Source organism: Micromonospora sp. C97, assembly GCF_018070385.1.
GTDB classification, from domain to species: Bacteria; Actinomycetota; Actinomycetes; order Mycobacteriales; family Micromonosporaceae; genus Micromonospora; species Micromonospora parva.
Genome location: NZ_JAGPXU010000002.1, coordinates 452,015 through 507,381, shown reverse-complemented (window position 1 = coordinate 507,381; position 55,367 = coordinate 452,015). Strand labels below are relative to the sequence as shown.

The window sequence follows — 55,367 nt, the reverse complement described above, 5'->3', positions numbered from 1 at the left end:
TTGCAGCACGAGATCGACCACTGCGCGGGGCTGCTCTTCCTGGACCGGGTGGCCGGTGCGCACGCGATCTATCAGCGCAAGGTCTACCTGTGACCAGTGCGTCGTCTGTCCTCAGTGGACGGTGGGGCGTACCCCTCGAATCGGTTCCGGCGCGTCGCGCCGCACTGCCGGGTACGGCGCGGCTACGGTGGAGGGCATCATGCGTCTGACGGTCGGCCCCCTGCCACCCGCCGTGTACTGGCGGCGTCGCGCCGTCGTACTCGGAGCGGGGTTTCTGTTCCTGATTGTCCTGCTCTACTCCTGCACCGGTTCGGATCGGTCCGGCGGTCAGAAGCCGACGGCGGGAGGCACCCCGTCGGCGACGTCCTCCGCGACGTCTGATCCCGGCGGGCCGGTGTTGACACCGCAGACCGGGTCTCCGTCACCGCCCGCGCCCGCTGATTCGACTGCGACGACTCCGAGCCCGGCGATCACCAGCAACACCCCGCCGCTGGGCGCGGCGGCCGGTTCGGAGGACGACGGCACCTGCACCGACGGGGAGATCAGCGTGGTCTCGTCGGCGAGCCAGACCTCGGTGCAGCGAGGCGCGGTGGTCGAGCTGCAACTGAAGATCAAGAACACGTCGGACCGGACGTGCAGTCGCAACGTCGGCGCCGACCTGCAGGAGATCTTCATCAAGTCCGGTGCCGAGAAGGTCTGGTCGTCGGACACCTGCGGCAAGGTCCAGGGGTCGGACGTGCAGACCTTCACGCCGGGCTTCGTGCGCTCCTACGAGGTGCCGTGGAACGGGCGGGACACCAGCCGCTGCGACGGTGCGCTGGCCGGTGGGCCGTTCGCGCCGGTCGGGTCGTACCAGGTGTTCGCCAGGGTCGGCACGAAGCTCAGCGAGCCGGTGAAGCTGACCGTCGCCGGCTGAGCCCGCTCAGACGTAGCGTTCCAGGATGGATGCCTCGGCGAGCCGGGACAGTCCTTCACGGACGCCACGGGCCCGGGCGTCGCCGACCCCTTCGACGGCTTGCAGGTCCTCCACTGTCGCGCCGAGCAGCCGCTGGAGGCTGCCGAAGTGCAGCACCAGGCGGTCGACCACCGCCACCGGGAGCCGGGGCACCTTGGCCAGCAGTCGGAAGCCGCGCGGACTGACCGCGGCGTCGAGCGCGTCGGACGCCGCCGGGTAGCCGATCGCCTTGGCGACCGACACCAGGTCGATCAGCTCGGTGGCACCGAGCAGGTCCAGCTCGACAAGAGCCTCGTCCAGGGTGCGGGACTTGCGGCCGACCGGGAGGTAGTCCCGGATGACCAAGGTCCGGTCGGCGTCCACGCCGGCCATCAGCTCGTCGAGTTGCAGGGCGAGCAGGCGGCCGTCGGTGCCCAGCTCCACCACGTAGCCGGCGATCTCGTCGGCGATCCGGCGGACCATCTCCAGTCGCTGCACCACTGCCACCGCGTCCCGCACGGTGACCAGATCCTCGATCTCCAGGGCGGAGAGCGTGCCGGAGACCTCATCCAGCCGGAGCTTGTAGCGCTCCAGGGTGGCGAGCGCCTGGTTGGCGCGGGAGAGGATGGCCGCCGAGTCGTCGAGCACGTGTCGTTGACCGTTGACGTAGAGGCTGATGATCCGCATGGACTGGCTGACCGAGATGACCGGATAGCCGGTCTGGCGGGCCACCCGCTCGGCGGTGCGGTGCCGGGTGCCGGACTCTTCGGTCGGGATGGACGGGTCAGGCATCAGGTGCACGGCGGCCCGGACGATCCTGGTGCCGTCGCTGGAGAGCACAACGGCGCCGTCCATCTTGCACAGCTCGCGCACCCGGGTCGCGGAGAACTCCACGTCCAGCGGGAAGCCGCCGGTGCACAGGCCCTCGACCACCTTGTCGTAGCCGAGCACGATGAGCGCACCCGTGCGACCCCGCAGAATGCGCTCCAGACCGTCGCGCAGGGCGGTGCCCGGGGCCATTAGGGCGAGGTTGGCCCGCAGCGGATCTCCGGCGCTCCCGGCGGCCCCCGCAGTCACGCTCACGCTGATCGGGCGGGCGGGCGAGCCCACGGCGCCGGTGCGGGCCTGGGGCGGCGCGCCGGCTGGCTTGGTGGTATCGCGGTCGATCGGCACGGGCACAGTCTACGGACTGCCGTGCGGTGGGTGCTGTCGTGGTTACTGTGATGTGTCACGATGCCGCCCTCTCCGGCGTTTCCCGCTTACGACCCGCTGTCCGGTTTCGCCGCCCTCGTCGGCACGGTGGGTCACTCGGCGGACGCACGGGCCGCATGGTGCAGCGCCGAACGGACGTCGGTGACCTCGGTCACCCGCATCTGCTCGGGCCCGGCGCCGGTGCTGGCCGGGCCGCAGCCGGGCGGCACCAGGGCCACCTTGAACCCCAGCCGGGCCGCCTCGGCCAGTCGGCGCGGCACCGCCCCGACCCGCCGCACCTCGCCGGTCAGCCCCACCTCACCGATCGCCACCAGGTGCGGCGCGATCGCCAGGTTGAGCCCGCCGGAGGCGACCGCCAGGGCCACCGCCAGGTCGGCGGCCGGCTCCACCACCCGGATCCCGCCCACGGTGGCGGCGAAAACCTCCCGGTCGTGCAGGGTCAGCCGCTCGGTGCGCCGTTGCAGCACCGCGAGCACCATCGCCAGTCGCGCCGAGTCGAGGCCGGAGACGGTGCGTCGGGGAGAGCCCGCCACCGTCGCGCCGATCAGCGCCTGCACCTCGGTGACCAGCGCCCGCCGCCCTTCCATTGCCACCGTGACGCAGGTGCCCGGGACCGGCTCCGCGTAGCGGGTCAGGAACAGCCCGGACGGGTCGGCCAGGCTGCTGATGCCGCCCTCGTGCATCTCGAAGCAGCCGACCTCGTCGGCCGCGCCGAACCTGTTCTTCACGCCGCGCACCAGGCGCAGCGACGAGTGCTTGTCGCCCTCGAAGTGCAGCACCACATCGACCAGGTGCTCAAGCACCCGAGGCCCGGCCACCTGGCCGTCCTTGGTGACGTGCCCGACCAGCACGGTGGCGATGCCCCGCTCCTTGGCGACCGACACCAGCGCCGCGGTGACCGCGCGGACCTGGGTCACCCCACCGGGCACCCCTTCGGTGCCGGTCGTCGAGATGGTCTGCACCGAGTCGAGCACCAACAGGCCCGGCTTGACCGCGTCGAGGTGCCCGAGCACCGAGGCCAGGTCGCTCTCCGCGGCGAGGTAGAGCTGCTCGTGCAGGGTGCCCATCCGCTCGGCGCGCAGCCGCACCTGACTCACCGACTCTTCGCCGCTGACCACCAGCGAAGGGCTGCCGGCATTGACCGCCCACTGCTGTGCCACATCGAGCAGGAGGGTCGACTTGCCCACGCCGGGCTCGCCGGCGAGCAACACCACGGCACCGGGGACCAGGCCGCCGCCGAGCACCCGGTCCAGCTCGCTGACCCCGGTGGGACGGGCGCGGGCCGGAGCGGCGCTGATGGTGGCGATCGGCCGGGCCGGCTCGGCCGGCATCCGGGAGCTGACCACCCGACCGGAGACGGTCGGGCCGGTCACCGTGCTCTCGACCACCGCCCCCCACTCGCCGCACTCCGGGCAGCGCCCCACCCACTTGGGCGGCTGGTGCCCGCAGGCGTCGCACTGGTAGGCCGGACGCGGTTCGCGGGCGGCGGACCGAGCACGGGCGGCACCGGCCGTGCCGCCACGCGGAGGGGTCGATCGGGACGTGGTCACATCAGGACGCTAGCCCCCGCGTACGACGAAAACACCCCGGCGTGGTGGTCACCACGCCGGGGCGTTCGTCGATGTGCGCTACGGGTCACTCGTGGGTCGTGCCGCCCTCGTCGCCCTCGTAGCCGCCCTCGCGCTCGATGATCGGCGACGGAGGGGCCGCCGGGGTGAGCGGCACCGCGACCGGCGCCTGGCCGGTGACCGTGTTGCCGTTGCCGAAGTCGAAGGTCACCACGACGTTCTGACCGGAGCGCAGCGCCTCGGTCAGGCCGATCAGCCGGAGCTGCGAGGTGGCCTCGGAGTTGAACTGGATGTAGCTCAACGGCGCCAGCTCGATCCGGGCCGGCTGGCCCGGAGCGGCCGGGCTGGCCGAACCGGACGCCCGCGCCGACTCCGGGGCGGACGGGGTGGCCGAGGACGACCCGGTCTCGGACGGCGTCGCCGACGGGCTCGGCGAACCCGAGGTGGAGTTCGACGGGCTGGCCGAACCGGACGGCGACGGGCTCTCCGAGGCGGACTCCGAGGCGGATGGCGACGGGCTCGCCGAGCCGCCGCTGATCACCACCTCGCGGGCGCTCTCGGTGGTGACGGTGACCGTCACCGTCTCCTTGGAGTCGTTGTAGATCACGGCGCCGAGGCCGGCGTCCTGCCCGGCCCGGTAACCCTCGGTGCCCGGGTAGTCCACCAGCAGGCCCCGCACCGAGAAGGAACCGTTGTCGGTCGTGAGGTTGACGCCCTGGACCGACGGCTCCTTCAACGCGGTCTCGGCGATCTGACCGGCGCCGCATCCCGAAGCCAGCAGGCTGGCCGCCGCAATCCCGGACAGCAACAGGGCCGCCCGCCGGGATCCCCTGATCGAGCGCGTCACGTCGGTCCTCCTCGTCACAATCCCCACCCGGGCCGTACGCCGGGCACGGTGGCCATACCCGCGCAGACCGCGCTCCAGGGTAGTTGGGGCTGATCGAGGCCCGCACGCGGACCCGGCAATGCCACCTGGCCGGGTGGCGTTCAGACCACCCGACCGCTCGCCACCAGCAGAACCACGTCGATGAGGGCCACCAGCATGACCGCCCGGAAGGCCGCCACCGGCCGCTGACCGGCCCGGCTCGCCGAGCGTCCGGCGTACCAGCTCAGCGGCGGCACCACGGCGGCCGTGCCGACCGCCGCCCAGCCGATCGCCGACGGCGGCCCGGGTGGCCCGAGGACCAGGGCCGCGGTCGCCGCGAGCAGGAGACCCGCCGCGGCCGCCCGGCTGCCGGCGGCGCCCAACCGGTGGGGCAGGCCGCGCACGCCGGTGCGGGCGTCGTCGGCCAGGTCGGGCAGCACGTTGGCGAAGTGCGCGCCGGCGCCCAGACAGGCCGCCGCCGCCACCAGCCAGACGGGCGGGGCCGGCTGACCGGGCAGTGCCAGCACCACGAAGGCGGGCAGCGCGCCGAACGACACGGCGTAGGGCAGCACCGAGAACGCGGTGGCCTTGAGCGGCCAGTCGTAGAGCAGGGCGGAGACCAGGGCGAGGGTCAGCCAGAACGCCGCCGCCGGGTTCGTGGTCAGCGCCAGCAGAGGGCAGGCCACCGCAGCCACCACGGCGGCCCAGGCCGTGACGCGCCGACCGACCGCGCCACTGGCGACCGGCTTGTCGGTACGCCCCACAGTGGCGTCCCGCTCGGCGTCCAGCGCGTCGTTGGTCCAGCCGACAGCGAGCTGGCTCGCCAGCACGGCGAGCACCACCGAGACGATTCCGGCCGGCCGGTGGCCCACTCCCCACGCCAGCAGACCGGCCACCGTGGTCACCGCCGCGGCCGGTTCCGGATGGCTCGCTCTGACCAGCCCTAACACCCTCGACGACATAAGGGAAGTCTGGTCGTTACCGAGCAGTCGTGCCACGCTCGGTTCCATGCGAGACGTGGCTGCGGCCGGGGCGTCCACCGGGCCGAGGGTGCTGCCGCGAAACGATCCGCGTCAGTACGACGATCTGGCCGGTGAGTGGTGGCGGCCCGACGGCGCGTTCGCGATGCTGCACTGGTTGGCGGAGGCGCGTGCGGCGCTGGTGCCGCCGGCCACCCGTGCGGGCGCGGTGCTCGTCGATCTGGGTTGCGGTGCCGGCCTGCTCGCGCCGCACCTGGCCGGCAGGGGCTACCGCCACGTCGGGGTGGATCTGACCCGCTCGGCCCTCGTCCAGGCGGCCGAGCACGGGGTCAGCGTGATCCACGGTGACGCCACTGCCGTTCCGCTGCCCGACGGCTGCGCCGACGTGGTCTCCGCCGGCGAGTTGCTGGAGCACGTGCCGGACTGGCCGCGGGCGGTGGCCGAGGCGTGCCGGCTGTTGCGCCCGGGTGGCGTGCTGGTGCTGGACACCCTGAACGACACGGCGCTGGCCCGGCTCGTCGCGGTCCGGATCGCCGAGCGGCTGCCGACGGTTCCGCGCGGCATTCACGATCCTCGGTTGTTCGTGGACGCCCGAGCGCTGGTCGCCGAGTGCGCCCGACACGGTGTCGACCTGCGGCTGCGCGGCATCCGGCCGCAGGTCGGCGGGGTGCTCGCCTGGCTGCTGCGCCGCGCCCGCGCGGCCGGAACGCCCGGTGCGGTGCCCGCCGGCCGGGCGCCGCGCATCGTGCCGACCCGCTCCACCGCCGTGCTCTACCAGGGCCGGGGGGTCCGCAAAGGATAGTCAGGCCGTGGCGGGGGTATGGAACGCCAAGGAGGGGACGAGATGACGGTGCACGCGCTTGAGGCAGCTCGCCGGTTGGCACCACGGTTCGCCGCACGCGCGGCCGAGCACGACCGGGACGGTTCCTTCCCTGTGGACGACTTCGCCGACCTGCGCGAGGCTGGCCTGTTCGGGCTGATGGTGCCCCGGGCGCTCGGCGGGCTGGGCGCCACCTTCGCCGAGTACGCCGCGGTGGCCACTGAGCTTGCCCGGGGCAACGGTGCGACCGCCCTGGTGTTCAACATGCACGCCTCGGTGACCGGTGCGCTCGGTGCGGTCACCGAGGAGTTGGCCGAGGCGCTGGGCGTACCGGACGAGGCGCTGGCCGCCCGCGACCGGCTGCTCAGCGCGGCGGCGCAGGGCTCCTGGTACGCGGTCGCGATGAGCGAGCGGGGCGCGGGCGCGCGGTTGTCCCAGCTGAGCACCTCGTACACGCCGATCGACGGGGGCTGGCAGCTCAAGGGCAGCAAGACCTTCTGCTCCGGTGCCGGGCACGCGGACGGCTACCTGGTGGCGGCACGCAGCGCTGCCGACCAGTCGGTGGTGTCCCAGTTCCTGGTGCCGGCCGGTGACGGGCTGACAGTGGAGCCGACCTGGGATTCGCTCGGCATGCGCGCCACCTCCTCCCACGACCTGCACCTGGACGTCAGCGTGCCCGCCGACCGGCTGCTCGGTGGGGTGGAAGGGCTGGCGCTGGTGGTCGCCCAACTGATGCCGCACTGGCTGGTGGCCAGCTACGCGGCGGTCTACGTGGGGGTGGCCCGCGCGGCGATCGACGCGGCGGCCGAGCACCTCAACGCCCGCAATCTGGCCGGTCTGCCGGCGGTGCGGGCCCGGCTGGGTCGGGCGGACGCGGCGACGGCCGCCGCGCAGCTGGTGGTGGCGGAGGCGGCCCGCCGGGTGGACGAGGCGCCCGGTGACGAGGAGACCAACCGGTGGGTGTGGCGGGCGAAGCTGCTGGCCGGCACCACAGCCGCCGAGGTGGCGGCGTCGGTGTTGGAGGCGGCGGGCACCTCGGCGACCCGCCGTGGTCATCCGCTGGAGCGGCTCTACCGCGATGCCCGCTGCGGGTCACTGCACCCGGCCACGTCGGATGTCTGCGCCGACTGGCTCGGCATCGCCGCACTGGGTGGCGACCCGGATCGTGACGGATCGGCACCACGTTGGTGAGCCCGCGCCACCGGGCTCGTACGGGAGAACGACCAGCCGGGGTGGCTGGTGGGACGGCCAGGGGGAGGACAGCATCTGACGAGAGGTGGGGATCGTGTCCGTACCAGTGATCGCGGGGCTCGGGACAGCGCAGCCGCCGTCCGCTTCGCAGGACGAGTTGTGGGAGGGTTTCTTCTCCCGGCACTTCTCCGGCACCACCCGGTCGTTGGCGCAGCGAATTTTCGCCAACTCCGGGGTGACCCGGCGGCAGGCTGCGGTGAACCCGCTGCTGGAGGACGTTTCGGACTGGCCGACCGAGCGCCGGATGCGCCGCTACCAGGTGGAGGCGCTGCCGTTGGGCAAGGAGGCGGTGGGCCGAGCGTTGACAGCCGCCGGGTTGAGTGCCGGCGACATCGGGCTGTTCATCGTCTGCTCCTGCACCGGGTACGCCACTCCGGGGCTGGACATCCTGCTCGCCCGGGACCTGGGCATGGCCGCGGACACCCAGCGGATGGTCATCGGCCACATGGGTTGTTACGCGGCACTGCCGGGTCTCGGCGCGGCGAGTGACTTCGTCACCGCCCGGGGGCGTCCGGCGCTGCTGCTCTGCGCGGAGCTGACCAGCCTGCACATCCAGCCGTCCAGCGCCCGGGTGGACACCCAGCAGATCGTCTCCCACGCGCTCTTCTCGGACGCCGCGGTCGCCGCCGTGGTCGTGCCGGGCGGCCCGGGGTACGCGGTGCGCGAGGTCACCGCCGTCACCGACACCTCGACCGCCGATCACATGACCTGGGACGTCACCGACGCGGGGTTCCGGATGGGGCTGTCGCCGAAGGTGCCGCAGGTGCTGTCCAGGCACGTCCGTGGGCTCGTCGACGAGCTGTTGGCCCGGCACGGCGTCACCAGCTCCGAGGTGGACGGTTGGGCGGTGCACCCGGGCGGGCCGCGGATCCTCAACGTGGTCGAGCGGGAGCTGGCGCTGCCCCCGCTGGGGCTGGCGGCGTCCCGGGCGACGCTCGACGAGCACGGCAACTGCTCGTCGCCGACGGTGCTGCTGATCCTGGACCGGTTGGGCCGGGCGACACCGGCGGCCCGGCGCATCGTCATGCTGGCCTTCGGCCCCGGCCTCACCCTGTACGCCGCCCTTCTCGATCGACAGGACTGAACCTCCGACCGGTACGCTCGTGCCGTGGATGCGACCTTGGACGATCGGCTGCGTTCGGTGGTGCTGTTCGGCGCCGCGGCGGCCGTCCTGGTCGTCGGTGGCTGGTGGTGGCACGCTGCCGAACCGTCGTCGACGGCCGGGGCGGCTGCCCCTCCCTCGGCGGCGCCGAGGGCCGAGCAGAGCGTCAGCACCCCGTTGGAGCGGGCCATGGCGGGGGCGGAGCCCGACGAGCGGGTGACGGTGCGGCTGGACCCGGACAGCGGCGAGATTACCCGGGGGCGGAACGGCGCGTGGGCGGTGCTCGACCCGGCAACGGGCTCGCCCACCGAGACCGAGGGCGGCCCCGCAGTGCTCTCCCCTGCTGGTGAACTGCCACAGTTCCACGAGACGATCTGGCGGGAGGAGCGGGAACTGGCTCCTGGTCAGGAAGTGACCCGGCAGGCCGGCAACGGCGCCGACCGCTACCTGCTCCAGTACCGGTGCACCCGGCTCGGCACGATGGTCGTGACGAGCGCCGGGGCCAGGATCGCCGGCGAGTCGCGCATCGACTGCGACGGCACGATCGCCACTGCCGAGGTGCTGCCCGAAAACGGGTCGTTCCTGGTGTCGCTGTCGGCCGTCGACCGGCCCATAGACATCGAGGTGCAGCTTGTCGCGCTGCCCCGCTAGATCCGGCGCTCAGGCGGCGAGGGCGCTCAGGTCGCTCCGGTAGGACTCGACGGTGCCCAGGTCGGGCAGGACCCGGGTCACTGTGCCGGCCCTGTCGACAAGCAGGGCGGTGGCGGTGCCGGGCCGGGCCGGTTGACCCAGGAACGAGCGCAGCCCGCCGGCCGGGTCGGCCAGGACGTGCGCCTGCCGCTGGGTGGTCGGCCCGGCCGGGGCGCTGCGCCCTGCGGTGACGGTGACCACGGAGACGTCGGCGGGTGCTGCTGCCAGGGCCTCGCTGACCCGGTCCGGGCAGGGGCAGCCGTCCAACAGGATGATCATGGCGGGTAGCAGGCCGCGCAGTGGCACTGGTGCGTCCTGGGCGTCGACCAGGTCCAGTGCGGGCAGCGCCTGCCCGGTCAGGCTGGCCGGTGGTGAGTAGGGGGTCGGGCTCGGGCGCTCGGTGCCGCGGTTGGCCCGGGGCCAGGTGACCACCAGCAGGCCGGCCAGCGTGGTGACGACCGCCACCAGCAGGACCAGCAGCGGCAGCCCCAGAGCCCGGTGACCGCCGGGGAGGCCGCTGGCCCGACGGAGCTCACGGCGGACCTGGGCCGCCTCGGCGGCCAGCGCGGAGGCGTCGTCGGGGACCACCACCCGGCCCCATTCGGGAGGCAGGCCGGGCAGGCCGTCGGCTGGCCCGTTACCTTCTGCGTCCGGCTTGCCCATCGGACCTCCTGGAAGCGTCTCGAGAGCTGAGTGCGGCTCGGTCTCCAGGGTCGCGCACCGGGGGCTCCTCCCGCTACATCTGGGCGCGGTCCGGCTGGCCGGGCTACCATGGGAGGAGCGCATAGCCCTTGATCTCGACGTTCTGTTCACCCGTACCGGGCAGTCATTTGCGCGTTACGGAGCGTGTTCGAACCATCGGTTTGACCGCCTGTCAAGCTGAAGCAAGACCTCTCACAGGGCCCCTGAGCTGCGCCAACGGTCAGGACATCGGTGAGACATCGGTGCCTGAGCGTGTTACCCTAGACACAGCGAAAGGGGTTTCGAACCTATGGTTTTCAGTGTCGGCGAGACCGTTGTTTACCCCCACCACGGGGCCGCACTCATCGAGGCAATCGAGACTCGGGTCATCAAGGGCGAGCCTAAGCAATACCTCGTCCTGAGGGTCGCGCAGGGTGACCTGACGGTCCGGGTGCCGGCCGAGAACGCCGAGATCGTGGGCGTCCGTGAGGTGGTCGGCGAAGAGGGCCTCGGGAAGGTCTTCGACGTTCTGCGGGCTCCGCACACCGAGGAGCCGACCAACTGGTCGCGGCGTTACAAGGCCAATCTGGAAAAGCTGGCTTCCGGCAACCCGCTGAAGGTCGCCGAGGTCGTGCGTGACCTGTGGCGCCGGGAGCGGGAGCGGGGCCTCTCTGCGGGCGAGAAGCGGATGCTCGCCAAGGCCCGCGACATTCTCGTCGGCGAGGTCGCGCTGGCTGAGAAGAGCACCAAGGATGAGGCGGAGACGCTGCTCGACAAGGTTCTCACCGAGGCCTAGTCCGCACAGCATCGTCGTACCCACTTCGTAGTGAAGAAACCACCGAGGACCGCGACGTGACCGCGCAGCTCAATCCGCGCGGTGACGTCGCGGTCCTCGTGCCCGCGGCGGGTGCCGGCGTACGGCTCGGTCCCGGCCGACCCAAGGCGCTGCGCCTGCTCGCCGGTGAGCCGCTGTTGGTGCACGCCGTACGTCGACTGGCTGCCGCGCCCTCCGTGCACACCATCGTGGTGGCCGCGCCGACCGCCGAGGTGCAGGGCGTCCGCGAGCTGTTGGCCCCGGTCGCGCCGGTGATCGTGGTGCCCGGAGGGGCGGAACGGCAGGCGTCGGTCGCCGCCGCGCTGGCCGCCGTGCCGGCCGGCCCGACGATCGTCCTGGTGCACGATGCCGCCAGGGCGCTCACCCCGCCCGAGCTTGTCGAATCCGTCGCGGCGGCGGTCCGGAGCGGGCGTGACGCGGTGATCCCGGTCCTGCCGGTCGTCGACACCATCAAGGAGGTCGGCGCCGGCGAGGTGGTGCTCGGCACCGTCGACAGGTCCGCCCTGCGGGCGGTGCAGACCCCGCAGGGTTTCCGCCGGGCCGTGCTCAGCGCCGCGCACGCCGCTGCCGGTGACTCCCTCACCGACGACGCCGGGCTGGTCGAGAAGCAGGGTGTCGAGGTGAGCTGCGTGCCCGGCTCGGAGTACGCAGTGAAAATCACCCGACCGTTCGACCTGGCCCTGGCGGAGCATCTGCTTGCCACGACCGGTTGACGCGTACCCTCTGATCATGATCGTTCCTCGGGTGGCCATCGGGACCGACGTGCACGCGTTCGAGCCGGGCCGGCCGTGCTGGGTGGCCGGGCTGCTCTGGCCCGACCAGGACGGCCTCGCCGGGCACTCGGACGCCGACGTGGTCGCGCACGCCGCCTGCAACGCGCTGCTCTCCGCCGCCGGTCTCGGTGATCTCGGTTCCGCCTTCGGGGTTGACCAGCCGGAGTGGGCCGGCGCGTCCGGGGTGGCGCTGCTGACCGAGACGGCCCGCCGGGTGCGGGCCGTCGGCCTGGAGATCGGCAACGTGTCGGTGCAGGTCATCGGCAACCGTCCCAAGATCGGCCGGCGCCGCGCGGAGGCGCAGGAGGTCCTCTCCGCCGCGGTCGGCGCCCCGGTCACCGTCTCGGCGGCGACCACCGACGGGCTCGGCTTCGCCGGTCGTGAGGAAGGGCTGGCCGGGATCGCGGTGGCCCTGGTGTACGACGCTCCGGCCGCCTAGGCTCGCCGCGATGTCCAGCGACCCCGCCCCCGACCAGTCCGCCGCCGACGGCTACGTCCAGCGGGCTCAACTCCTCGCCGAGCTCGGCCGCTACGACGAGGCGGCGGGGGAGTTGGCCTACGGTTTGGCCCTCCAGCCGGATGACGTGGACGCGCTCACCATGCTGGCCCGGGTGCACCTGGCCGCCGACCGCCCGGCCGAGGCGCTCACCGCCGCCGACACGGCAGTGGCCGTCGCGGCGGAGGCGGTGCCACCACTGGTCGCCAGGGGGATGGCGCTGGCCGATCTGGAGCGCTACGCGGAGGCGGCGGCCACGGCCGACCGGATCCTCGCCCTCGGCCCGACCGACGCGTACGCCCAGCGGAGCGCGGCGGCGATCCTGGCCGGCGCCCGCAACGGTCAGCCGGCGCTGAACGCGGCCTGGCGTGGTGTCGAGCTGGCCCCGCAGGAGCCGCAGGCGCACCTGGTGCTCAGCCTGGTCGCCGCCCGGTTGAACCTGTTCGACCTGGCGGAGCGGGCCTACCGGGAGGCGCTGCGGCTCGACCCGCGGATCGCCGAGGCCGGCCACGACGTGGGGGTCATGCGGCTGGAGCAGCGCCGCTGGTCGGAGGCGTTGGCGCACATCGCCGAGGCGGTGACGGTCAGCCCGAGCCGGATCGACTCGCCACGGACCCTCGCGTACGGGCTGCACCGCCTGGTGCTCTACGGCGCGGGCTGGTCGCTGGTCGCGGCGGTGCTTGTCGCGTTCGCGGCGTCGGCGGGCGACGGGTTCTCCCGCATCCTGGCGGTGCTCGCCGCGCTCACCGGGGGCATCGTCGTCTGGCAGCTCGGTGCCCGGCTGCCGGGGCTGACCCGGAGCGTCCTGCCCGCTCTGCTGCGCGCGGACCGCACGATGGCCCTGGCGATCTACGCCGTGGCCGCCGCGCCGCTGCTGCTGCTGGTGTACGCCATGGTCGGCTCACCGTGGCCCCTGGTGCTGGCCATCGCCGTCACCGCGGTTGCCGAGTTCGCCGTCTTCACCCGAACCGCCGTCCGCTAGGCGCGACGCGCCCACGTCCAGGCGTACCCCTCGTCCTCACAGGCGCTGGCGGCGTCGCAGAGATCCAGCGGGCGGAAGGTGTCGACCATGACGGCCAACTCGTCGAAGTAGTCCGCGCCGATGGAACGCTCGGCGGCACCCGGCTGGGGGCCGTGGGTGAAACCGGACGGGTGCAGCGAGATCGAGCCCTGCTCGATGCCGGAGCCGCGCCGTGCCTCGTAGTTGCCCCCGGTGTAGAAGAGCATCTCGTCGGAGTCGACGTTGTGGTGGTTGTACGGCACCGGGATCGACTGTGGGTGGTAGTCGACCTTGCGGGGCACGAACGAGCAGATGACGAAGTTGGGCCCCTGGAAGGTCTGGTGCACCGGTGGGGGCTGGTGGATGCGGCCGGTGATCGGCTCGAAGTCGTGGATGGAGAACGCCCACGGGTAGAGGTGCCCGTCCCAGCCGACCACGTCGAACGGGTGGTTGGCGTAGACGTAGCGGGTCCAACCGCGCCGGTGCCGGACGAGCACCTCGACCTCTTCGCCGTCGACGAGCAGCGGGGCGTCGGGGCCCCGGACGTCCCGCTCGCAGTACGGCGAGTGCTCCAGGAACTGGCCGCGTACGGAGAGGTAGCGCTTGGGCGGGCCGATGTGCCCGGACGCCTCGACGGCGAGCAGCCGGACGGGCTGGTCGCCGGTGGGCACCAGCCGGTGGATGGTCGAGGTGGGGATGACGACGTAGTCGCCGGCGACCGCGTCCAGCACCCCGAACGGGGACTCGACCCGCAGCGTGCCGGCCTCGACGTAGAGGCAGTGGTCGCCGGTGGCGTCGCGGAACAGCGGTGAGGGCCGGTCGGCGAGGACGTACCCGATCCGGACGTCGTCGTTGGCGAGCAGGTACTGCCGGCCGAGGATGGGGTCGGAGCCGCCGGTGTCCAGTTTGTGGGTGCGCAGGTGGCGGGGTTTGAGCGGCAGGTTCGGTGCCCGGGTGAACGTGGGCGGGGTGAACTCGTCGGCGGCCAGGATCGCGGTGGGCGCGTGCCGGTGGTAGAGCAGCGACGAGTCGGAGGAGAAGCCCTCCTGGCCCATCAGCTCCTCGGCGTAGAGGCTGCCGTCGGGCTGCCGGAACTGGGTGTGGCGCTTGCGCGGCACCTCGCCGACGCTGCGGTAATACGGCATCTCGCCTCCCGAGGGGTTCCGTCCACCGGCCGAAGGCGTCCGATAATCGGACGCTGTTGTCCGTTCCTCGTAGCGTCCCGTACATTCTTGTTCCGTGTCAACGCAGGTGCCCGCACTCCTGACCGGCCTGGTGGACGACGCCGCCGTCTTCCCTCCGGGCAGCGCCACGCTGCCCGACGCCCTGGCCGCCCACCGCCAGCACCGCGCCGCCTGGTACGCCGACCTGGTCGGACCGCTGCTGGTCCCCGCCTCGACGGTGGCGGCCGGCGAGCTGAGCGGGCTCGTCGACCCGGGCGAGGGCCTGGTGGTCGGCGTCATCGGTGACACCGGGATCGGGAACCTGCCGTTCGCGCTGTCGTTCCTCGCCCCGGACGGCGTCACCGCGCGTCAGGTCGAGGTGGCGGTCGCCAAGCGCGGCGAGGACCCCCTGCCCGGCATCGCCGAGCTGCTGCGGCTGACCGGCGAGCTGGCCGGTGTGGAAGCCATTTACGCCGAACTGCCGCTGACCTTCGGTCTGATGGGTGCGCTGGACGCGCTCGTCGCCGCGCGGGCCGACGGGGTGCCCGTCGCGGCCAAGTTCCGCACCGGTGGCCTGGCCGCCGAACTCTTCCCGACGCCGACCGAGCTGGCCACGGTGATCTGCGCCTGCCGGGACCGGGACCTGCCGTTCAAGCTCACCGCCGGCCTGCACCAGGCGATCCGGCACCTGGACCCGGAGACCGGGTTCACCCACCACGGCTACGCCAACGTGCTGGCCGCGACACTGGCCGCCGCCGACGGTGACGGGGTGCGCTCGGTCGCCGAGCTGTTGACCGTTGTCGACCCGCGGCCCCTGGTGGAGCGCGCGACGGCACGGCTGGACGCGCCCCGCCCGCTGTGGGTGGGCTTCGGCTCGTGCAGCATCCTGGAACCACTGACCGATCTGATCCGGCTGGGGCTGGTGAACGGGGGCTACGACGCATGACCTGGGTGACCGGCGCCGACGGTTCGCCGTACGGGGTGACGAACCTGCCGTACGGGGTGTTCCGACAGAACGGCGGTCCGGCGCGGATCGGCGTACGGATCGGGTCCTGGGTCCTCGACCTCGCCGCTGCGGAGGCCGCCGAGCTGGTGCTGGCCGCCGGCGCGCTGTGCCGGCCCGTGCTCAACGACTTCATGGCGCTCGGACGTCCGCAGTGGACGGCGGTACGCCAGCGGATCACCGAGCTGCTGACCGACCCGGCGCACCGGGCCGCCGTGGAGCCGCTGCTGGTGCCCCTCGACGACGTGGAGCTGCTGCTCCCCATCGAGGTGGCCGACTACGTCGACTTCTACTCCTCCGAGCACCACGCCGCGAACGTCGGGCAGATCTTCCGCCCCGGCCAGCCGCCGCTGCTGCCGAACTGGAAGCACCTGCCGATCGGCTACCACGGTCGGGCCGGCACCGTTGTCGTCTCCGGCACGCCGGTGACCCGGCCGACCGGGCAGCGGGCCTCCGCCGACGGCCCGGTCACCGGCCCGTCGGTACGCCTCGACATCGAGGCCGAGGTCGGCTTCGTGGTGGGCGTACCCAGCGCGTTGGGCGATCGGGTTTCCGTGGACGACTTCGCCGAGCACATCTTCGGGGTGGTGCTGGTCAACGACTGGTCCGCCCGGGACATCCAGGCCTGGGAGTACCAACCCCTCGGCCCGTTCCTCGGCAAGTCGTTCGCCACCTCGGTCTCGGCCTGGGTGACGCCGTTGGACGCGCTCGGCGACGCCTTCGTGCCCGCTCCCGACCAGGACCCGCCGGTCGTCGACTACCTGCGGGACGTGCCGCACCTGGGCCTGGACCTCCGACTGGCTGTCGAGTGGAACGGCGAGCGGGTCAGCGAGCCACCGTTCGCCACCATGTACTGGACCCCCGCACAGCAGTTGGCGCACCTCACCGTCAACGGGGCTTCGCTGCGCACCGGTGACCTGTACGCCTCCGGCACCGTCTCCGGGCCCGAGCGGGGACAGGTCGGGTCCTTCCTGGAACTGACCTGGGGTGGGGCCGAGCCGGTCACTGTGGGCGGCGAGAGCCGCACCTTCCTCGACGACGGTGACACGGTGACCATCACGGCCACCGCCCCCGGCCCGGACGGCACCACCATCGCCCTCGGTGAGGTATCCGGCACGGTTCGTCCGGCCCGCTGAGCGGGCACCCGCCATCCGTCTCGTGCACGGGACCCGTGATCGCACCGGCTGTGCGATCACCGGCCCTTGTTGACCCGTTGATCGTCCGGATTCCGTTGCCACACCGCGCAATCCGAGCCGGGCTCCACCCGGCCGCCAGCGGTGGGCATCCCGACGCACACGGAGGTAACGACGATGCACGATCTTGCGGGCGCGGTCTGGCGTACCAGTAGCCGCTCAAACGACCAGGGGCTCTGCGTGGAAGTGGCGGACAACCTGGTCGATGTCCATGGTCTGGTCGGGGTCCGCGACTCCAAGGATCAGGCCGGCCCCACACTCGCGGTCAGCCCGCCGGGGTGGACAGCGTTCATCGGCGCGATTCGGGCCGGTCGCTTCGAGCGCTGACCGGCTCTTCGGCACCGGTCGACGACGACCGGTGCCGAAGCGACCGCCCAATCGGACAGCATCGCCCCCGGGAGGTGGAAATTCCGTCCCGGGGGCCCCGTCCGGCCCTCACTCCGCGTACCGTCGGGGACACGGGAGGGTGGCATGTCGACGGTGGCGATTACCGGGATCATCGAGGCCGACACTGTCGACGTCTGGCGTCTGCTGACCGACCTGTCCGGCCGCGCCGCGCGGCTGACCGCCGCCGGCCCGATCGAGGTGCTCACCCCCGGCCCGTTCGGTCCGGGCACCTCCTGGCGTGAGGAGCGCGTCCAGCCGGGCGGCGGCACGCTCACCGAGGAGTTCCTGGTGGTGGAGGCGCTCGCCCCGCAGCGACTGGTGCTCTGCTCCTCCGGCGCCGGCGCCGACTATCGCATCACCTGGGGCCTGCGGCCGGTCCGTCGCCGCAGCCGGGGCTGCACAGCGATCACCGTCACCCAGGAGGCGGTGCCGACCGCTCCATACGGTCGGGTGGTGGCGCTGCTGCTCGGCGGCCTGGCCGCCCGGGCGGTGGAGGCGGCACTCTGGCGTGATCTCGCCGATCTGGCCGTCGCGGCCGGTGCCACCGGCACTGTCGAAGCCGCCTGAACGCCAACCAGCAGCCCCGCCACGACCTGACCGGGGTCCGGCCGCCTCCGCTGGGTAGGGTGCCGGGCGGAGGTGCGGCATGAGGTTCCCGAGAGGCCGGCGACGGCTCGTGATCGCGGTCGCGGCGCTGCTCGCGACGGCGGCGGTCGCGGTCATCGTCCACCGGGTCCTCGCGCCGGCAGAGGTGAGCACCGTGGCGCGGGGCGACTACCCGGCCCCGGCCCGACCGGCTGCCGGAGTGATCGGTCGGTTGCCGGTCGCCCCGTTGATCGTCGACGGGAGGCTGCGGGTGTACGCCGCACACCGCCAGGTCTACGCCGACCGACCGGTCGACGGGCGATACCGGACCAGCCCCTACTGGTCGTACCGGCGGTGGCCGGCAGAGCTGAGCGGGGTGGTGGCCAGCGGCAGCACGGTGGTCAGCCGCTGGTCCGACGGGCAACTCGTCGCACTCGACGCCCGCACCGGCGGGGTGCTCTGGCGAGCCGACGGCCCGGAGCCCGCCGAGAGCGCGGCGCTGGTGCGGCGTACCGGGGCGGCGACCGTCTGGGATGCGCCGGGGCTCCAGCTCACCGACCTCCCCGACGGGCGGACCGTGCTGGTGGTGACCGGGGACGCCCAGGCGCGCGGGGTCGAGCTGAGCGGCGGTCGGGAGCTGTGGCGGGTCGAGCTGCCCGGCAGTTGCCGCAGCGACGTCGGCACCACCGCCGCCGGGCAGCTGATCGGTCTGGACACCTGCGCCGGGGCGGCGACTGTCGAGTTCCGGGACGCGGCGACGGGCGCGGTACGGGAGCGTTGGCGACCGCCGAACGGCCCGGACGCGTTGGTGGTGACGCCGCTCGGGTGCCGTACCGGCTGGTCGGACTGTCTGGGGCTGCGGACCGCAGGGCCGGGTGACGAGGGTGGTCGGGGTTGGCTGGTGGACGCCGGCCGGCCGGTCGCCGCCCCCGCGCTGGACCCGGCCGGTGCGGTGCTGGTCGGTGAGCAGTCGGTCGCCGTACTCGACGGGGTGGTGGTGGGTCGATCGGCGCGTACGGGCAGCGAGCTGTGGCGGTCCGCGGGCCTGGGGGTGGCCCGGGTGTTGGCCGCGCAGCCGGGCCGGGTGCACCTGCTGACCGAGGCGAACGAGTTGGTGACTGTGGACCCGGTGACCGGTAGGCAGTTGTCGCGCTTCGTGCTCAACGTCGGCTCGGACGGCACCGGCTGGGCGCCCGGTGCGGTGACGGCCGAGGACGGGTTCGTCGCGGTCGAGCGGCTCCGTAAGCCGGTCGACCCCGCCGGCGACGACCGGCGTTACTACTACACCGGCGAGGCGGTGATCCTGGCCGCCACCTGATGGTGGCGTCTTCGACCGCGGAATCGTGAACCGTTCTACCTCTTTGTCCGAAAAGGGTATGTTTTTCACGGTTCGGATTTCCGGTGGAAGGGGTCGGCGCATGGCCAGGACAGCAGCCAACTACCTCGTGGGCGGCGCGCTCGCCGCCGTCGCGAGCCTGACGCTGGCGGTGTCGCCGGTGCTGGCCGCGGAACCCGCCTCGGTACCCGGGTTCAGCGTCGCGCGGCCCGAGCCGTCCGGAGGTACCGGCGTCACCTTCGAGATCCTGCCGGCGTCGCCGACCCCGCAGCCGCCACCCACGTCCACGCCGACGGCACCACCGCAACCCTCGCCCAGTCACGGCGAGTTGCCGGTCACCGGATCGGGCGGGTCGGCGCTGCCGCTCGCCGTGCTGGGCGCGGCCCTGATCGTCATCGGTTGGTTCGCCGCCCGCCGCCGCCGACCGAGTTGACCGGCCGGGCTGACGGGCCTGGCCGGCGGCGGCCGGGCTGACGGCCTCGGCGAGGGGCGGGTTTCGGCGAAGGGCGGGTTGTGGTGCGGGGTCAACGACCGGCCGGGACGCGCTCCCTCGGCTGGCTGGTGGGTGGCCGACCGGACCGGCGCGAGCGGCGGACCAGCACTGCGAGGCCGACAACCAGCAGCAGCCCCGCGCCGGCCGCCGCCACCGTCCACCCGGAAACGATCCGGGAGACGACGCTGCCCTGCTTTCCGACCTGACCGGGGTCGGGGAAGGTGATCTGCGCGGTGACGCCGCGCTTCACCAGACCGCTCTCCAGGTTCACCTCCGCCTTCCAGGGGCCGTTCGGCAGCGCGGCCGGGAACCGGGCGATGACCTGCCCGGACGCGCCCGGCGCCAGCGTGACGCCCTGCCCGACCGGAAACGGGCCGGCCCGGCTGCCCGCCGGGCCGTCGGTCAGGGCGACCGCGCCGGTCAGGTCGATGGCACGGCCTCCGGTGTTGGTGACCTGGACGGTCAACGACGGTTCGCCGGCGGGGCTGCGGGCCGGGCGCACCTCGCCGATCGAGAAGTCGGAGGCGGGTTCGCCGCCGGGCCCGACGTCGAGGTACATCCGGACGCCGACCCGGTGGACCTGACTGATCTCGCCGCCGGCTCGGGGAGGCGAGGTGGTGGACGCCCAGATCACCCCGTACCGCTCGCCCCGGGAGGCAGCCGGCGGCACCGTGACGGTCGCGCGGACCCGGGTCTCGCCCCGCGGTCCCAGCTGGACGGAGCGCTCGTCGAGGGTGACCCAGGAGGTCAGCTCGTTCTCGGCGCGGCCCTCGCCGAAGCGGAACGCCGCACCCTCCACTGTCGCGGCCGCCGGGTACACGTCGACCCGACGGGTCTGGTCGGTGCGGTTGACGATCAGCAGTTGCCGCTTGATGGTGGTCCCCGGCGGTAGGTGGTCGACGATGTAACGCAGCGCCCGGGGGTCGGCGCGGCGCTCGGTCGGGGCTTCCAGCAACCGGATCCCGATGGTGCCGTCGTCCGAACCCGCATCCGGTTCGACCGCGCCGGCCCGGGTCGACAGACCCGGACCGGCGAGGCAGAACAGGGCGAGCGCGACCGCGATGGTCGACCGCCCCCGGCGGCTACGCCACGGAATGTGTCACCGTGCCCGTGTAGACGCCCGCGATGCTGTCCAGCGGGACGTTGACCACCAGGGTGGGGTTCCAGCTGGCGGTGTTGCCGCCGGTGCCGCCGCTGTGGGTGAACGCGGTGAGCAGGGTGACGCTGTCCAGCGGTGCGGCGTCGCCGGCGGTGGTCTGCCCGGGGGTGAAGGTGCCGTCACCGGTGGTCGCCGTCGCCGGGCCGGACCAGTAGTCGATCTCGGCCGGCAGGACCGTCTCGGGCGGCGAGCCGCCGCCGGTCTGGAAGACCGTCGAGGTCACCGAGGCGACCCAGGAGGCGTCGGCGGCGCCTCGGGAGTCGTCGACGGTCACGGTGCCGAGCTGCCCGGTGATGGTGCCACCGGGGGCACCAGTACCAAGGTCGGCGGTGGTCGGCGCGACGATGTCGAGGGTGCCGGCGAGCACCTCGAACGTGGTGGCGGTGGTGTCGTCGGGCGCGGCGGCGGCCGGAGCGGCGAGGAAGCCGACCATCGCCGCGGCGGCCGCGCCGGCCAGACAGATCTTGGCAGTACGCACGTGTTTTACCCCGTTCTCGAAGTGAGTCGACGCGATCCTCGGCGCGTCGACTACTTCGGAAGATAGGGCAAAAAATGGAGCAAACCGGACAAACCGTCCATCCGTCATTAATTGGTCACAGATGGCCGGTCGGTCCTCAGGTCAGCGCCGTCTCCGCAGCGGCCAGGAATGCGTCGTTCTCCGCCGGGGTGCCGATGGTGACCCGGACGCCGTCCCCGGCGAACGGCCGCACGATCACCCCGCGCGACTCGCACGCCTTGCCGAACGCCACGGCACGCTCGCCCAACGGCAGCCAGACGAAGTTGGCCTGGCTCGTCGGCGCCTCGGGCACGAACTTGCGCAGCGCCTCGGTGACCCGGTCCCGCTCGGCGACGACCAGGGCGCAGCGGCGCTCCATCTCCGTCGCCTGGGTCAGCGCGGCCAGCGCCCCGGCCTGGGCCGCCGTGCTGCTGGAGAACGGGGTCGCCACCTTGCGGATGGCGGCGGCCACCACCGGCTGGGCCACCAGCCAGCCCATTCGCAGCCCGGCGAGCCCCCACGCCTTCGACAGGGTGCGCAGCACCGCCACGTTGGGCCGGTCCAGGTAGTCGAGACCGTCCGGCACCTCCGGGTCGGTGACGAACTCCCGGTACGCCTCGTCGATCACCACCAGCACGTCGTCCGGCACCCCGTTGAGGAACCGGTCCAACTCGGCCCGGCGCACCGCCGTACCCGTGGGGTTGTTCGGGTTGCAGACGAAGATCACCCTGGTTCGGTCGGTCACCGCCGCGGCCATCGCCGCCAGGTCGTGCCCGTGCCCGGCGTCGTTGGGCACCCGCACGCTGGTCGCGCCGCTGGTCGCCACGATGATCGGGTACGCCTCGAAGGACCGCCACGAGTAGAGCACCTCGTCACCCGGCAGGCAGGTGGCCCGCACCAGGTGCTCGGCGAGCGCCACCGAGCCGCAGCCGGTGGCGATCCGGTCGGCGTCGACGCCGTACCGCTCGGCCAATGCGTCCCGCAGCGCGACAACGCCCATGTCCGGGTAGCGGTGCGACGTGGTGATCGCCTCGGTGACCGCCTCCACCACGCCGGGCAGCGGGCCGTACGGCACCTCGTTGCTGGCCAGCTTGATGGCCTCCGGCAGGCCCAACTCGCGGGCCAGGTCGGCAGGACTGCGCCCCGGCACGTAGTTGGGCAGCGCGTCCAGGTCGGCGCGGGTCAGCCGCAGTGCCGGCTGGTGACGTCCGGAGTCGGTCATGGGGTGTCTCCCGGGGGCTGGTTGCGGTCGTTCGAGGGGGCGGAATCGGGCCGGTTGGGGACTTCGACGACCACCGTCTGCGCGCGCTTGTCGTGCAGCGCCATGCGCAGCGGGTGGTCGAAGAGGGGGGAGAGGGCGTCGACCAGTTGCAGCACCAGGCCCAGCCCGGCGCAGTACCAGAGCAGCGTCGGCAGGCCCAGCGTGCTCCACCGGCTCAACGCCCGGCGGAAGCCCAGCGGCTGGTCGGCGGCGATCGGCACCGCCCGGATCCGCATCATCCGCTTGCCGACGGTCTGCCCACCGGCGGCCATGGCGGGCACCTCGTACGCCAGCCAGAGCGCGGTGGCGATCAGCAGGATCGCCACCAGGAGGGAGTTGGACTGCTCACTGGGGAGCGGAAGGCCCTCGGCGGAGGTGTCGCCGCGCGCCGCGCGCCGGAAGACCTCCTGCCAGTACGGTGCCCACTCCTGCGCCCAGCGCCAGACGAACCAGCCGTTGACGACCACGTTCAGGGCGAAGACGAGGCCGAAGTCGATCACCCGGGCGGCGAGCCGACGGCCGTAGCCGGCCAGCCGGTGGCCGTGCGGTCGTGGCTCGGGCGGCCGTCCGGGCCAGCCAGGATGACCGGCCTGTGGTCCCCATCCGGGTGGGCCGGCCTGCGGTCCCCATCCGGGTGGCCCGGCCTGCGGTCCCCATCCGGGTGGGCCGGCCTGGGGTCCCCAACCGGGTGGGCCGGCCTGGGGTCCCCAACCCGGGCCGTGCCCCGGCTGTGGGCCGTACCCGGGGGGTGGGCCCTGCTGCGGCGGCCAGCCCGGCGCGGCGGTCGCCGCGTCGCGGGTTGCCGACGTCGCGGGCTCGGCCGGGCCGACCGGCGCGGGTGGTGGCTCGGGTGGCGGCGGGCCGTCCGGCGGGGTCGCGTCGACGGGGATGGGCGCGCCGAGCCAACCCTCGCCGTCCCAGTAACGCCGGGTCTCGGTGTCGGCGGGGTCGACGTACCAACCAGGTTGAACGCTCACGCGGCCGTTCCGCTTCGCTCACTCACGAGGACACCTTAACGACGACCGTCCCGGCGAACTCGTCATGGACGTGTCGCGGGGCGTACCCCGAAGGGTGTGGTCCGGGCAGCGGCGCGACGCCGCCGGTGGTGGGTCGGGGCCCACCGACCGGCGGCGTCGGGTACGACGGAGGTTGCGTCACGCTCGCAAGTGTTACAGGTTGCCGCGGGCTTCCTGCTCCCGCTCGATCGCCTGGAACAGCGCCTTGAAGTTGCCCTTGCCGAAGCCGAGCGAGCCGTGCCGCTCGATCAGCTCGAAGAAGACGGTGGGACGGTCCTGCACCGGCTTGGTGAAGATCTGCAGCAGGTAGCCGTCCTCGTCCCGGTCGACCAGGATCTTGCGGGCCTTCAGCTCCTCGATCGGCACCCGCACGTTGCCGATCCGCTCGCGCAGCTCGGGGTCGTCGTAGTACGAGTCCGGGGTGTCCAGGAACTCCACACCGGCGGCGCGCATCGCGTCGACGCTGGCCAGGATGTCGTTGGTGGCGACGGCGATGTGCTGCGCGCCCGGGCCCTGGTAGAACTCCAGGTACTCGTCGATCTGGGACTTCTTGCGGGCGATCGCCGGCTCGTTGAGCGGGAACTTCACCTTGCGGGTGCCGTTCGCCACGACCTTGCTCATCAGCGCCGAGTAGTCGGTGGCGATGTCGTCGCCGATGAACTCCGCCATGTTGGAGAAGCCCATCACCCGCTTGTAGAACTCGACCCACTCGTCCATCCGGCCCAGCTCCACGTTGCCGACCACGTGGTCGACGGCCTGGAAGAAGCGCTTCGGCTGAATGCCGGCGTCGATCATCGGCTGCCGGTCCACGATCGGGCCGCGGGCCACGAAGCCGGGCAGGAACGGGCCGGTGTAGCGGGACCGGTCGACAAGCGTGTGCCGGGTGTCGCCGTACGCGGCGATGGCGGCCATCCGCACGGTGCCGTGCTCGTCGCTCACCTCGTGCGGCTCGACGACGCTCGCGGCGCCCTGGGCGATGGCGTGCGCGTACGCGGCGTCCACGTCCGGCACCTCCAGCGCGATGTCGCTGACCCCGTCGCTGTGCCGGGCCACGTGCTCGGAGCCGTCGGCGTCCGGGCGTACCGCACCGGTCAGCACGAACCGGGCCGAGCCGCTGGTCAGCACGTACTGGGCGTGGTCCCGGTAGCCCTGCTCGGGACCGCGGTACGCCACGCAGGTCATGCCGAACGCGGTGGAGTAGTAGTGGGCGGCCTGCTTGGCGTTGCCGACCAGGAAGTGCACGTGGTCGAGGCCCCGGACCGGGAACGGGTCGTGGCTGATGTCGTGGTCGACAGCTCCCACGAGCCGGTCGATGTCGACGTCCTCGGTCGACTGGGGTCGGTCGATCGCCTGGGTCATGATGGGCTCCCTCGCGTACCGGCCGGCCTTGTGGGCCGCCGTGGTCGGTTCTTGTGGCGAGGATCGCTGGCCCGGTGTGGGGTGGGCAACTGTTGACAGAAATGCTGGTCAGGTTGCACATTCGGTATGGTCTGAACCCATGAATGGTGAGCAGAATGTACAGCTCGACGCGCTCGACGTGCGCTTGATCGAACTGCTCGCCGAGGAGCCCCGGATCGGGGTGCTGGAGTGCTCCCGGCGGCTCGGGGTGGCCCGGGGCACCGTCCAGGCCCGGCTGGACAAGCTCATCGAGCGGCGGGTCATCCAGGGCTTCGGCCCCGAGATCGCACCGGCCGCGATCGGGTTCGCGGTGACCAGCTTCGTCACCCTGGAGATCAGTCAGCGACACGGCCACGACCCGGTCACCGCCCACCTCGCCGCCATCCCCGAGGTGCTGGAGGCGCACACCATCACCGGCTCCAGCGACCTGCTCTGCCGGATCGTGGCCCGCTCCAACACGGATCTGCAACGGGTCATCGACCAGATCGTCTCGTCCGCCGGGATCACCCGCGCCTCCACGATCATCGCGCTGGCCGAGCAGATTCCCTACCGCACGCTTCCGCTGGTGCGCAGCGCCGTGCGGGCCGACGGAAGGGTGCTGTAACACCTCCCCGCCCAGAAAGCGCGGCGACACGGCGACGCGGGCGTACGGAAGATCCGTGATCGTGGCTACGGTGTGCGGTGTGGCGAAGGGGAGCGTGCGCGGTGGGCTGCTGCTCGGCCTCGCCGTGGTCGTCGCCCTCGCCGCGACCGGCGTGTGGAACCCGTTCCCCGGCCTGTGGGACTGGGTGGACCGCAGCGAACCCATCTCCGAGCCCGACGTGGTCTGGCAGCAACGCGTCGGCGGCACTCCGCGCAGCGTGACCATCGCCGGCGACGCCGTCGTTGTCGAGCAGCGCACCCGGGTCGAGGCCCGCAGCCTGGCCACCGGCGCCCAGCTCTGGGAGCGCAAGGCCGACTGGGCGGCGGTCGCCGGCGGTGACCGTGACCCGGTCGTGGCCGTGGGCAAGCTCCTGGTCAAGGGGTACGAGCTGCTCGACCCGACGACCGGGGTGACCCGGCGACGTGACGACGACGCGGTTGCCGTCTGGACGTACCGCAATCTGCTCCTCGACGCCCGCTGCACCGACGCCACCGACTGCACCCTGAGCGCCTGGGACCCGCGTGGCACCGCGCCGCTGTGGACGGCTTTCCTGCCCGGAGTGCACAGCGGCCTGCTCGCCGACAACCCGGGTCTGCGCGGCACCCGCCGGCTCACCGCCAACCGGATCGACGACGGGGTGGCCGGGGCGGAGGCCGCGCCGCCACTGCTCGGTTTCCCGGTCGACGGTCGGGTCCACGTGGTCGACACCGCCACCGGCCGGGTGTTGCAGAACGTCGAGCCGGCCCGGGACGAGCGGCTCTCCGTGGTGGGCGGTCGGCTGCTGCGGATCGCCGCCCGCTCCCAGGACGGCACCTGTTACTTCGCCATCTCCGCCCGCGACTCGGCCACCGGGCAGGAGGCCTGGCAGCGGGCCGGCGTCAACCTGCGCACCGCCGACTCGGCCGGCTGCGTGCAACGCGAGGACCCGCAGGGCGCGCGGAACGTGCTGATCGGCGTCGCTCCCGACGGCCGTGAGGCGGTCATCGACGGGTACGACGGACGGCTGCTCTGGGTCGGTGAGTCGGGCACCAAGTTGATTGCTGTGGACGATCGCTCCGCGGTGTTCCGGGCCGCCGACAAACGCTCCGTGATCGCCCGTGAGCTGGGCACCGACAAGGTGCTCTGGACGCGGCAGGCCAGCGGCAAGGCCGGCGCGGCGCTCACCCCGTACGCGGTGGTGGTGACCGACGAGAAGCCGTCCCGGCTGGCCGCCCTGGACCCGCGCACCGGCCGGGAGCTGGCCGCCCTGCGCACCTCGGCGAACGCTCTCGCCGTCGGATCACAGGGGATGATCATTGGCGAGGGGCGGGAGATCGGGTACGTCCGCTTCGTCGGCGCGGCCGGCGGCTCGTCCACCCGACCGCCCGGCGACGGTGGGAATCCCCGGCCGGGCGGCACCGACCCCGGCGAGCCGGACAACGACGACTGCGGGCCGAAGGGGGAACTCTGCCCCGACCCGGGCGGCGGTAAGGACGGCTGAGCCGGCCGTTCGCCCGACGATCCGCACGGCGGCCGGGCACGGCGCGCCTGCTGGATGAGAGCGGCGTCCCAGGACCCGCCCGGCGGGTGGGAGTGATCGACCGGTCTGCCCTAGGCTTGCCGCTCATGAGCAGTGCCGCCGCATTCTCGTACGCCCCTCTGCTGCCGACCGGCCCGGACCAGACGGACTATCGCCTGGTCACCGACGAGGGCGTGGACGTCGTACACGGCCCGGGAGGCCGCCGGTTCCTCACTGTGGAGCCGGCCGCGCTCACCGCGTTGACCGCCGAGGCGATGCACGACATCGCGCACTTCCTGCGCCCCGCGCACCTGGCGCAACTCCGGGCGATCATCGACGATCCGGCCGCCTCGCCGAACGACCGGTTCGTCGCGCTGGATCTGCTGCGCAACGCCAACATCGCCGCCGGCGGTGTCCTGCCCATGTGCCAGGACACCGGCACCGCCATCGTGATGGGCAAACGCGGCCGGCACGTGCTGACCGACGGTGCCGACGCCGAGGCCATCTCCCGGGGCGTCTACCAGGCGTACACCAAGCTCAACCTGCGCTACTCGCAGCTCGCCCCGCTGACCATGTGGGACGAGCGGAACACCGGCAGCAACCTGCCCGCCCAGGTGGACCTGTACGCCGAGGACCCGGACGGGCACCCCGACGCGTACAAGTTCCTGTTCATGGCCAAGGGCGGTGGCTCGGCCAACAAGTCGTACCTCTACCAGGAGACCAAGGCGCTGCTCAACCCGGTGCGGATGATGCAGTTCCTGGAGGAGAAGCTGCGGCTGATCGGCACCGCCGCCTGCCCGCCGTACCACCTGGCCATCGTCATTGGCGGCACCTCCGCCGAGTACGCGCTGAAGACCGCGAAGTACGCCAGCGCCAAGTACCTCGACGCGCTGCCGACCTCGGGTTCGATGAGCGCGCACGGCTTCCGCGATCTGGAGCTGGAGGCGCAGGTGCTGGAGCTGACCCGCAACTTCGGCATCGGCGCGCAGTTCGGTGGGCGGTACTTCTGCCACGACGTGCGGGTGGTCCGGTTGCCCCGGCACGGCGCGTCCTGCCCGGTGGCGATCGCCGTTTCCTGCTCGGCGGACCGCCAGGCCGTCGCCAAGATCACCCCGTCGGGCGTGTGGCTGGAGCGCCTCGAAACCGACCCGGCCCGGTTCCTGCCCGACGTCACCGACGACTCCCTCGACGGTGAGATGGTCGTCCGGGTCGACCTGAACCGGCCGATGGACGAGATCCGCGCCGAGCTGTCGAAGTACCCGGTCAAGACCCGGCTGTCCCTGTCCGGCCCGCTTGTCGTCGCCCGGGACATCGCCCACGCCAAGATCGCCGAGCGGTTGGACGCCGGTGAGCCGATGCCGCAGTACCTGCGGGACCACGCGGTCTACTACGCCGGCCCCGCGAAGACCCCCGAGGGGTACGCGTCCGGCTCGTTCGGCCCGACCACCGCCGGGCGGATGGACGCCTACGTGGAGAAGTTCCAGGCGGCCGGTGGCTCGCAGGTGATGCTGGCCAAGGGCAACCGGTCGGGTCAGGTGACCCGTTCCTGCCAGCAGCACGGCGGCTTCTACCTCGGCTCGATCGGCGGCCCCGCGGCCCGCCTCGCCCAGGACTGCATCAAGCACGTCGAGGTGCTCGAGTACGCGGAGCTGGGCATGGAGGCGGTCTGGAAGATCGAGGTCGAGGACTTCCCCGCCTTCATCGTGGTCGACGACAAGGGCAACGACTTCTTCGCCGAGGTCACCAAGCCGGTGCTCACCGTCGGCCGCCGCTGACCCGACCGCAACGCGAACGGGTGCCGGGCGAATCCGCCCGGCACCCGTCTGTCGCCCGTGTTCTACCGACAATCGGTACGCCCGCCCCGCTGGGGTGGGACGGGCGCACCGCCCCCGTCGGATGCCGTCACCGACAACCCGAAGTGAGTTTGCTGCGCATCACTGTCGATCCGCTCTCAGATCACTCTTGCCTGGCCGGGGCGATCTGTCACCACCGGACTACTCTGCTGGAAGTTGCACCACTGACGCGGGAGAGTAGATGCGGTTCGGGATCCTGGGGCCTCTGCGGGTGGGCGGTGGCGAAGCCACTGTCACCGCGGGACGCGACCGGACCGTCCTCGCCATGCTGCTGTTGCGGGCCGGCCGGCTCGTGCCGGTCGACGAACTCGTCGACGCGGTGTGGGAGGACCACCCGCCGGCCACCGCCCGCGCGCAGTTGCAGACCTGCGTGTCGCGGCTGCGCCGCCGGTTCACCGAACTCGGGCTGGCGCCTGAGCTGATCGTCACCGACCCGGCGGGGTACGGACTGCGTACCGCACCGAACGACCTGGACGCCGAGATCTTCAACCGGCGCGTGGAGGTGGCCCGTGCCCAGGTCGTCGCCGGCCGGCTGGTCGAGGCGCGTATGGAGTTCCGCGCCGCGCTGGCCCTGTGGCGGGGGCCGACACTCGGTGGCATCGCGAGCCGGAGCGTCCGCCGTCGCGCCCAGACGCTCGACGAGCAACGCCTCACCGCGTTGGAGGAGTGCGTCGACGTCGAACTGCGCCTCGGTCAGGCAGCTGAGCTGATCGAGGAGTTGGCGGAGAGCGTCGACCGGAATCCGTTGCGGGAGCGGCTGCGAGGTCAGCTGATGCTGGCGTTGTCCTCGGTCGGGCGGCAGGCCGACGCACTCGCCGTCTACCGCGAGGGCCGGCGGACGTACGCCGAGGAGTTGGGCATCGAACCGGGTGCCGAGCTGCAGGAGCTGCACCAACGGGTGCTCGCCGGCGACCTGGCCCTGGCCGGTCGGCCGGCCCCACCCGTCGGCCCGGTTCGTTCCCTGCCCCGGGCGATCGGGGACTTCATCGGTCGGCAGGAGACGGTGGCCCGCCTGGTCAAGGAGATCGAGGAGGACGGCATCCGGATCCAGGTGGTCGACGGGATGCCGGGCAGCGGCAAGACCACGCTTGCCGTACACGTCGCCACCGCGCTCGCGGACCGCTATCCCGACGCCCAGCTCTTCATCGACCTGCACGGGCACAGCGAACGCCGACCGTTGACAACGGCAACGGCCGTGGCGGCCCTCCTGCGGCAGCTCGGTGTGCCGGTGGAGCGGGTGCCGGAGAACCTGGACGACCGGTTGGCGCTCTGGCGGATCGAGCTGGCCGGCCGCCGTGCGTTGGTGGTCCTGGACAACGCGGCCAGTGCCGACCAGGTGGCGCCGTTGCTGCCCAACGGCGCGCAGAGCCTGGTCCTCATCACCAGTCGCCGCCGGCTCATCGGGGTCGACGAGGGCCGGCCGTCGTCGTTGCCGGTCCTTGACGCCGACGAGGCGATCGAGCTGCTCGGTCGGGTGGCCGGGATGGAGCGGATCGCCGCCGAGCCGGAGGCGGCGGCCGAGGTGGCGCGTCGCTGCGGCCACCTGCCGCTCGCTATCCGGCTGGCTGGCGCGCGGTTGGCGCACCGGCCGCGCTGGCGGGTCGCCGACCTCGCCGAGCGGCTGGTCGCCGGGGCGGGCCCGCTGGCCGAGCTGACCGCCGGGCAGCGCTCGGTGGGGCAGGCGTTCGCACTGTCGTACGCGCAGGTCTCACCGTCGGCGCAGCGGCTGTTTCCGCTGCTCGGCCTGTACCCGACGGGGCGCTTCGACAGTCGGGTGGCCGCCGCCCTCGTCGACCTGCCCCTCGCCGACACCCAGGAGCAGTTGGACGAGTTGGTCGACGCGCATCTGGTGGAGGAGGTGCAGCCGGGTCGGTACCGGTTGCACGATCTGCTCCGCGAGTACGCTCGGCTGCTGCTCGTCGGCCCGGAGCGGCAGACCGAACGCCGCGCCGCCGTGGAGCGGCTGTTGGATCATCACCTGTCGGTCACCTTGGCGATCGCCCGGACGGTCGAGGCGGCGGGCAGTCGTCGCAACATTCCCGAGCGCACGCCCGGTCGGCCGGACCTGTTGGCTGTCCCGGTGGCCGAGGGGCGGGCGTGGTTCGAGGAGAACCATGTCGCGCTCACCGCCCTGGTCCGGAAGGCGGAGGAGGAGAACTTCCCGGTTCAGTGCTGGCAGCTGGCCCGGGCCTGCTGGCGGCTCAACTTCGACGGCGGGCACCTCGACGAGCTGATCGAGACCCACACTATCGGGCTTCGGGTGACCGAGCGGCTGGGCGACGAGGCGGCCTACGCCACCATGCTGAACTACCTCTCGTCGGCGTACTTCCGGTTGGCCCGCTTCCCGGAGGCGATCAGCGCGATGGAGGTGGCACTGACAGTGCGCCGCCGGCTCGGGCTCCGTGACGACACGCTCAGCACGCTGTGGAACCTCGGCGTCTCCTACGCCGCGAACGGTGACCACCGGCTGGGTAAGGCGAAGTTCGACGAGGCGCTCGACATGATCCGCGGCTTGGTCGACGTCCATGCGCTGACCAATCTGTTGAACAACGTGTCCTACGCGTTTATCGCCTGGGGCCGGTACGACGAGTCGCTACGCCTGGCCCGGCTGCACCTCCTGGCGGCCCGGCAGGCGAAGGACCGCCGGCAGACCGACAACGCGTTGGGGCACCTCGCCATGATCCGGCACCGGATGGGTGACCTGGGCCCCGCCCGTCGCCTGCTGCGGACGGCGTTGTACCTCAAGCGCCGGGCCAGCAACCGATTCGGTGAGGGGGAGGTGCTCAACGAGATCGGTGTGATGGAACGTGTCGCCGGCGATCCGGAGCGTGCCGCAGCCCTGCACCGGGAGGCGCTGGTGGCGATGGTGGACGCCGGCGACCGAATCGGTCAGTGTGCTTCCCGGAACCTGCTGGCCCGGGCGATGTTGGAGCAGGGTGACGCGGTCAGCGCGCTCGACCTGCACCGCCGGGTGCTCGCCGACGCCAGCCGGCTCGCTGCCCGCTACGAGAAGGCCCGGGCGTTGGAGGGCATCGCCCGGTGCGTGCTGACCACGGATCCGACGGCGGCCCGCGCGCACCTGGAGCAGGCGCTGGTGTTGTTCCGGGAGGTCGAGTCGCCGGACCGGCACGAGGCGGAGCGGCTGCTCACCGAGTTGGGCTGACGGATCATCTGCGAGTCGGCCACGGGCGCGGCAGGATGGTACGCGTGACGACTCCAGAGGCGACCGGTTACCGCATCGAACGTGACTCGATGGGCGAGGTGGAGGTGCCCGCCGAGGCACTGTGGCGTGCGCAGACCCAGCGGGCGGTGCAAAACTTCCCGATCTCCGGCCGGGGAATCGAGCCGGCCCAGATCAAGGCCCTCGCCCAGATCAAGGGCGCGGCGGCCGAGGTCAACGGCGAGCTGGGTGTGATCGACGCCAACGTGGCCGCCGCCATCGCCGCCGCCGCCGCGCACGTGGCCGACGGTGGTTACGACGACCAGTTCCCGGTGGACGTGTTCCAGACCGGCTCGGGCACGTCATCGAACATGAACACCAACGAGGTGATCGCCACCCTGGCGAGTCGTGAGCTGGGCTCGCCGGTGCACCCGAACGACCACGTCAACGCCTCCCAGTCGAGCAACGACGTCTTCCCGTCCTCCATCCACCTGGCGGCCACCCAGTTCATCGTGGAGGACCTGCTGCCGTCGCTGGGGCATCTGGCGGCCTCCTTGGAAACCAAGGCGGCGGAGTTCGAGACGGTGGTCAAGGCGGGGCGTACGCACCTGATGGACGCCACGCCGGTGACCCTCGGCCAGGAGTTCGGCGGGTATGCCGCTCAGGTCCGCTACGGAATGGAACGGCTGGAGGGCGCCCTGCCCCGGCTCGCCGAGCTGCCGCTGGGTGGCACCGCCGTGGGCACCGGAATCAACACCCCGCTCGGCTTCGCCGCCGCCGTGATCGACAAACTGCGTGAGTCGACCGGGTTGCCGCTGTCCGAGGCGCGTAACCACTTCGAGGCGCAGGGCGCGCGCGACGCGCTGGTGGAGACCTCGGGGCAACTGCGGACCATCGCCGTGGGCCTCTACAAGATCGCCAACGACATCCGCTGGATGGGTTCCGGCCCTCGCGCCGGTCTGCGTGAGCTGCGCATCCCCGACCTCCAGCCCGGCTCGTCGATCATGCCGGGCAAGGTCAACCCGGTGGTCGCCGAGGCGATGCGGCAGGTCTGCGCCCAGGTGATCGGCAACGACGCGACGGTCGGGTTCGCCGGTTCGCAGGGCGACTTCGAGCTGAACGTGATGCTCCCGGTGATGGGCCGCAACCTGTTGGAGTCGATCCGGCTGCTCTCCGCGGTGAGCCGGCTCTTCGCCGACCGGTTGGTGGCCGGCCTGGTCGCGGACGCCGAGGTCTGCCTGGCGTACGCCGAGGGCTCACCGTCGATCGTGACCCCGCTCAACCGCTACCTGGGGTACGACGAGGCCGCGTCGATCGCCAAGGAGGCGTTGGCGAAGCAGATCTCGATCCGCGAGGTGGTGATCTCCCGGGGGCACGTCGACTCCGGCAAGCTCACCGTCACCCAGCTCGACGAGACGTTGGACCTGCTTCGGATGACCCACCCCTGACCCACCCCTGAGCCGGCCCGCTCAGCGCAGGTTTTGTGGCCTCGCCCAGCCGACGAAGCGGGTGAAGAGCGCCGCGGGGTCCGGCCCATCGTGCGGGTTGAGCCGGTACAGGTCGGCGACCGCCTCGTGCAGGACCGCGCACAGGTAGACGCTCAACCCGACGCAGTCGTGCGCGTACTCCCGGCGGAGGGTGAGCCGGGCGACCGCGCACGGCCAGGGCGCGGCGCAGACCCGGCAGAGCCAGAGCGGGCGCAGCGGCAGGTGCGGTCGTCGGGGCGTGGTCGCGCGGTCGTCCGGGTTGGTCCGGGGCATGGTGTTGCGGTCCTTTCGAGCTGACTCGTTTGTGGCATCACCCCCCGACCCGGCGCCCCCGCCCTCGCGCTGGCCTCCGCACCCCGTGCCCCGCGCCCGCGCCCCGCGCCCCGCGCCCGCGCCCGCGCTTCGCCCCGCGCCCGCGCCCGCGTCCCGCGCCCGCGTCCCGCGCCCGCGTCCCGTGCCCGCGTCCCGTGCCCGCGCTCCGTCCCAGGCTCGCTGCTCGCTGCTCGCTCGGTGCGCCGGGCTCGCGGGCCGCCTGCGCCCGCGCCCCCGGCGCTCCCGAGGGCGGCGGCGCGTGAAGATCGTGCTTGATCCTGGATGTAGTGGTTTCCGCACGTTGGGACCCCACTACTTCCAGGATCGAGCACGATCTTGGGCGGTTGGTCGTCTTGGGTGGGGGTGGGACCGCCCGGCACGGGGGAGCGGGCGGTCCCGTGCGGCGCCGCCGGGCCCGGGGGACGGGGAGCGGTGCCGCGCTTCACAGTCTGGTGATCGGACGACTACGGTCGGAAGGGTTCGGCCCGCCTGTCGTAGCTGCCCTGTTCCCGGGCCGCGCCGGCTCTGTTGGTCGGCTGGAGTTGATCGTCGGCGGGTTGGAGAGTGGCTGGGTATGGCCGATGGACAGATGACGGCGGCGGCGTTCCTGGTCGCGGAGCTGCGCCGGGCGCGGGTGCGGCGCGGCTGGAGTCAGGATGAGCTGGCGAAGGCGGTCAACTACTCGGCGTCGATGGTCAGCGCCGTCGAGTTGGGTCAGCAGGTGCCCACCGCCAAGTACCTGGAACTCGTCGACCGGGCACTGGAGACCGGCGGCCTGTTCGGCCGCATGTCCACCGAGCTGGTGAGCCTGGACCGGGCGCAGCCCTGGCTGCGGGGCTGGCAGGCGATCCTTGCGCAGGCGCGAGCCCTGCGATGGTTCGACCCGCTGCACGTCCCCGGGCTGCTGCAAACCGAAGGCTATGCACGCGCCATCTTCGAGTCGGACCGACTGCTCGACGCCGACGAGGTCGAGCGTCGGCTGGCGGACCGGATGGACAGCCAGCGGGTCCTCTACGGGGATCGCCCGCCGCATGTGGTCGCGGTGCTTGACGAGTCGGTGCTGAGGCGACGGGTCGGCGGTCGGAAGGTGATGTGCGAGCAAGCTCTGCACCTGGCGCGCTTGTCGACCGAACATCCACGGGTTCAACTCCATGTGGTGCCCCGCTCGGCCGAGGAGTATCCCGGTCTGAACGGGCCATTCATCCTCGCGACCGTGGCCGACCACAGCGATCTTGCCTATCTCGGCGGCCAGATCGGCGGCCAAGAACTCGACCGGCCTGCGGATCTGTTGCGTCTACAACGGACCTGGGAAGCTACCCTCGGGCAGGCGTTGCCACCGCAGGAGTCGATCGAGTTGCTGAGGGAAGTGGCGGAGTCGTGGAGTTGAGCCGGGCTCGGTGGCGTAAGAGCAGCCGGAGTGGTTCCAACGACCAGTGCGTCGAGGTGGCTACGAATCTGGGGGACGTGGTCGGGGTGCGGGACAGTAAGGACTCGGGCGGACCCGTGCTCGTTGTCGACGCGTACTCCTGGCGGCTCTTCGTGGCCGCGCCCCCGCGCTGACGCGACCGGCTCGCCCGCGACGGCGGGCGAGGGGGCGCGGACCTGGGGTGGCCGGGTAAACGGCTCGACGGTGTCCACAGGGTGGCGGGATGATCCGGGCCATGGGTGACGATCAGGTGGCCGCGCCGGTGGGGACCGAGCGGCTGCGGTTGCGGCGGCTGACCATGGATGACGTGGGCCTGCTGGTCGAGTTGGACAGCGACCCCGAGGTGATGCGGTTCCTCACCGGTGGCGTCGCGACTCCGCTGGCCACCGTGCGGGACGAGCAGTTGCCGAGGTTGCTGGCCCAGTACGACAGGCATCCTGGGCTGGGTCGGTGGGCGGCGCACGATCGGGAGTCCGGGGAGTTTCTCGGTTGGTTCGCGTTGGACCCGTCGGAGGACGGCACCGAGGCCGAGTTGGGCTACCGGTTGCGCCGCGCGACGTGGGGGCGAGGGCTGGCCACCGAAGGGTCGCGGGCGCTGGTGCGGCACGCCTTCGACACTGTCGGGGTGCGTCGGGTCTGGGCCGAGACGATGACTGTCAACGAACGCTCCCGGCGGGTGATGGTGAAGGCCGGGCTGCACTACGTGCGGACCTTCCACCTCCAGTGGGACGACCCGATTCCGGGCACCGAGCAGGGCGAGGTGGAGTACGAGGTGCGGGCCGAGGAATGGGCGACAGCCGGTCAGGAACGGCCGGCGGCCCGTCGGGCTCGGTAGGCGGTCACCGCGGCGCGGTTGCCGCAGCCGGCCTCGCAGAACCGCCGGGACCGGTTGCGGGACAGGTCGACGACCACGTTGTCGCAGTCCGGGTACTCGCAGATCCGCAGCCGGCTCAGCTCGCCGCTACGGACCAGGTCGGCCATCGCCATGGCGGCCTCCACCGCGATCCGGGTGGCCAGCGGCGCGTCGCGGGGCACCGCGTGCAGGTGGTACGGCTCGTCGTCGTGCTCGATGAGCTGCGGTAGCGCCTTGTGTTCCAACAGCAGGCCGTTGACCACCGCGACGATCTCGGCTGGCTCGGCGTGCCAGATGCGGCGCAGTTGGGGCCGCAGATCCCGGACGGCCCGCAACTCGGCGTCGGTGCGTTCGTGCCGGCCGCTGTAGGAGTTGCGGACGAAGAACGCGTCCAGGGCCGCGACGTCCGGCAGCAACTCACCGTCTCGACCTGCGGTGTTGACCAGCGCCGCGGCGGCGATCAACGAACACTCGGTGTCATGAGCGAATAGCATCTTGACTCCTGTCACGGCTTCCGCTTAGCGTCATCAGCACAAGGATAGTTTGCTCATGACACCACGCCGATTGCGAGGAGCGCGACATGCACTCACGACCTGCTGCCGGCGTCGGGTTGGCGCTGCTCTCCGCTGTCACCTTCGCCACCTCCGGCACCTTCGCGCGGTCGCTCATCGAGGCCGGCTGGTCAGCCGAGTCCGCGGTGATCGCCCGGGTCGGCGTGGCCGCCCTGGTGCTGGCGATCCCCGCCCTGCTGTCGCTGCGCGGCAGGTGGCACGTGCTACGGAGCAACGCCGCGGCCATCGGGTTGTTCGGGCTCCTCGGGGTGGCACTGGCCCAGGTGTGCTTCTTCAACGCCGTGCGGTACCTCCCGGTCGGTGTCGCGCTGCTGCTGGAATACCTCGGCATCATCCTCGTGGTGGTCTGGATGTGGCTGCGACACGGGCAGCCACCCCGCCGGCTCACCATCGCCGGGTCGATGGCCGCCCTGGCCGGGCTGGCATTCGTGCTCGACCTCGCCGGCACCGCGGACTTCCACCCGGTGGGCGTGCTCTGGGGCCTCGGCGCGGCATTCGGCCTGGCGGGCTACTTCGTGCTCGCCGGCCGGGTCGACCCCCGACTGCCCTCGGTCGCCATGGCCAGCGGAGGAATGGCCGTCGGCGCCGCCGTGCTGCTCCTCATCGGGCTGACCGGCCTGCTGCCGCTGCACGCCACCTTCGGCGAGGTCACCTTCGCCGGGCAAGCCACCAGCTGGTTGGTGCCGATCGCCGGGCTCTCGCTGGTCGCCGCCGTCATCGCGTACCTCGCCGGCATCGCCGGCACCCGGATCCTCGGCCCGCGACTGTCGTCGTTCGTCGGGCTGACCGAGGTGCTCTTCGCGGTGCTGATCGCCTGGCTCTTCCTGAACGAGCTGCCCACGGGGTGGCAGCTGTTCGGCGGTGCGCTGATCGTCGCCGGCGTCGCCCTGGTCCGCCTCGACGAGCTGCGGTCGCCCCCGACTGCCGCACCCGCACCGGTCACGAGCGAACCCGAGCTGGCGCTCGACGGTCGGTGAGAGAGTGGCGTCGTGCTGACGACTGTGGTGTTCGACGCTGACGAGACGCTGCTGGATTTGCGCCCCGCCGTGACCGGCGGGCTGGTGGCCGTCCTCGACGAGATGCGGCGGCGCACCCCGGCGGCGGCCGGCGTGACGCTCGCCGAACTGGAGTCCGACTGGGGTGCGGTCTTCGGCGAGCTGACGGCCGCCCCGGTGATGGAGATCCGGCGTGCCGCGCTGGCCCGGTCGCTGACCCGCGCCGCGCTGGCCGACCACCTGGACGAGTTCGCGGATCTCTTCTTCGCCCGCCGGTTCGCCCTCACCCGACCGTTCCCGGACGTGACACCGGCGCTGGCCACGCTGCGCCGCCGCTACACACTGGGCTTCGCCACCAACGGCAACAGCCGCGCCGAACGATGTGGGCTCACCGGCGAGTTCGCCTTCGAGCTGTACGCGCACGAGAACGGCCTGCCCAAGAAGCCGGCCCCGGAGTTCTACGCAGCGGTGGTCGCGGCGGCCGGTGTGCCCGCCGGGCAGATCGTGTACGTCGGTGACTCCTGGGAGCACGACGTGGTGGGGCCCCGGCGGTTCGGCCTGCGATCGGTGTGGCTGAACCGGCTTGGTCTGTCCCGCCCACCCGGTGGACCGCCGGACGCCGAGGTGTCGACGATCGCCGACCTGCCGGCCGCACTCGCAGGTCTGGCCGTCGAGTCGGACAGCGCCGACACTCTCCCGGCTGCGCGTGTCGACGTGGCCGGTGTCGATGCTCTTGGTGGGCGTGCGTAGGCGGAGAAATTCACGACCATAACGGGCGTTCAGCTGGCGTAATCCGACCCGGTGTTGTGTGATGGCTGCCACGTCCCTCAACGAGAGGATCCGATGTGGTGAGCAAGCGCTTCACCGCCCGTACGGTCGCGACAGCGGCAGTACTGGCACTTACGGCTACGGGGTTGGGTGTGCCGGCCAACGCCGCGCCGAGCGACTCCCGCACCTTCACCGTCGTCGCCGAGGATGGCGTCGCCGTCGACACCGCCATCGCCGCTATCAAGGCGGCTGGCGGCACTGTGGTGTCGCGGTCCGACGAGGTCGGCATGTTCCAGGTCAGCAGCGACCGGGCCGACTTCGCGGCCAGGGCGACCGCCGCGCCGACGCTGATCGGTGCCGCCGAGCAGAAGGCCATCGGCCGCAAGCCGAAGCTGGACCGCGTCGAGCAGGAGCACCTGCTGGCCGGTGCCGGTGCTCGCGCCGGTGCTGGTGCCAAGAAGGGCGCCAAGCTCGATCCGCTCGACGACAAGCTGTGGGGCCTGGAGATGATCCGGGCCGACAAGGCCCGCAAGATCGAGCCGGGCGACCGTCGGGTGACCGTCGGCGTACTGGACACCGGCGTCGACGCCAGCAACCCGGACATCGCGCCGAACTTCAACTGGTCGCTGTCGCGCAACTTCGCGCCCGACCTGACCGATGTGGACGGCCCCTGCGAGGTGCCGAGCTGCCTCGACCCGGTCGGCACCGACGACGGCGGGCACGGCACCCACGTGGCCGGCACCATCGGCGCCGCCGCCAACGGCTTCGGCCTCTCCGGCGTCGCCCCGAACGTCTCGCTGGTCGAGCTCAAGGGCGGCCAGGACTCCGGCTACTTCTTCCTCGACCCGGTGGTCAACGCGCTGATCCACGCCGGCCGGTCCGGGATCGACGTGGTCAACATGTCGTTCTACGTCGACCCGTGGCTCTACAACTGCACCGCCAACCCGGCCGACTCGCCCGAGGACCAGGCGGAGCAGCGGGCCATCATCAAGGCGATGAAGCGGGCGCTGATCTTCGCGCACGACAAGGGCGTCACCCTCGTCGGCGCGCTCGGCAACAACAACGAGGACCTGGGCGCACCGCGTACCGACGTCACGAGCCCCGACTACGGCGCTGACCCGTACCCCCGGCCGATCGACAACGAGAGCTGCTGGGACCTGCCCACCGAAGGCCCGCACGTGATCGGTGTGTCGTCGGTTGGCCCGTCCGGCAAGAAGTCGGACTTCTCCAACTACGGCACCGAGCAGATCTCCGTCGCCGCGCCGGGCGGTTGGTTCCGGGACGGCTTCGGCACCGACACCTTCCGTACCGACGCCAACATGATCCTGTCGACGTACCCGAAGCACGTGCTTCAGGAGGAGGGGTCGGTCGACGCCGACGGCAACATCGTCGCCGGATTCGAAAACTCGGTCTTCAAGCAGTGCAAGGCCAACGGTGAGTGCGGCTACTACACGTACCTCCAGGGCACCTCGATGGCGTCCCCGCACGCCGCCGGCGTCGCCGCGCTGATCGTCAGCCGGCACGGCAAGGCGCAGGGTCGGACCGGCTTCGGGATGTCGCCGGACCAGGTCGAACAGCACCTCTACCGCACGGCCGCCGAGCACGCCTGCCCGGAGCCGCGCCTGCAGCAGTACCGCAACGAAGGCCGGGACGAGACCTACGACGCGTACTGCGCCGGCGGGGTCAACTTCAACGGCTTCTACGGCTACGGGATCGTCGATGCCTACGCGGCGGTGAAGACCCCGCTCAAGCCGAACGCGCGCCCGTAGCGCACATCGCACTGCCAGGTGGCCCAACCGCCACCACGCCCCGGGGCCCGGTCGACGCTTGTCGACCGGGCCCTGTGGTGTCCGGGCCTGGTCCGTCGTCCCGGGCCTGGTCCGTCGTCCCGGGCCTGGTCTGTCGTCCCGGGGCTGGTCTGTCGTCTCGGGGCTGGTCCGTCGTCCCGGGCCTGGTCTGTCGTCTCGGCGTGGGGCGTCGTCCCGGGCTCGCCTGCCGGGGGGCGCCTACCTGGCCTCGGTCATGATCGACTCGGGTTTCTTGAAGGCGCGGTGTCGGAGCCTGAGGGAGGGCGCGGTTTCCGGAAACCCGAGATGATCCTGGTCATCTGGATGATGCCGGTCGCCATCCGCGGCTGACCAGCGCGTCGCGCACCTCTCGGAGGACCGCCGGAAAATCGCCGTACAGCCGTCGACTGGTCACGTGCAGGACCAGCCAACCCGCGGCGACCAGCTGATTGAGTCGGCGGCGGTCGCGGTGCAACTGCTCCGCGTCGGAATGCCACGTCCCGTCGTACTCGACCGCCACCCGATACTGCGGCCAGGCCAGATCGGGGTGCAGGACAACCCCGACGGGCAGACGTATCGGATGTTGAACCGCCGGACGCGGTAGCCCGCCCAGCACCAGCCGCACGCGAAGGTGCGACTCCGGCGGAGACTCGGCTCCACCGTCGGCCAGGTCGAAGACCCAGCGTGCCCGTCGTCCACCGGGCCGATCGGCATTGCGGGCAGCGATGGCGTCCAAGGTGTCGCGCCCGGTCAGACCCTGCCCGAGCAACGAGTCGACGATGGCGACCGCCCGGACGGGGTCGAGCCAGACAGCCGTCTCCCAGGCGGCCCGCCCGGGGTCGGACCGGGGGATCGGCAGATCGCGCTCGCTGGACCTGAGCGGGCTGGCCGCCGACCACCCATCGCCCGCGCTCGCCGTCATGACACCCCCTGCGCGGGCGGACACTGCGGCCTGGCGGGACAGCAGCGGTGCTGGCCGTGGCGACATTCGGCCGACAGGTGGTCGCCCTGCTCCCGTCGGTCGCGTCACATCACGTGGACGTCCAGCGCCCGACGGACGCCCCGCATCTGGCGGTTGCCCCGCGCCTGACGGTCGTCCCGGGTCGGGCGTTGGCCCCGCGCCTGACGGTCGTCCCGGGTCGGGCGGTGCCACGAGCGGGGTGATGGTGTTGACGTGCACGCTGAGGCCACGCTGTGGACCGACCCGCAGCGATCGGGGCACGAGGACGTGCACGTCGTCGGTGAAGCTCGCGGCGTGGTGGACGCCGTGCAGGTAGGCGGCCGACGGACCGCCGACCACCACTGCCTGCGGTAGGCGGAGGAGGGCGGCGCGACACGCCAGGGCGTGGTCGCGGTCCAGCCGTGCGTCGGCGTAGATGTCGTGGCGCAACCGCACCCAGGCGGAGTTGCGCAGCTGATGTTCGGTGAGCAGGCCTTCCCGGACAGCGTCGGAGCCGCGGAAGACCTGCCAGGTCAGGGCATCGGGGCGATGCGGACGTGGTGGCATACCGAGCAGACTGCCGACCACCGAGCGGCCCTCGAAACCCCTGTGGACAACCCGGCCTGCACCTGCCGCCGGACCTGTGGACAACGGCGACTCCGCCTGCCGATCGTGCTATGGCAACCGGCCATATCCGCCGACCGAGGAGTCACCGGCCGGATCCCACCGACCGATGAGGCACCCGGGGCCGCTGATGGGCGACGATCCACTCGCGTTCCTGAAAGTCGGGCGGTCGTTGGCCATGGGATACCGCGACTTCCGTGAACCCGAGTCGATCACGCCCGAGGCCGGGCGATCCTGGCCGGCGAGCCGGGGTCAGCTGAGGGCGGTGGTGATGGCTCGGGCGGCGGCCAGCACCTGAGGGCCGATCGTGTCGACGTCCAGCGGGGCGAGCGCGACCACGCCGACGCTGGCCTCCAGCCCGGGTACGTCGAGCACCGGTGCGGCCACCCCGTACGCCCCGGCCTGCAACTCTCCGCTGCTGCTGACCGCCTCTGCCACCCCGGCTCGCCCGGCCAGGATCGCCCGGCCCGCCGCTCCCCGGTCCAGTGGATGCCGCGCCCCGGCCCGGTACGCGACGTGGAACGACGTCCAGCTCGGCTCCACCACGGCCAGGGCGACACCCTCTCCACCTTCGACGACGGTCAGGTGGGCAGTGGCGCCGGCCTGCTCGGCGAGGCGACGCAGCGCGGGCAGCGCACCCTCGGCGAGCAGCGGCTGGGCCCGCCGGGCCAGGTGCAACAACCCGGCCCCCAGGCGCAGCCGACCCTCATCGTCGCGGCGCAGCATGCCGTGCCCGGTCAACGCACTGACCAGCCGGTAGACGGCTGCCCGGCCGATGCCGAGCCGATTCGCGGCCTCGGTGACGGTCAGACCGCCAGGAGCGTCGGCGACCAGGTGCAGCAGCCGCAACCCCCGGTCCAGCGTCTGCGACGTCTCCCCGCCACGCGCGGCAACCCCGTCGGCCCGCCCCAGGCCCGCGTCGGCCCGCGCCAGGCCCGCGCCGGACGGCGGGGCAACCGCATCGGCCCGCCCCGCGCCCGCATCGGCCCGCCCCGGGCCGGTGGGAGGCGGCCCCGCGCCCGCGTCGGCCCGCCCCAGGCCCGCGTCGGCCCGCCTTGCGCCGGTGGGGGTCGGCCCCGCAGCCGCGTCGGGCCGCCTCGCGTCGGCGTCAGCCGAATCGGGGGCGGGGGCGGTGGGGTTGGCTGGCAGGTCACCGGAGCCACCGGAGCGTGCGGTCGCATCCACGCCTGGCAGCGTACGACCCGGCACCGGCCGACTCGGACAGGCGCGGACAGCTACCCTTGTACGGTGACGCTACGCCTGTATGACACTGCCACCCGATCGGTGCGGGACTTCGTCCCGCGGGAAGCCGGCAAGGTGGGGGTTTACCTGTGTGGTCTCACCCTTCAGGCTCCGCCGCACATCGGTCACCTTCGTTCCGGGGTCAACTATGACGTGCTGCGTCGTTGGTTGATGGCCGCCGGCTACGAGGTCACCTTCATTCGCAATCTGACCGACATCGACGACAAGATTCTGGTCAAGGCGGGCGAGCAGGGGCGTCCGTTCTGGTCGATCGCGTACGCCAACGAGTTGCTGCTCGCCCAGTCGTACCGGTCGTTGAACGTGCTGCCGCCCACCTATGAGCCGCGCGCCACCGGGCACATCCCCGAGATGCACGAGCTGATCACGAAGTTGATCGCCGACGGGCATGCGTACCCGGCGAGTGACGGCTCGGGCGACGTCTACTTCGACGTGGCGTCCTGGCCGGCGTACGGGTCGCTGTCGGGTCAGTCTCCGGACGCCATGCAGTCCGCCGGGGACGCCCCGGATCGGGGCAAGCGGGATCCGCGCGACTTCGCGCTGTGGAAGGGCGCCAAACCGGACGAGCCGGCGGACGCCTACTGGCCGTCGCCGTGGGGGTTGGGCCGTCCGGGTTGGCACATCGAGTGCTCGGCGATGTGCTGGCGCTATCTCGGCCCGGAGTTCGACATTCACGGCGGTGGCCTGGATCTGACGTTCCCGCACCACGAGAACGAGATCGCCCAGTCCAAGGCGGCCGGGTTGCCGTTCGCCCGGTACTGGGTGCACCACGGGCTGTTGAGCATCGGCGGGGCCAAGATGGGCAAGTCCGCTGGTAACGCGTTGGGCCTGGCGTACGTGGACTCGCTCGGGGTGCGGCCGGTGGAGCTGCGCTACTACTACGCCGCCGCGCACTACCGCTCGGTGATCGACTACTCGGAGGATTCGCTGCGGGACGCGGCCACCGCGTACCGACGGATCGAGGGTTTCGTGCAGCGGGCCGCCGAGCGGGTCGGTGCCGGGCAGCTCGGTGAGCTGCCGGCGGGCTTCGTCGCGGCGATGAACGACGACCTCAACACGTCCGCCGCGCTGGCCGTGCTGCAACAGCACATTCGGGACGGCAACACCGCCCTGAGCGCCGGCGACGATGTGACCGTCCGCACCACGCTGGCCGTGGTGCGGGCAATGCTGGATATCCTCGGGATCGACCCTCTCGACCCGGCCTGGACCGGCGGCGGCCCATCGGACGATCTTCGTGCGGTGGTGGACTCCCTGATCGCGCTGGCCCTGGAGCAGCGTGCGCAGGCGCGGGGCCGCAAGGACTGGGCCGCCGCGGACGCGGTGCGTGACCAGCTCAAGCTGGCCGGCGTGGTGGTCGAGGACACCCCCCAGGGCCCCCGTTGGACTATTGGAGAGCAGGACTGATGGCCGGCAACTCGCAGCGCCGTGGCCGGCGACTGACGTCGAAGGCGACCGCCCCCAAGGGCTCTGGTGGCAAGAACAAGGACTCGTTGGCCGGCCGGGGTCGCACCCTGCCCGCTGACGAGCGGCCGTGGCACAAGGGCTACTCGGGCACCGAGAAGCTGCCCCAGCGCACCGCCTGGAAGCAGGACAAGGAGCGCCGCGCGGCAGCCGAGGAGGGGCGAGCCCCCAAGATCGGGCAGCCCGGCAGCAAGGACACCACCTGGGGCCGGGGCGGCGGTCGGGGGGTGCCGGCCGGTCGGGGTGCCACCGGCGGGCGGGGCGGCAAGCCCACCGGGCGGTCCGGCCCCCGGGTGACGCCGGGGCGCAAGTCCAACCCGTCCAAGGACACCCCTGAGCTGCTGGTCGGGCGTAACCCGGTGCTGGAGGCGCTGCGCGCCAACGTGCCGGCGACGGCGCTCTACACCGCCCAGGGCATCGACATGGACGACCGGGTCAACGAGATCATCCGGACCGCCGCCGACCGGGGCATCGCCAACCTGGAGATCAGCCGCGCCGAGCTGGACCGGATGACCGGCGGGGTGCTGCACCAGGGCGTCGGTCTGCAGGTGCCGCCCTTCGCGTACCAGCCGTTCGAGGACATGGTCGCCGCCGCCCTTGAGCAGCAGGCTCCGCTGCTGGTCGCGCTGGACGGTGTCACCGACCCGCGCAACCTGGGCGCCGTGATCCGGTCGGCTGCCGCGTTCGGCGCGCAGGGTGTCTTCGTACCGGAGCGTCGTGCCGCCGGGATCACCGCGACCGCCTGGCGGACCAGTGCCGGCGCGGCCGCGCGGGTCCCCGTGGCGCAGGTGACCAACCTGACCCGGTCGCTGAAGGCGTGCCGCGACGCCGGCTTCATGGTTGTCGGCCTGGACGCCGACGGCGACACCGACCTCTACAACCTGGAAGCCGCTGTCGGCCCGCTGGTGGTGGTTGTCGGTTCCGAGGGGCGCGGCCTGTCCCGCCTGGTCGGGGAGACCTGCGACCTGACCGTCAGCATCCCGATGATCTCCGAGGTCGAGTCGCTCAACGCCAGCGTGGCGGCGGCGGTCGCCCTGGCCGAGGTCGCCCGTCGGCGCTCCGTCGAGCTGTAGCGCACGTCCACGAAGGCCCCTTTCCGCCGCGCGCGGGAGGGGCCTTCGTGCTCAGATCTGCCGGGTCCACGCGACGAAGAGCAGCGCCCCGGCAAACGCCATCAGCAGCACTGTCGGGAGCAACCAGAGCGGGCCGCGCTCGCCCTCCAGGCGTCGGGTCAGCCGCTGGTGCACGGCGGCGATGCCGATCAGGGCGGCCAGCCCGGCGGCGGCCATCGGCAGGCCGACCAGGAAGTGCGCCAACCAGGCGCCGGCCCGGGTCGGACCACCCCAGGAGTTGTCGTACGGCCCCGGGTCCACCAGGCCGTACAGCACACCCCGCAGCACCATCAGCAGCTGCACGCCGAGTGGCAGCAGGGCAACGGCACCCACCAGCAGGCTGAGCAGCGCGTGGCCGAGCACCGCGACGGTGCCGGGCCGCCGGCCGGGCACGGCCGTCGATGGCATCCCGAGCAGTCCGGTACGCAGGGCTCGCCAGCGTGTGACGGCGGCGTCGGCTCCGCCCAGCGGGGCGGTCACCAACGTGAGGACGGCGACCGGGATCAGCGTCGCGCAGTAGGCGAAACTCCGGCCGGCCAGGCGAACCACCTGGTACGGCCGGGAACGGGCGGTCGGCTGGTGGGCAGCGGGTCGGGCGAGATCGGTCGGCACGGCAGGTCCTCCGGTTGGGGGTTGCCGTGACGGTAGGGGAACGGCCAGCCGTGCCGAGTCACCCCGAAGAGCCACCTGCGCGCTGGCTCCCGGGGGTGAGGCGCCACCGCCGGTACGACGAAAGGGGCGGCCCGCCGAAGCGGACCGCCCCTTTCGGTACGGCGTTACGTCAGATCCGGCTGCCGGTGGCGGCGTGGAAGACGTGGCTGCGACCGGCGACCGGCTTGACGAACACGGTGTCACCCATGTTCGGCATGTTGCGCCGGTCGGTGCGGACGACGAAGCGCTCCGAGTTGCCACCCAGCGCGGCGTGGCCGTAGACGTTGGCGTCCGAACCGAGGTCCTCGACCAGCTCGACCACGACCGGCATGCCGCCCTCGGTCGGGCTGACCAGCTCGCAGTCCTCCGGGCGGAAGCCCACGGTGACCTTGCCGTCGCCACCCTCGGCGCGGGCCGCCTCAACCTGCTCCCGGGTCAGCGGGATGTTCAGCTCGGCGAACTCGGCGCCCCGCTCGTTCAGCGGAACGGTCTTGATGTTCATGGCGGGAGAGCCCATGAAGCCGGCGACGAACACGTTGGCCGGGGTGTCGTAGAGCGCCCGCGGGGTGTCCACCTGCTGCAGGACACCGTCGAGCAGCACCGCGACCCGGTGACCCATGGTCATGGCCTCGACCTGGTCGTGCGTGACGTAGACGGTGGTGACGCCCAGCTTGGCCTGCAGGGACGCGATCTGGGTACGGGTCTGCACCCGGAGCTTGGCGTCGAGGTTCGACAGCGGCTCGTCCATGAGGAAGACCTGCGGCTCGCGGACGATCGCCCGGCCCATCGCGACACGCTGGCGCTGACCACCGGAGAGCGCCTTCGGCTTACGGCTGAGGTACTCCTCCAGCTGGAGCAGCCCGGCCGCCTCCTTGACCCGCCGGTCGATCTCCGACTTGGAGGTCTTGCGCAGCTTCAGCGCGAACGCCATGTTCTCGTACACCGTCATGTGCGGGTAGAGGGCGTAGTTCTGGAAGACCATCGCGATGTCGCGGGCCTTCGGGGGGAGGTGGGTGACGTCACGCTGGTCGATGTAGATCGAACCGGCGTCCACGTCCTCCAGGCCGGCGAGCATCCGCAGGCTGGTGGACTTACCGCAACCGGAGGGACCGACCAGGACGAGGAACTCCCCGTCGCCGATCTCGAGGTTCAGCTCGTTGACGGCGGGACGCTCTTGGCCCGGGTAGATCCGGGACGCCTTGGAATAGGTGACCGTAGCCATGGTGAAGCGCTTCCTTTCACCGGCAGGAACGTGCCGGACGATCCGAGTGAAGGAGCGACCGGCACGTGTCCGTGCCGGTCAACGGACGGCGGCCCGGTCGCGGGGGCGCCCGGTCGTCGTCCGTGTGAGTGAACCGTAAACGCGTTTACCCGTGCTGCCAAGGCGGGGGGCCGCCGAGCCCACCAGGCGGGCTACGCATTCCGGTCACTCGGGCACGGTCAGACATCAATCGACGCCACGGCGAACCGGTGTGCGTCGGGTTGTTGACGATTCCCGTGGTCGGGAGGCCTCGCGATCGGGATATCCGGACGTCAGTCGCTATGCTGACCTCGACGCACGCGCCCCTGTAGCTCAGCTGGCCAGAGCACTCGCCTTGTAAGCGAGATGTCGCCGGTTCGATCCCGGCCGGGGGCTCCAATTCCATCAGGCATTTCCCGATGGGCACTGCCACGAGTCGACCAGTTGACAGCAGCGGCACTCACGACAGTTTCCCGTCGAGCTTGCCGCGGGCCTTCCCGCCTGCCGCCCGAGCTGCGTGCCACCGGCCCGCCAGGCGACTACCGGATCCGACCGGCGCTCAGGCGAGCAGCTTCACCACGGCCGCGGCCACGGCGCGGGCGGACTGTGGGTTCTGACCGGTCACCAGGCGGCCGTCGACCACCGCGTGCTCGGTGAAGTCCGGTGCCGGTACGTGCTGCGCGCCAGCCTCGGTGAGCTTGTCGGCGAGAAGGAAAGGCACCTCGTCGGTGAGGCCGACGGAGGCCTCCTCGCTGTTGGTGAAGCCGGCCACCCGCTTGCCGGCGAGCAGCCGGGAGCCGTCGGTGAGGGTCAGGTTCACCAACGCCGCCGGACCGTGGCAGACGGCCGCCACCACGCCGCCGCGCTCGTAGACCGAGCGGGCGATGCGGGCCAGGTCGAGGTCGTCGGGGAAGTCCCACATGGTGCCGTGACCGCCGGCGAAGAGGATCGCGTCGTACCCCGCCGGGTCGACGTCGGCGGCCCTCGGGGTGTCCGCGACGCCGGCGGTGGCGAGGAAGTCGTTCTGGGTGCTGTCGTTCTCGTCCCGGCCGTCTACCGGCGGCTCGCCGCCGGCCACGGACACCAGGTCGACGTCGTAGCCGGCGGCCCGGAACACCTCCCACGGCTCGGCGGCCTCGCCGACGTAGTAGCCGGTCGAACGGCCGGTGCGGCCCAGCTCGGAGTGACTGGTCAGGGCGATGAGTGCACGAGTCATGCCCTCCATGCTGGCGTGGCCGGTCCGTCCCGGCCATAGGCCGATGTCACAACGGAGACGGGTTTGAACGCCGGCTCACCGGGTCGGCGGTAGCCTGGGCCCGGCAACGGGCGAGCGAGGCGGGGGCCGATGAGTCGCGCGGTGGAGGAGTCGAACCGGGCGATGCTGCGCGCCCGGGACGCGATGGACCGGGCGTACGCCGAGCCCCTGGACATCCCGGCGTTGGCCCGGATCGCGCTCGTCTCCGAGGCGCACTTCATCCGTACCTTCCGGGCCACCTTCGGCGAGACTCCGCACCGCTACCTGCAACGCCGCCGGGTGGAGCGGGCGATGGCGTTGTTGGTGGAGACCGACCGGGACGTGACGGATATTTGTTACGCCGTCGGCTTCGGCAGCCTCGGCACGTTCAGCCGGACGTTCCGGCAGATCGTCGGCGAGTCGCCCACGGATTTCCGGCGTCAGCGCGTCGCGCCGGCCAACGTGCCGTCGTGCTTCACCAAAGCCTGGACCCGACCCAGCAGTTTTGGATAAGCCGCAGGTCACGCCCAACCTCTAGCGTCATGGGCATGACGATGAACGCGATCAGCCGCTCCCAGATCTACGTCCTCGACCAGGACGCCGCGCTTGACTTCTACGTCAACAAACTCGGCATGGAGGTCAACACCGACCAGGACCTCGGTTTCATGCGGTGGTTGACCGTCAACCTGCCCGGCGACCCGGAGCGGGAGATCCTGCTGGAGAAGCCGGGGCCGCCCGCGCTGGACCCGGCCACCGCCGAGCAGGTCCGCGAGCTGCTCACCAAGGGTGCCCTCGGCGGGTACCTCTTCATGACCACCGACGACGCCCGCAAGACGCACGAGGATCTGGTGGCGAAGGGCGTCGAGATCACCGACGAGCCGACCGAGCGTCCGTACGGGATCGACTTCGGCATCCGGGACCCGTTCGGAAACAAGATCCGCATCGGCCAGATGTTCCCGCGGGCGTAGGGGGCGGACGATGAGTCAGGCCGCGTCTCTTCCACTGGTCCGGCCGGCGGCTGTCGGCCGGGACCGGGCACTGCTGATCGGCGGGATGCTCGCCGGCCCGATCTTCGCCGGCTCGGCGATCGCGCAGGCGTCGACCCGGGACGGCTTCGACTTTCGCCGGCACCCGGTGAGCGTGTTGAGCACCGGCGAGCTGGGCTGGATCCAGATCGTCACGTTCCTGGTCAGCGGAGTGCTCTGCGTGCTGGCCGCCGGGGCGCTGCGCCGCCGTGCCGGCGACGGTGACCGGTCGGTCTGGCTGCCCCGACTTCTCGCGCTGTACGGCCTGGGCCTGGTCGGGGCGGCGATCTTCAGCGCCGACCCGGCCGACGGGTTCCCGGTCGGCACGCCTCGGGGTGCCGGTGAGATCAGTTGGCACGGGGGCCTGCACTTCCTGGTGGCGGCGGTCGCCTTCGGGTCGCTGATCGCGGCGACGGTGCTGGCGGCCCGTCGGGCCGCACGGCACGGGGCGCGCGGTCGGGCCGCGTACAGCCTGGTGACCGGGGTGTTCTTCGCGGTGGCCTGGGTGACGCTGATCGTCCGGCCGGCACCGGCGGTAATGGTGGCGTTCGGCTTGGCGGTGTCGGCCGGTTGGCTGTGGGTGTCGGTCACCTTCGCGCGAGCGGCATCCGGTCGGACCGACTGAACCGACGTGTGCGGGGCCGGGAGGCACGGGGTCGCGACCGTGCCTCCCGGTGTGTTGAGGTGTCAGCCATGGCGACGCGACTGCTGTACCTGACCAGACACGCCGAGCAGGACCTGTCCGAGCTGAACGGCTCAACCGCCGAGGAGCCCGACACCGGCCTGTCCGAGCGCGGTCGGCAGCAGGCCACCCTGCTCGGCGAACGCCTGCGCGGCCGCCGGTTCGCCGCCGTCCACCACGGGCCGCTGCGCCGGGCCGCGCAGACCGCCGCGCTGATCGCCACGTCACTGCCCGATGTTCCGGTGTACGAGACGGAGCTGGCCGGTGACCACCTTCCACACGACACGGACCCGACCGACCTGCCGCCCGCGTACGCGACATTCCTGGCCCAGTTCTCGGCGGCCCAGCGGGTCGACGGGCCGCAGGTGACGGCGGCGGCCGTGCGGCGGTTCGCCGGTCCGGTCACCGGGGCGACAGCCGGTGACGAGCCGGTCCGCGAGCTGGTCGTGACGCACACCTTTCTGATCGGCTGGCTGGTGCGGCACGCCCTCGACGCGCCGGAGCAGCGGTGGCTGGGCTTGAACTCGCACAACGCGGGTTTGACCGTGATCCGGTACAGCCCCTCCGGCCCGCCGAACCTGATCGCCGTCAACGACGTCGCCCACCTTCCGGCGGAGTTGCGGGGCACCGGCCTGCCCCCGGACTACCTGGTCTAGGTGCCGGTGGCCCGCAGCAGCAGCTTGACCAGGGCCTGCGTAGCCGGCGGCGGAGGCCCCTCGGCCGGGCAGTCGGCGTACCCGGTTTCGGTGCTGCCCACGGTGAGGCGGTAGTGCATCACGTCCGCGCAGTTGGTAGCGGTGGTCGGTTGCCCCGCCTCGGCGGCGAGCCGGGGGTCGGCGGCCAGAGCCGTCAGGCTGCCCAGGTCGGCGGGGGTGAGCCGACCGGTGCGCCGGCTGCCGGCCCGGTCCACAGCGGTCCACCGACCGTCCGGCTCGACGGTCACGACGTCGCCGCGGCCCGCGAAGCCGCCCGAACTCCGCAGCGTCACCTGGGCGGCTGCGGCACTGGCGGCCGTGGGGGTGGAGCCGGGCGTTGAGGTGCCGGCGGTCGGGACGGTGGCCGTCGGGGCGGGGGTGTCCGGTGGAGGATTTCCGGCGGTGCCGGCCCGGTCGGTGCTGGTGCACCCGGCCAGCAGGGCGACCAGTAGCGCGACTGTGACGCCGGTTCTCGAGGTGGCTCTCATCCCCGTCGGACGCGCGGCCCGCAGCGTCGGTTCCCCGTCGAGGGCCTCCTCCAGAGGGCCGTCATCGATCCCGTGCCTCGCTCGGTTATGGCAATCTTGGACAGTTTCCGTTAGCGCGTAACGGAAACTGTCCAAGATTGACCAGCGGATGAGGAGGTGGGCGTGTCGGATGCGGAGTTGACAGTCGAGGTGACCGGACCGGTCGCGACAGTGGTGATCCACAACCCGGCTCGGCGCAACGCGATGACCGCGGCCATGTGGCGTCAGCTCCCCGAACTGCTCGACCGGCTGGAGCCCGACCCCGACGTACGGGCGTTGGTGCTCACCGGTGCCGGTGACGCCTTCTGCGCCGGTGCCGACCTCGGTGACCTGGCCGAACTGTTGGACGCCGGTGACACCAGCATCGCGGTGGCCGCCGAGGAACGGCTGGCCCGATTCGCCAAGCCGACGGTCGCGGCCGTCCGGGGCGCCTGCGTCGGGGGTGGGGCACAGCTGGCGATCGCCTGCGACCTGCGGATCGCCGCTGACGACGCCCGGTTCGGCGTACCGCCGGCCCGGCTCGGGCTGGTCTATCCGGCGCCGACGACGCGCCGGCTGGCCCGGCTGATCGGTCCGTCCGCCGCCAAGCATCTGCTGTTCACCGCCGAGCTGATCGACGCCGAGCGGGCGCTGCGGATCGGCCTGGTCGACGAGGTGCTGCCGGCCGACCGACTCGCCGCGCGGGTGGACGAGCTGACCGCGACCATCGCCCAGCGTTCACCGGTGAGCATCGCCGCCGCCAAGGAGATCATCGACGATCGGGCCGAGCCCGCGCGGATCGCCTGGTGGCACCGGAAGGTGACGACCACGGGCGAGGCCAGGGAGGGTGTCGCGGCCGTCGCCGAACGCCGTACGCCCCGCTTCGCCTGGCGACCACCGACCGGCGACTGACCGCGTTTCAGCTTCCCGCGTCGATGGGTAGTCCCCGCTCCACACGGTGATCGAGGGTCCACTATGGACACATTGGCGACGCCACCGGAGCGCACCGGACGGGGAAGACGTCGAACTGGTCCGGTTCTCGCCGTCGTGCTGCTGGTCGTGGTGGTCGGCGGGCTGGTGATGGGCAGCGCGGTGGGCGGTGCGGACACCGGCATCTTCGACGGCGACCCGCCGCGCTGGGCGAGCACCTTCGGCGCGGCCCTGTGTCTGCTCGGCCTGGGCGTCGAGATCGTGGCGATCGTGTGGGCCGTACGCACCGGCCGGTATCGCGCCAACCGTCGACAGTCACCGCTGACGACGCTCAGTTGGTCGCGCCGCCGACGGTTGGGGCGGCAGGTTCGGCGCGGCACACCCGAGCCCGGCGAGGACCCGGCCCTCCTCGTGGAGACGGCCCGTCAGGCCATCGCCCAACGTTGGTTCGTGCTGGTCATCGCCGGGTTGGCGATGACGGGTGCCGGTCAGGCGTTCCTGGGGTTCGCGCCGTTCCACGTGGTGATCGGTGGGCTGCTGGTGGTGATCTGGGCCGTCCTGATCGTGCTGGTCCTTCGGGCTGCCCGCCAGGGGGAGGCGTTCCTGCGGGCCAACCCGGATCTCGGCGGGCGATAGCCGAAGCCCGCGTCCAATCATCGCGATACCTCGATCCCGGGTGGCCCCACGCCGGGCCGGTACGGCAGGCTGTCCGTCGTGCAGCGTGATCAGTTGCTTGCGGGCCGCTACCGGCTCCTGGAGCGTCTCGGCAGTGGCGGCATGTCGGCGGTGCACCGGGCGTACGACGAGGTGCTCGAACGGGACGTGGCGGTGAAGGTGCTGGTCGCCTCGGACAGCAACGCCGGACAGCGGATCCGGGGCGAGGCCAAGGCGGCGGCCCGGCTGTCGCATCCGCATGTCACCAGCGTCTACGACTACGGCGAGTCGACGCTGGAGGGTGTCGCGGTCCCGTTCGTGGTGATGGAGTTGCTCGGCGGTCACACCCTCGAACACCGGTTGGTGGTCGGTCCGTTGCCGCCGCGCGCCGGGTTGCGGGTGTGCGCCGAGGTGGGCTCGGCGCTCGCCGCCGCGCACGAGCAGGGGTTGGTGCACCGCGACATCAAGCCGAGCAACGTGATGCTCACGCCGACCGGGGCGAAGGTGCTCGACTTCGGCATCGCGGCAGCCGCCGGCGCGCCGGAGATCGACTTCGAGGGGCGGCTGCTGGGCACACCGGCGTACCTGGCACCGGAGCGGTTGCTGGCCGGCGAGGTGCTGCCGGCCAGCGACGTGTACGCCCTCGGCCTGCTGCTGCACCGGGTACTCACCGGCCGACTGCCCTGGCCCGCCGACGCGCAGACCGGGATGCTCCGCGCGCACACCCACGTCGAGCCGGACCCGCTGCCCCCGATCGACGGCGTGCCGCCCGAGGTGCACCGGCTCTACCGCTGGTGCCTGGCTCGCGACCCCGCCGACCGGCCGTCGGCAGCCGACGCGGCCCGCATCCTGCTCGCCGCCGCCAGCGCGGCCGCACCCGCAGTGGCCGCCGTCGAACCAACGGCGACCAGCGCCGATCCGACCAGCGCCAGTCCGACCAGCGCCGATCCGACCAGCGCCGATCCGGCGACCGCGACGTCGAGCAACGCCGGGAGGGCCAGCGCCGGGACGGGCAGCGCCAAGCCGAGCAGCGCCAGGCCGAGCAGCGGCTCGGCGGTGCCGGTGCGGCGTCCTCCGTGGCGTCGGGGCCGCGCCATCCTGACCGTCGGCGGGGCCGTTATCGCCGCGGTGGCGCTGGCCGGGTCGCTCGGCGACTCCAGCAACCGTCGGCCCGGACAGGGCGCCGCGCCGGCCGGCAGCGGCCCGGGCACCACCACGGTGGGGATGCCCAGCACCGAGGAGCCGACCGACCCGGTCGACGTCGGGCCGTCCGCCGTACCGCGGACCAGGAGCACCGCCACCGCCGCCCGGACCGGCCCCCCGACCGGTCCGGGCGGAACAGTGGCCCCCGGCCCGACCGCCACCACTGGAGTCCCGACCCCGACCCCGACCACGGTCGCGCCGACTCCCACCCCCGGCGCTGGGGTACCCGTCGCCGGACGCGGCGGGACGGTCACCGTCCGCTGCGTGGGGAAGACGGTCGAGGTGCTCGCGGTGACGCTCGCGCCTGGCTTCCGGGCCGAGGCGTACGACCCGGGGCCGGCGAAGCAGATCGTTGTCGGGTTGACCTCCACCGAGCACCGCAGCGAGATCCGGGTGCAGTGCCCCGGTGGTCACCTGAGGTCGACGGTCAAGGAACGCGACGTCTGAATGGGGGGCCGGCGGGTGCCGCGCCCAGGACGTACCCGGGCCGCGGCCCCCCGTTCCCGCCGGCCGGTCCATCACCGCCCGGCCAGCACCCCCCAGCCCGGGTTCACGGGCTCCCGGCGCAGCGGCATGCCCGCCTCCGCTGGCGTCCGGTCCCCCTTGCGCTGGTTGCAGGCGTAGCAGGCGGCCGTGGTGTTCCGCCAGGTGTTCCGGCCGCCGCGTGAGCGGGGCAGGACGTGGTCGACGGTGGATGCCGGCCCACCGCAGTACGCGCAGCACCGGTCGTCGCGGCGCAGCACACCGGCGCGCGACCAGGCCGGCCCGGAGTTGAACCTCCACCGGGTGACCACGTAGCGGACCAGCCGCACCACCCGGGGCATCGGGAAGACCCCGATCACCCGGTCCGGCTCGGCCTCGTGGATCTCGGCCACCCGACGGCAGAGCATTCGGACGGCGTGTTGGACGGTGACCCGGTGCAGCGGGCCGAGGTCGGCGTTGATGACGAGAACGGCGTCCACCGGGACTCCTTTCCGGTTGGTGGCGGACAGCAAGAAGCCGCCCGGTCCAGTGGTCGGACGGGGCGGCTCGGCACGTACGGGTACGCGTCAGTCGGGCCGGCCCGCCCGGGGACCTTCCGCTCGGCAACCGTCACCGG

At 72.2% G+C, this 55,367-nt stretch carries 57 protein-coding genes and 1 tRNA gene (1 of these 58 cut by a window edge); 38 read left to right on the top strand and 20 right to left on the bottom strand.

From position 1 onward, the window contains the following. On the top strand, positions 1-93 hold the 3' portion of the coding sequence (locus KBX26_RS05570) for a peptide deformylase (RefSeq protein WP_245233493.1). It extends 492 nt beyond the left edge of the window; 93 of the gene's 585 nt are visible here — the last part of the coding sequence; its start codon lies beyond the left edge, outside the window; the stop codon is at positions 91-93. Between the two features lie 106 nt (positions 94-199). After that, on the top strand, positions 200-916 hold the full coding sequence (locus KBX26_RS05565) for a hypothetical protein (protein WP_030327923.1): 717 nt from the start codon (positions 200-202) through the stop codon (positions 914-916). Positions 917-922: 6 nt separating this feature from the next. Here the strand turns inward: KBX26_RS05565 and disA are convergent, their stop codons facing one another. From disA to KBX26_RS05545, 4 genes are all read right to left on the bottom strand, one after another. Next, entirely contained in the window at positions 923-2,107 is a 1,185-nt protein-coding gene (gene disA, locus KBX26_RS05560; RefSeq protein WP_030327921.1) for a DNA integrity scanning diadenylate cyclase DisA, read from the bottom strand. Positions 2,108-2,238: 131 nt separating this feature from the next. Then, entirely contained in the window at positions 2,239-3,696 is a 1,458-nt protein-coding gene (gene radA / locus KBX26_RS05555) for a DNA repair protein RadA (RefSeq protein ID WP_030327919.1), read from the bottom strand. Between the two features lie 85 nt (positions 3,697-3,781). Further along, entirely contained in the window at positions 3,782-4,561 is a 780-nt protein-coding gene (locus tag KBX26_RS05550; RefSeq protein ID WP_030327917.1) for a hypothetical protein, read from the bottom strand. A 140-nt stretch (positions 4,562-4,701) separates the two neighbouring features. Further along, entirely contained in the window at positions 4,702-5,541 is an 840-nt protein-coding gene (locus KBX26_RS05545; RefSeq protein WP_374224214.1) for a UbiA family prenyltransferase, read from the bottom strand. Positions 5,542-5,587: 46 nt separating this feature from the next. Between KBX26_RS05545 and KBX26_RS05540 the strand changes: the two genes are divergently transcribed. The 4 genes from KBX26_RS05540 to KBX26_RS05525 all read left to right on the top strand — a co-directional run bounded on the left by KBX26_RS05540 (position 5,588) and on the right by KBX26_RS05525 (position 9,383). After that, complete coding sequence (locus tag KBX26_RS05540) at positions 5,588-6,361, top strand: methyltransferase domain-containing protein (RefSeq protein WP_210864860.1); 774 nt, start codon at positions 5,588-5,590, stop codon at positions 6,359-6,361. A gap of 42 nt (positions 6,362-6,403) precedes the next feature. Continuing rightward, a complete protein-coding gene (locus tag KBX26_RS05535) occupies positions 6,404-7,570 on the top strand; it encodes an acyl-CoA dehydrogenase family protein (RefSeq protein WP_210864859.1) in 1,167 nt (388 codons plus the stop codon). Positions 7,571-7,664: 94 nt separating this feature from the next. Then, a complete protein-coding gene (locus KBX26_RS05530) occupies positions 7,665-8,714 on the top strand; it encodes a type III polyketide synthase (RefSeq protein ID WP_030327908.1) in 1,050 nt (349 codons plus the stop codon). A 24-nt stretch (positions 8,715-8,738) separates the two neighbouring features. Beyond that, entirely contained in the window at positions 8,739-9,383 is a 645-nt protein-coding gene (locus KBX26_RS05525) for a hypothetical protein (RefSeq protein ID WP_210864858.1), read from the top strand. Between the two features lie 9 nt (positions 9,384-9,392). Here KBX26_RS05525 and KBX26_RS05520 read toward each other — a convergent pair whose 3' ends face one another. After that, complete coding sequence (locus tag KBX26_RS05520) at positions 9,393-10,085, bottom strand: hypothetical protein (protein ID WP_210864857.1); 693 nt, start codon at positions 10,083-10,085, stop codon at positions 9,393-9,395. Between the two features lie 328 nt (positions 10,086-10,413). On the opposite strand from KBX26_RS05520, the gene KBX26_RS05515 reads away from it, so the two are divergent. The 4 genes from KBX26_RS05515 to KBX26_RS05500 are packed head-to-tail and all read left to right on the top strand — an operon-like array spanning position 10,414 to position 13,189. Continuing rightward, complete coding sequence (locus tag KBX26_RS05515; RefSeq protein ID WP_007073334.1) at positions 10,414-10,899, top strand: CarD family transcriptional regulator; 486 nt, start codon at positions 10,414-10,416, stop codon at positions 10,897-10,899. Between the two features lie 56 nt (positions 10,900-10,955). After that, positions 10,956-11,651, top strand: a complete 696-nt coding sequence (gene ispD / locus KBX26_RS05510) for a 2-C-methyl-D-erythritol 4-phosphate cytidylyltransferase (protein ID WP_210864856.1) — start codon at positions 10,956-10,958, stop codon at positions 11,649-11,651. 13 nt (positions 11,652-11,664) lie between these two features. Further along, on the top strand, positions 11,665-12,150 hold the full coding sequence (gene ispF, locus KBX26_RS05505) for a 2-C-methyl-D-erythritol 2,4-cyclodiphosphate synthase (protein ID WP_030327898.1): 486 nt from the start codon (positions 11,665-11,667) through the stop codon (positions 12,148-12,150). Positions 12,151-12,160: 10 nt separating this feature from the next. Continuing rightward, complete coding sequence (locus KBX26_RS05500; protein WP_210864855.1) at positions 12,161-13,189, top strand: lipopolysaccharide assembly protein LapB; 1,029 nt, start codon at positions 12,161-12,163, stop codon at positions 13,187-13,189. On the opposite strand, the gene KBX26_RS05495 is transcribed toward KBX26_RS05500, so the two are convergent. Next, positions 13,186-14,352, bottom strand: a complete 1,167-nt coding sequence (locus KBX26_RS05495; protein ID WP_210864854.1) for a homogentisate 1,2-dioxygenase — start codon at positions 14,350-14,352, stop codon at positions 13,186-13,188. The genes KBX26_RS05500 and KBX26_RS05495 overlap by 4 nt on opposite strands. Positions 14,353-14,446: 94 nt before the next feature. Here KBX26_RS05495 and KBX26_RS05490 point away from each other — a divergent pair, with 94 nt between their 5' ends. The 6 genes from KBX26_RS05490 to KBX26_RS05465 all read left to right on the top strand — a co-directional run bounded on the left by KBX26_RS05490 (position 14,447) and on the right by KBX26_RS05465 (position 19,307). Then, positions 14,447-15,316 carry a hypothetical protein gene (locus KBX26_RS05490; RefSeq protein ID WP_210864853.1) on the top strand — a complete coding sequence of 290 codons (870 nt, stop codon included), beginning with the start codon at positions 14,447-14,449 and terminating at the stop codon, positions 15,314-15,316. Further along, positions 15,313-16,509 (top strand): fumarylacetoacetase, encoded by a 1,197-nt coding sequence (fahA, locus tag KBX26_RS05485; RefSeq protein WP_030327890.1) that lies wholly within the window; start codon positions 15,313-15,315, stop codon positions 16,507-16,509. The genes KBX26_RS05490 and fahA overlap by 4 nt, the downstream gene beginning before the upstream one ends. Positions 16,510-16,683: 174 nt before the next feature. Then, positions 16,684-16,893, top strand: a complete 210-nt coding sequence (locus tag KBX26_RS05480) for a DUF397 domain-containing protein (RefSeq protein WP_030327888.1) — start codon at positions 16,684-16,686, stop codon at positions 16,891-16,893. Between the two features lie 144 nt (positions 16,894-17,037). Further along, positions 17,038-17,520, top strand: coding sequence for an SRPBCC family protein (locus tag KBX26_RS05475; RefSeq protein WP_030327887.1), 483 nt, complete (start codon positions 17,038-17,040; stop codon positions 17,518-17,520). Between the two features lie 79 nt (positions 17,521-17,599). Then, positions 17,600-18,856 carry a PQQ-binding-like beta-propeller repeat protein gene (locus tag KBX26_RS05470; protein WP_210864852.1) on the top strand — a complete coding sequence of 419 codons (1,257 nt, stop codon included), beginning with the start codon at positions 17,600-17,602 and terminating at the stop codon, positions 18,854-18,856. A 100-nt stretch (positions 18,857-18,956) separates the two neighbouring features. After that, positions 18,957-19,307 (top strand): LPXTG cell wall anchor domain-containing protein, encoded by a 351-nt coding sequence (locus KBX26_RS05465; protein ID WP_247680201.1) that lies wholly within the window; start codon positions 18,957-18,959, stop codon positions 19,305-19,307. A 91-nt stretch (positions 19,308-19,398) separates the two neighbouring features. Here KBX26_RS05465 and KBX26_RS05460 read toward each other — a convergent pair whose 3' ends face one another. The 5 genes from KBX26_RS05460 to hppD all read right to left on the bottom strand — a co-directional run bounded on the left by KBX26_RS05460 (position 19,399) and on the right by hppD (position 24,658). Next, entirely contained in the window at positions 19,399-20,322 is a 924-nt protein-coding gene (locus tag KBX26_RS05460) for a hypothetical protein (RefSeq protein ID WP_210857933.1), read from the bottom strand. 127 nt (positions 20,323-20,449) lie between these two features. After that, on the bottom strand, positions 20,450-21,004 hold the full coding sequence (locus tag KBX26_RS05455) for a hypothetical protein (protein WP_245233491.1): 555 nt from the start codon (positions 21,002-21,004) through the stop codon (positions 20,450-20,452). Positions 21,005-21,140: 136 nt separating this feature from the next. Continuing rightward, a complete protein-coding gene (gene hisC / locus KBX26_RS05450) occupies positions 21,141-22,244 on the bottom strand; it encodes a histidinol-phosphate transaminase (protein ID WP_030327877.1) in 1,104 nt (367 codons plus the stop codon). Then, on the bottom strand, positions 22,241-23,260 hold the full coding sequence (locus KBX26_RS05445) for an RDD family protein (RefSeq protein ID WP_210864850.1): 1,020 nt from the start codon (positions 23,258-23,260) through the stop codon (positions 22,241-22,243). The genes hisC and KBX26_RS05445 overlap by 4 nt, the downstream gene beginning before the upstream one ends. Positions 23,261-23,452: 192 nt before the next feature. After that, positions 23,453-24,658, bottom strand: coding sequence for a 4-hydroxyphenylpyruvate dioxygenase (gene hppD, locus KBX26_RS05440; RefSeq protein ID WP_210864849.1), 1,206 nt, complete (start codon positions 24,656-24,658; stop codon positions 23,453-23,455). Positions 24,659-24,797: 139 nt separating this feature from the next. On the opposite strand from hppD, the gene KBX26_RS05435 reads away from it, so the two are divergent. The 5 genes from KBX26_RS05435 (at position 24,798) to KBX26_RS05415 (ending at position 33,299) form a co-directional block, all read left to right on the top strand. Next, the gene (locus KBX26_RS05435) at positions 24,798-25,301 is read left to right on the top strand and encodes an Lrp/AsnC family transcriptional regulator (RefSeq protein WP_210864848.1); all 504 of its coding nucleotides are present in this window, start codon (positions 24,798-24,800) and stop codon (positions 25,299-25,301) included. Between the two features lie 70 nt (positions 25,302-25,371). Continuing rightward, positions 25,372-26,820 (top strand): PQQ-binding-like beta-propeller repeat protein, encoded by a 1,449-nt coding sequence (locus tag KBX26_RS05430; protein WP_081883667.1) that lies wholly within the window; start codon positions 25,372-25,374, stop codon positions 26,818-26,820. 125 nt (positions 26,821-26,945) lie between these two features. Further along, the gene (locus tag KBX26_RS05425; RefSeq protein ID WP_030327871.1) at positions 26,946-28,613 is read left to right on the top strand and encodes a fumarate hydratase; all 1,668 of its coding nucleotides are present in this window, start codon (positions 26,946-26,948) and stop codon (positions 28,611-28,613) included. Between the two features lie 259 nt (positions 28,614-28,872). Next, a complete protein-coding gene (locus KBX26_RS05420; protein WP_030327870.1) occupies positions 28,873-31,854 on the top strand; it encodes an AfsR/SARP family transcriptional regulator in 2,982 nt (993 codons plus the stop codon). Positions 31,855-31,889: 35 nt separating this feature from the next. Next, entirely contained in the window at positions 31,890-33,299 is a 1,410-nt protein-coding gene (locus KBX26_RS05415) for an aspartate ammonia-lyase (protein ID WP_210864847.1), read from the top strand. A 21-nt stretch (positions 33,300-33,320) separates the two neighbouring features. Here KBX26_RS05415 and KBX26_RS05410 read toward each other — a convergent pair whose 3' ends face one another. Continuing rightward, on the bottom strand, positions 33,321-33,611 hold the full coding sequence (locus KBX26_RS05410) for a hypothetical protein (RefSeq protein WP_030327868.1): 291 nt from the start codon (positions 33,609-33,611) through the stop codon (positions 33,321-33,323). A 613-nt stretch (positions 33,612-34,224) separates the two neighbouring features. Here KBX26_RS05410 and KBX26_RS05405 point away from each other — a divergent pair. The 3 genes from KBX26_RS05405 to KBX26_RS05395 all read left to right on the top strand — a co-directional run bounded on the left by KBX26_RS05405 (position 34,225) and on the right by KBX26_RS05395 (position 35,911). Beyond that, on the top strand, positions 34,225-35,037 hold the full coding sequence (locus tag KBX26_RS05405) for a helix-turn-helix transcriptional regulator (RefSeq protein ID WP_030327867.1): 813 nt from the start codon (positions 34,225-34,227) through the stop codon (positions 35,035-35,037). Further along, positions 35,028-35,210, top strand: coding sequence for a DUF397 domain-containing protein (locus KBX26_RS05400; protein WP_030327866.1), 183 nt, complete (start codon positions 35,028-35,030; stop codon positions 35,208-35,210). Before KBX26_RS05405 ends, KBX26_RS05400 begins: the two co-directional genes overlap by 10 nt. Before the next feature lie 101 nt (positions 35,211-35,311). After that, complete coding sequence (locus tag KBX26_RS05395) at positions 35,312-35,911, top strand: GNAT family N-acetyltransferase (RefSeq protein WP_030327865.1); 600 nt, start codon at positions 35,312-35,314, stop codon at positions 35,909-35,911. Here KBX26_RS05395 and KBX26_RS05390 read toward each other — a convergent pair. Beyond that, positions 35,878-36,423, bottom strand: a complete 546-nt coding sequence (locus KBX26_RS05390; protein ID WP_210864846.1) for a CGNR zinc finger domain-containing protein — start codon at positions 36,421-36,423, stop codon at positions 35,878-35,880. The two genes, KBX26_RS05395 and KBX26_RS05390, sit on opposite strands and share 34 nt — an antisense overlap. Positions 36,424-36,509: 86 nt before the next feature. On the opposite strand from KBX26_RS05390, the gene KBX26_RS05385 reads away from it, so the two are divergent. The 3 genes from KBX26_RS05385 (at position 36,510) to KBX26_RS05375 (ending at position 40,033) form a co-directional block, all read left to right on the top strand. After that, the gene (locus KBX26_RS05385; protein WP_030327863.1) at positions 36,510-37,478 is read left to right on the top strand and encodes a DMT family transporter; all 969 of its coding nucleotides are present in this window, start codon (positions 36,510-36,512) and stop codon (positions 37,476-37,478) included. Between the two features lie 12 nt (positions 37,479-37,490). After that, a complete protein-coding gene (locus KBX26_RS05380; RefSeq protein ID WP_210864845.1) occupies positions 37,491-38,246 on the top strand; it encodes an HAD family hydrolase in 756 nt (251 codons plus the stop codon). A gap of 98 nt (positions 38,247-38,344) precedes the next feature. After that, positions 38,345-40,033: a S8 family serine peptidase gene (locus KBX26_RS05375; RefSeq protein ID WP_210864844.1), complete on the top strand. Its 1,689-nt coding sequence runs from the start codon at positions 38,345-38,347 to the stop codon at positions 40,031-40,033. Positions 40,034-40,367: 334 nt separating this feature from the next. On the opposite strand, the gene KBX26_RS32135 is transcribed toward KBX26_RS05375, so the two are convergent. Next, complete coding sequence (locus KBX26_RS32135; protein ID WP_247680199.1) at positions 40,368-40,973, bottom strand: endonuclease domain-containing protein; 606 nt, start codon at positions 40,971-40,973, stop codon at positions 40,368-40,370. A gap of 252 nt (positions 40,974-41,225) precedes the next feature. Between KBX26_RS32135 and KBX26_RS32130 the strand changes: the two genes are divergently transcribed. Beyond that, on the top strand, positions 41,226-41,366 hold the full coding sequence (locus KBX26_RS32130; protein ID WP_247675150.1) for a hypothetical protein: 141 nt from the start codon (positions 41,226-41,228) through the stop codon (positions 41,364-41,366). A gap of 501 nt (positions 41,367-41,867) precedes the next feature. Here KBX26_RS32130 and KBX26_RS05365 read toward each other — a convergent pair. Next, positions 41,868-42,548 carry an IclR family transcriptional regulator gene (locus tag KBX26_RS05365; RefSeq protein ID WP_374224219.1) on the bottom strand — a complete coding sequence of 227 codons (681 nt, stop codon included), beginning with the start codon at positions 42,546-42,548 and terminating at the stop codon, positions 41,868-41,870. A gap of 315 nt (positions 42,549-42,863) precedes the next feature. Between KBX26_RS05365 and cysS the strand changes: the two genes are divergently transcribed. Further along, on the top strand, positions 42,864-44,279 hold the full coding sequence (gene cysS, locus KBX26_RS05360) for a cysteine--tRNA ligase (RefSeq protein WP_210858031.1): 1,416 nt from the start codon (positions 42,864-42,866) through the stop codon (positions 44,277-44,279). Then, positions 44,279-45,409: a 23S rRNA (guanosine(2251)-2'-O)-methyltransferase RlmB gene (gene rlmB, locus KBX26_RS05355; protein WP_210858032.1), complete on the top strand. Its 1,131-nt coding sequence runs from the start codon at positions 44,279-44,281 to the stop codon at positions 45,407-45,409. The genes cysS and rlmB overlap by 1 nt, the downstream gene beginning before the upstream one ends. Before the next feature lie 51 nt (positions 45,410-45,460). Here rlmB and KBX26_RS05350 read toward each other — a convergent pair whose 3' ends face one another. Beyond that, positions 45,461-46,060 carry a hypothetical protein gene (locus KBX26_RS05350; RefSeq protein ID WP_210864842.1) on the bottom strand — a complete coding sequence of 200 codons (600 nt, stop codon included), beginning with the start codon at positions 46,058-46,060 and terminating at the stop codon, positions 45,461-45,463. Between the two features lie 169 nt (positions 46,061-46,229). Continuing rightward, on the bottom strand, positions 46,230-47,321 hold the full coding sequence (locus tag KBX26_RS05345) for an ABC transporter ATP-binding protein (RefSeq protein ID WP_030327855.1): 1,092 nt from the start codon (positions 47,319-47,321) through the stop codon (positions 46,230-46,232). 340 nt (positions 47,322-47,661) lie between these two features. Here KBX26_RS05345 and KBX26_RS05340 point away from each other — a divergent pair. After that, positions 47,662-47,738 (top strand) — tRNA-Thr (locus tag KBX26_RS05340). 160 nt (positions 47,739-47,898) lie between these two features. On the opposite strand, the gene KBX26_RS05335 is transcribed toward KBX26_RS05340, so the two are convergent. Continuing rightward, positions 47,899-48,555: a type 1 glutamine amidotransferase domain-containing protein gene (locus tag KBX26_RS05335; RefSeq protein ID WP_247680198.1), complete on the bottom strand. Its 657-nt coding sequence runs from the start codon at positions 48,553-48,555 to the stop codon at positions 47,899-47,901. Positions 48,556-48,684: 129 nt separating this feature from the next. Here KBX26_RS05335 and KBX26_RS05330 point away from each other — a divergent pair, with 129 nt between their 5' ends. The 4 genes from KBX26_RS05330 (at position 48,685) to KBX26_RS05315 (ending at position 50,936) form a co-directional block, all read left to right on the top strand. Then, complete coding sequence (locus KBX26_RS05330; protein WP_030327853.1) at positions 48,685-49,086, top strand: helix-turn-helix domain-containing protein; 402 nt, start codon at positions 48,685-48,687, stop codon at positions 49,084-49,086. A gap of 35 nt (positions 49,087-49,121) precedes the next feature. After that, positions 49,122-49,541 carry a VOC family protein gene (locus KBX26_RS05325; protein WP_030327852.1) on the top strand — a complete coding sequence of 140 codons (420 nt, stop codon included), beginning with the start codon at positions 49,122-49,124 and terminating at the stop codon, positions 49,539-49,541. Positions 49,542-49,551: 10 nt separating this feature from the next. Continuing rightward, complete coding sequence (locus KBX26_RS05320; RefSeq protein ID WP_210864840.1) at positions 49,552-50,223, top strand: DUF998 domain-containing protein; 672 nt, start codon at positions 49,552-49,554, stop codon at positions 50,221-50,223. Positions 50,224-50,291: 68 nt separating this feature from the next. Further along, positions 50,292-50,936, top strand: a complete 645-nt coding sequence (locus KBX26_RS05315) for a histidine phosphatase family protein (RefSeq protein WP_210864839.1) — start codon at positions 50,292-50,294, stop codon at positions 50,934-50,936. Here KBX26_RS05315 and KBX26_RS05310 read toward each other — a convergent pair. Next, on the bottom strand, positions 50,933-51,463 hold the full coding sequence (locus KBX26_RS05310) for a hypothetical protein (protein ID WP_210864838.1): 531 nt from the start codon (positions 51,461-51,463) through the stop codon (positions 50,933-50,935). The genes KBX26_RS05315 and KBX26_RS05310 overlap by 4 nt on opposite strands. 156 nt (positions 51,464-51,619) lie before the next feature. Here KBX26_RS05310 and KBX26_RS05305 point away from each other — a divergent pair, with 156 nt between their 5' ends. The 3 genes from KBX26_RS05305 to KBX26_RS32125 all read left to right on the top strand — a co-directional run bounded on the left by KBX26_RS05305 (position 51,620) and on the right by KBX26_RS32125 (position 54,715). Next, positions 51,620-52,393, top strand: coding sequence for an enoyl-CoA hydratase/isomerase family protein (locus KBX26_RS05305; protein ID WP_210864837.1), 774 nt, complete (start codon positions 51,620-51,622; stop codon positions 52,391-52,393). A gap of 63 nt (positions 52,394-52,456) precedes the next feature. Next, on the top strand, positions 52,457-53,047 hold the full coding sequence (locus KBX26_RS05300) for a hypothetical protein (protein ID WP_210864836.1): 591 nt from the start codon (positions 52,457-52,459) through the stop codon (positions 53,045-53,047). A 78-nt stretch (positions 53,048-53,125) separates the two neighbouring features. Beyond that, positions 53,126-54,715 (top strand): protein kinase, encoded by a 1,590-nt coding sequence (locus KBX26_RS32125; RefSeq protein WP_307857750.1) that lies wholly within the window; start codon positions 53,126-53,128, stop codon positions 54,713-54,715. 71 nt (positions 54,716-54,786) lie between these two features. Here the strand turns inward: KBX26_RS32125 and KBX26_RS05290 are convergent, their stop codons facing one another. Then, positions 54,787-55,230, bottom strand: a complete 444-nt coding sequence (locus tag KBX26_RS05290) for an HNH endonuclease (protein ID WP_030327845.1) — start codon at positions 55,228-55,230, stop codon at positions 54,787-54,789. Between the last annotated feature and the right edge of the window lie 137 nt (positions 55,231-55,367).

Excerpts from the sequence above, each read along its gene's own strand:
- KBX26_RS05520 (WP_210864857.1), bottom strand. The coding sequence starts at position 10,085 with ATGGGCAAGCCGGACGCAGAAGGTAACGGGCCAGCCGACGGCCTGCCC.
- KBX26_RS05385 (WP_030327863.1), top strand. The coding sequence starts at position 36,510 with ATGCACTCACGACCTGCTGCCGGCGTCGGGTTGGCGCTGCTCTCCGCT.
- KBX26_RS05515 (WP_007073334.1), top strand. The coding sequence starts at position 10,414 with ATGGTTTTCAGTGTCGGCGAGACCGTTGTTTACCCCCACCACGGGGCC.
- KBX26_RS05335 (WP_247680198.1), bottom strand. The coding sequence starts at position 48,555 with ATGACTCGTGCACTCATCGCCCTGACCAGTCACTCCGAGCTGGGCCGC.
- KBX26_RS05425 (WP_030327871.1), top strand. The coding sequence starts at position 26,946 with ATGAGCAGTGCCGCCGCATTCTCGTACGCCCCTCTGCTGCCGACCGGC.
- KBX26_RS05345 (WP_030327855.1), bottom strand. The coding sequence starts at position 47,321 with ATGGCTACGGTCACCTATTCCAAGGCGTCCCGGATCTACCCGGGCCAA.
- KBX26_RS05495 (WP_210864854.1), bottom strand. The coding sequence starts at position 14,352 with ATGCCGTATTACCGCAGCGTCGGCGAGGTGCCGCGCAAGCGCCACACC.
- fahA (WP_030327890.1), top strand. The coding sequence starts at position 15,313 with ATGACCTGGGTGACCGGCGCCGACGGTTCGCCGTACGGGGTGACGAAC.
- KBX26_RS05480 (WP_030327888.1), top strand. The coding sequence starts at position 16,684 with ATGCACGATCTTGCGGGCGCGGTCTGGCGTACCAGTAGCCGCTCAAAC.
- KBX26_RS05315 (WP_210864839.1), top strand. The coding sequence starts at position 50,292 with ATGGCGACGCGACTGCTGTACCTGACCAGACACGCCGAGCAGGACCTG.
- KBX26_RS05470 (WP_210864852.1), top strand. The coding sequence starts at position 17,600 with ATGAGGTTCCCGAGAGGCCGGCGACGGCTCGTGATCGCGGTCGCGGCG.
- KBX26_RS05545 (WP_374224214.1), bottom strand. The coding sequence starts at position 5,541 with ATGTCGTCGAGGGTGTTAGGGCTGGTCAGAGCGAGCCATCCGGAACCG.
- KBX26_RS05535 (WP_210864859.1), top strand. The coding sequence starts at position 6,404 with ATGACGGTGCACGCGCTTGAGGCAGCTCGCCGGTTGGCACCACGGTTC.
- KBX26_RS05395 (WP_030327865.1), top strand. The coding sequence starts at position 35,312 with ATGGGTGACGATCAGGTGGCCGCGCCGGTGGGGACCGAGCGGCTGCGG.
- KBX26_RS05405 (WP_030327867.1), top strand. The coding sequence starts at position 34,225 with ATGGCCGATGGACAGATGACGGCGGCGGCGTTCCTGGTCGCGGAGCTG.
- KBX26_RS32135 (WP_247680199.1), bottom strand. The coding sequence starts at position 40,973 with ATGACGGCGAGCGCGGGCGATGGGTGGTCGGCGGCCAGCCCGCTCAGG.
- KBX26_RS05410 (WP_030327868.1), bottom strand. The coding sequence starts at position 33,611 with ATGCCCCGGACCAACCCGGACGACCGCGCGACCACGCCCCGACGACCG.
- KBX26_RS05310 (WP_210864838.1), bottom strand. The coding sequence starts at position 51,463 with ATGAGAGCCACCTCGAGAACCGGCGTCACAGTCGCGCTACTGGTCGCC.
- KBX26_RS05500 (WP_210864855.1), top strand. The coding sequence starts at position 12,161 with ATGTCCAGCGACCCCGCCCCCGACCAGTCCGCCGCCGACGGCTACGTC.
- KBX26_RS05325 (WP_030327852.1), top strand. The coding sequence starts at position 49,122 with ATGACGATGAACGCGATCAGCCGCTCCCAGATCTACGTCCTCGACCAG.
- rlmB (WP_210858032.1), top strand. The coding sequence starts at position 44,279 with ATGGCCGGCAACTCGCAGCGCCGTGGCCGGCGACTGACGTCGAAGGCG.
- hppD (WP_210864849.1), bottom strand. The coding sequence starts at position 24,658 with ATGACCCAGGCGATCGACCGACCCCAGTCGACCGAGGACGTCGACATC.
- KBX26_RS05435 (WP_210864848.1), top strand. The coding sequence starts at position 24,798 with ATGAATGGTGAGCAGAATGTACAGCTCGACGCGCTCGACGTGCGCTTG.
- KBX26_RS05330 (WP_030327853.1), top strand. The coding sequence starts at position 48,685 with ATGAGTCGCGCGGTGGAGGAGTCGAACCGGGCGATGCTGCGCGCCCGG.
- KBX26_RS05390 (WP_210864846.1), bottom strand. The coding sequence starts at position 36,423 with ATGCTATTCGCTCATGACACCGAGTGTTCGTTGATCGCCGCCGCGGCG.
- KBX26_RS05540 (WP_210864860.1), top strand. The coding sequence starts at position 5,588 with ATGCGAGACGTGGCTGCGGCCGGGGCGTCCACCGGGCCGAGGGTGCTG.
- KBX26_RS05320 (WP_210864840.1), top strand. The coding sequence starts at position 49,552 with ATGAGTCAGGCCGCGTCTCTTCCACTGGTCCGGCCGGCGGCTGTCGGC.
- hisC (WP_030327877.1), bottom strand. The coding sequence starts at position 22,244 with ATGACCGACTCCGGACGTCACCAGCCGGCACTGCGGCTGACCCGCGCC.
- KBX26_RS05300 (WP_210864836.1), top strand. The coding sequence starts at position 52,457 with ATGGACACATTGGCGACGCCACCGGAGCGCACCGGACGGGGAAGACGT.
- KBX26_RS05565 (WP_030327923.1), top strand. The coding sequence starts at position 200 with ATGCGTCTGACGGTCGGCCCCCTGCCACCCGCCGTGTACTGGCGGCGT.
- KBX26_RS05465 (WP_247680201.1), top strand. The coding sequence starts at position 18,957 with ATGGCCAGGACAGCAGCCAACTACCTCGTGGGCGGCGCGCTCGCCGCC.
- KBX26_RS05420 (WP_030327870.1), top strand. The coding sequence starts at position 28,873 with ATGCGGTTCGGGATCCTGGGGCCTCTGCGGGTGGGCGGTGGCGAAGCC.
- KBX26_RS05475 (WP_030327887.1), top strand. The coding sequence starts at position 17,038 with ATGTCGACGGTGGCGATTACCGGGATCATCGAGGCCGACACTGTCGAC.
- KBX26_RS05415 (WP_210864847.1), top strand. The coding sequence starts at position 31,890 with ATGGTACGCGTGACGACTCCAGAGGCGACCGGTTACCGCATCGAACGT.